Here is a 57,671-nt window from a genome sequence, read left to right on the forward strand (position 1 = left end):
AAGCATTAAAGGGAGTCAGCCTCGAGGTGAACGAAGGTGAAATTGTAACGCTTATCGGAGCAAACGGTGCAGGAAAAAGCACCCTTCTCAAAACATTGTCAGGACTGTTAAAACCGAAGAAAGGTACCATCCAGTATTTGGGTAAGCCTATTTCAGGAAAAGCAGCCCAAACAATTGTTAAAGCAGGCATTTCTCACGTACCAGAAGGACGCAGAGTTTTCGCCAACATGACCGTTGAAGAAAATCTCGAATTGGGCGCCTACTTACGCAATGATAAAAATGAGATAAAAAAAGACCTAGAAAAGGTATATGAGGTGTTTCCGAGATTACAGGAACGGAAAAAACAATTGTCAGGCACGCTTTCAGGCGGGGAGCAGCAGATGTTGGCGATGGGAAGAGCTATCATGGCAAGACCAAAGCTATTATTGCTTGATGAACCATCCATGGGCTTAGCGCCACTGTTTGTTAAGACAATATTTAAAGTTATCCAGGAAATAAATTCAACAGGAACAACCATTTTATTAGTAGAACAAAACGCCAATATGGCTCTGTCGATTGCAGACAGAGGCTATGTCATCGAAACAGGCAAGGTTGTGCTGTCAGGCACAGCTGCTGAGCTGCAGGAAAGTGACGACTTAAAGCAAGCCTATCTTGGCGGACATTGATGATTTTGGTAAGCTGCCTTTAGCGAGGCGGCTTTTTTTTATGGGGAAATTAAAAAAATGAAACTTTTCTACGCTCTTTTTTCACTAATAAGGGAAGGGGGAAGATGAAGATTGAAGGATAGAAATATAGTGCTTGTCAAAAAAGCGATAAAAGGAAACAGCAAGGCTCTGGAATTACTGCTCCAAAAACATTATGAGCAATTATACAGGACTGCCTATTTATATGTACAAAATAAAGAAGACAGCTTAGATATAGTCCAAGAGACGGCATATCAAGCGTTCAGATCAATTAAATCATTAAAGAAGCCAGAGTATTTCATGACATGGCTGACAAAAATAGTGATTCATTGTGCAATGAACCATTATAGACAAAGAAAAGATGTCATTCCACTAACAGATGAAATTCTTTCAAAACAAACATTACCAAGCACAGAACCGGCATACGAGCTAATGGATGCAATTAAGGAGCTTAAAGAAAGCTTTCGAACAACCCTCATCCTTTTTTATTACCATGACTATTCAATCAAAATGATTAGTGAAGTAATGGAGCTGCCGGAAGGAACGGTCAAGACAAATTTAAGCAGAGGAAAACAGGCGTTAAGAAAATGCTTAAAGGAGGAGATGATCCATGGATAAAGAGAAGTGGATAAAAGAAGTAGACTCCATCGAGGTGCCGAAGGAGGCAGTGTTTCAGGCAATTTCCCAAGGAATTAAACAAGCTGAAAAACCACGTAGGAAAAAACGGATGATTATCGGGGCTCTTACAGCAGCAGCTGCAACACTCATTATCGGTTCAGGCTTCGTTAGCCCTACAGTCAATCAAGTGTTAGCGAAAACGCCAATATTAGGAGAGTTGTATAAAAAGTTTGACGACAAGCTTGGCATGAAGCTGGCAGAAGAGGATATGGTTACTAACCTAAATGAGACTATTACTAAAAATGGGGTGACATTAAAGGTAACGAGTGCTTATTTTGACGGCTTTCAAGTGACAATCGTAGGAGAAGTCTACAAAAAAGGCAAATGGCCGGCAAATGAACCAGATGAAATAAGCTTTGATATGAACTTTGAGAATTACAAGGGGGATGCAGATCCATGGATTAATATGAAATCAGAAAGTTTCAATCAAATTAAGGATGGGTTTGAATTTCATTGGACAATGAATTATCCATACGAGGATATAAAGGAGAACATGGTGCTGCCGGTAACTATTCATTATATTAATGGGGTTAAAGGAGATTGGAAGTTTTCTGTACCTGTTGAACAAAGGGAATTTACAGAAATTGATTTTGCTCATATGGAGGCCTTCGAGTATGGGAGTTACATAGAAACAAAGAGAATACTAGAGGGACCAGAGACTCCGATATTAATTTACAGCATAGCAAATCCAGATGAAAATAATAAGGTATATTTGTCAAAAGCGGTTGATGATAAGGGGAATGAACTGTTTACTGGTATCAATTCATTTTTAGTTGATGATTCTTCTGAAGATGCAATAGAGACTTTTACCTCCCAATTAAATAATTTAGATAAAGAGGCGAATTCTATAACCTTCTATCCAGTGCTTGACAGATCAGAAGACACTTTATATCACGATATGAGTGAATCTGGATTTGTATTGGCAAGTAAAAGGACAGATTTAGCACTTCATGTAAATAGTGTTAAACAAGAAAAAGACAAGCTGATATTAGACTACAATATAACAGGAACTTTAGATAAAGCAAATAGATCAGATTTGATTAATAATTTAGGATATGAATTGACACTGGTTGATGAAAAATATGTGAAGGATATAAATGACCCTTTTCAGCCAGAGGGGCATTCCATTTCACGAAATAAACTTAAGGTTTTAGATAGAGAAAAGCTTCATTTTCAATCTGTATTTGATTTAAACGGGGAGGAAAAGATAGAAGATTTTAAACTGACAGAAACAGTCCTCAGTATTAATTTTTCTATGTATTTCGACTCAGTTAAGCTTGAGCCTTTTACTGTTGAATTGAGAAAATAACCTTAAAAAGATGCTGGGACATAACTATGTGAACCAGCGTAAAGACCGAACTACTTAATCAATTGTCGATTTAATAGTTCGGTTTTTGTTTTTAGTTTAAATACAAAAAATTAGAAATTTTAGTGGAATGGAGCGGAGGCCACTCGACTCCTGCGGGAATAGAGGAAAGGATGAGACCCCGCAGGCGAAGACGAGGAGGCTCATCTTCCTCCCCGCGGAAAGCGAGTGGGTGCAGCGCAAAGAAACGAACTAACTTTCACTCAAAATTTTATTTAGACACAATCTTCATTTTTCAGATTTATTGTAATTTTATTATTCGTGTTTAAAAGGTTATCTTTTGATTTGACCCAGCCTCTTTATTTGTAAGTCAAATCTCAGGTTAATTGAAGATTAAGTAAGAAAATTTACTCAGTAATAGTTTGATATATACCATAACGTACAATGTCCATGTATTATATACAGTAGATATCATGTATTCGTTTACATGAATAATTAATGGTTTCTTAGTTATCTAGACAGGTACATGCAAAAACAACTTCTAACAGGGGGTTAAATCATGAATTTACTTATAACAGGCGGTGCCGGGTTCATTGGCAGCAATTTTATTCGCCATATGCTTGATACATATTCTGATGTAAATATCGTTAATTTAGACTTGCTAACATATGCAGGCAATTATAATAGCTTAGCTGATTTTGAAAATAATCCTCACCATCAATTTGTCCACGGCAGCATTACAAATCGTGAGCTTATCACTCATTTGCTGGATGTCCATCATATAGAGGCAATTATTAACTTTGCAGCAGAGTCCCATGTAGACAGAAGCATTGTTGATCCAGGTGCCTTTGTGGAAACAAATGTGCAAGGAACATTGACTTTATTGGAGGCAGCAAAGGAGAAACAGGTCGGCAGGTTCATTCATATCTCTACAGATGAGGTTTATGGCAGCCTTGGCAAGGAGGGCTATTTCACAGAGCAAAGCTTAATTAAGCCGAATAGTCCGTATGCAGCGAGCAAGGCGGCAAGTGATATGCTTGTGCGTTCTTATTATAAGACATATGATTTGGATGTGAATATAACAAGATGCTCTAATAACTATGGGCCATACCAATTTCCAGAAAAACTTATTCCGTTACTCATTACAAATGGTGTTGATGGGGAAGTTCTTCCTGTTTATGGAGACGGAGAAAATATTCGTGATTGGATTCATGTTAAGGATCATTGTGCAGCTATTGACTGTGTACTGCGAAACGGAAAAAAGGGAGAAGTCTATAATATAGGCGGAAGAACAGAGAAAACCAATAATGAAATAGCCCATCTTATCATGGAAAGGCTGAACCTCCCAGAAGACAGGTTAAAGTATGTAGCAGACCGTCTTGGCCATGATCATCGTTATGCTATTGATCCTCTGAAGATAGAAAAAGAGCTTGGCTGGAAGCCTGTCTATATGTTTGCAGCTGGTATGAAGGAGACGATAGATTGGTACTTGAAAAATGAACGGTGGTGGCGGCCCTTAAAAGTACATTTGGGCAGAAAAAATGATTAAAATTATGCAACAATGGCTTAATGAGGTTAATAAAAGCACACTAAAAGAAACTACAGTGTGCTTCTTCCATATTTACCGCTGATAGATGGATAGATCGGGATGGCTGCCCTTTGTGATGACGTCACGAAGTATCTTTGCTAATGCCATGCTGTAGACAAGCCCGTTATCTCCATATGCCATCAAAAAATAACAGTTTGGAAATTCCTCGTATTCGCCAATTAACGGCAGTCCATCATGTGTTCCTCCATAAAAGGCGCCTAAATAGAATTCTGCGTGAATATCCAGGTCAGGGAAAAGCTTTTTACATTCTTTTATAAGCTTTTCTTTTCGACTGATGATTTTTGAATCTCGTTTGTCGGCATTCGCCGTATTTTCGTCAAATCCGCCAATGATAATCCGGTTGTCAAGCGTTGTTCTCATATAGATGTAAGGGCGGGCGGTTTCCCATATCAGTGTCCGCTTATGCCAGCTTGAGAAATCTTCAATAGGATTAGTAATAACAGCATAGGAGCTTGCCAAAACACTGTTTTTTTCATTTCTAATTTCGAGATTTTCATAGCCTGCAGCGAAAATCACCTGCTTTGCGGTAATAGAATGACCTTTGTCTGTATATAAGACTGCCTGATTATTTTCTAGCTTCTTCCCGTTAATCTTCGTGTTCTCATAAATAGCTACACCCTTTTTGGCAGCACCATCGATGAGAGCATGATTGAATTTAAATGGGTTAAGCTCACCATCATTATACGTATAAAGTGCTTTGTATTTTCCAAAGCCGTATTTCTCTTTTATTTCCTGTTCAGAAAGCAAATCTGCCTGAAAACCATGCTTTTGAAGATAAGCATACTCTTTTTCCAGTTTTTCTATATCCTCTGGATAGCTGGCATAATAAAGGCTGTCTCTTCGTTTAAAGTCAGAGGATATATCAAGTGCATTTGCAGCACCTTCTATGTCATTGATTGCTTCTTCACATAATTTCAAATGCCTGATAGCCATATCTTCACCAAAGCTGTTCACAAGTTCAAACAGCATCTTATCGCCAAGATACTGAATAAGTGCGGTGTTTGTTGCGGTGCTGCCTTCCCCTATTCTCCGTTTGTCGACTACTGCAACCTTTAATCCAGTATCCTTTAAGTAATGGGCACATTGGGCTCCAGAGCTGCCCGCACCTACAATAAGAACATCACAGCTTATATCCTCGTCAAGACTAGGGTACGCAGGGGCTTCAGGGAAGGTAGTTGGCCAATAGTAGTTTCCAGATTGCAATTTCATTGCATATTTCCCCTCTCATGTTTTAATCTGATACTATTAATATCAATCTAAATTAGCATGTCCTATAATTTTTATTTTTACTAATCAAAAAATAAGTGAAGAGGCAGAAGATATGACACCATTTACAAAAAAGGTAATGGAAATCATTCAATCGATTCCAACAGGAAAAGTAATGACATATGGCCAAATTGCAAGAATAGCTGGAAGTCCGAGAGGTGCGAGGCAAGTGGTCAGAATACTGCACAGCTCTAGCCAAAAATACCAGCTTCCTTGGCATCGAGTAGTTAATGCGAAAGGAGCCATAGTGATAAAAGCCGAGGAAGGAAACTCGCTTCAGAAGCAACTTCTTGAGGAAGAGGGCGTCGTTTTTTATAGAGAAGGTGTATTAGAGCTGACTATATATCAGCATTTCCCTCTTGAAGAATGGGAAAGAGACTATTTTGAGGAATAAAGAAGGCTAAAAAACTCCAAAACTTAGCTGTTTTGGAGTCTCAATGGTCCACTAATGTGACCTTGTTCATTTCTCGTAAGCCATTTTGTAACGCCTGGTTGAATTGCTCAGGTTTATCCATCATGGCATTATGTCCTGCGTTTGCGATGGAAATCATGTTTTTGTATGGCGCCTTAATAAGTGGGTAGTATTGTTCAAATAAATACTTAAAATGTAAGTCATATTGCCCGACAATATAAATGACCGGTACAGAATAGCTTGAAGATTGCTCTCTCATATCATGCTTTATAGCGTATTCGGATAAAGGTGCCTGAAGTTTTTCCTTCCTAAGGAAATAGCTTAAGTGTCTTAAAGAGAAATATGGGGACACTGCCCCGGCCTTTAAAAATGCAAAAGAATCAGACATATATGAAATATAATTTTGTGCTATTTTATACATTTTTACGACTGCTGCTTCTGTCGCCTTTAAGCTGTCATGGAGCCCTTTTTGCAGGCGTTCTAGTATTTCCGCATCCTTCTCTGCTCCTTGAACGAGAGCTTTTTTTCGGATTTCCGCAGCCATAAGAGCTGCCCCGTCATTTAAATGGACGATCTGAGAAATACCAACATATGCTTTAGTCAGCTCTGGATAGCGCTGTACAAATAGGCTTCCAATCGTCGTTCCCCATGAGTGACCCATAATGATGATTCTGTCCTGATTAAATTGCTTGGAGAGATACAGAACAATGTCATGAATATCCTCGACTAACTGGTCTGCAGAGAGGGAAGCACTTATTGTGTTTGCCTTTTTCTTGTTAAGGAAATAAGTTCGGCCAGTATTACGCTGATCCCAGTTAACAACTGTATAATCATGTTCCCAGCCATATTGGTATTTATGCAGCACTGGCGTCATGGGTGTGCCTGGACCGCCGTGAAGAAAAAGAATAATAGGGTTACTGGTATTTTGTCCTCTTATATACAGATATTGTTGGATACCGCCTATCTCCATTATCACCTCTTGATCAATCCCATGTTGTGAGTGAATTCTATGTTTTTGACGTATCGAATTTGCTAGAATCCACCTGAAAAGCAATAGGACAAAAAGAAGAAGGAGGAACATATCCAATATAGTTATGAAATTTATTTTCGGCAATTGGTCGTCCCTCCTTATTTAACGGTCATTAAAATCTATTCCTCCTAGACATTACCAGAATAAAATCAAACAGACAATAAGTTTTCCAACTTTTCACAAAGGTCTTAGTAGGATGGTTTCTAAATAGCATGGTCATTTTTCTAGGAAACTATAACAGATAAAAGACCTCCATTGCTAAGCGCAACGGAGATCAAATTCTTTTATATAACTGTAGACATTGTCTCTTTTAAGACTTTTACAGAATGGTCGAACTGCTTTTGTTCCTCTTGGTTTAATGGAATTTCAAGTACTTCTCTTATACCATCTACATTAATTACGGCTGGAACTCCGATATATACATCCTTATGTCCATACTGTCCATCCAGATGAACAGATACTGGTAAGATAGAATTTTCATTTCCTAATATAGCTTTTGTGATGCGGACAAGAGACATTCCAATTCCATAGTAGGTTGCTCCTTTTCGCTCAATAATATGGTATGCTGCGTCTCTTACATTAACGAAAATATCATCCAGATCCTTTTGGCTGTAATTGCTGTTTTTCGCAATTAATGTTTCAACTTCTTCTAAGCCAACTGTAGTGCGACTCCATACAGGTAATTCTGTATCACCATGTTCACCAATGATGGCAGCATGAACGTTTCGAGTATCTACATTGAAGTATTCACCAAGCATATAACGGAATCTAGCAGTATCGAGTGTAGTACCAGATCCGATAACCCTTTCTTTAGGCAATCCAGATTCTTTCCAAGTCACATATGTCAGAATGTCTACAGGATTTGTAGCAATAAGGAAGATGCCATTAAAACCGCTGTCCATTACATTTTTAACAATTGTTTTGAAAATAGCTGTGTTTTTTGCTACAAGATCAAGGCGAGTTTCACCTGGCTTTTGCGGCAATCCAGCAGTGATGACAACTAAATCTGCTTTTTGGCAATCTGCATATTGGCCGCTCCATACTTTCACAGGAGTTGGTGCAAAGGGAATACCATGGTTTAAATCCATTGCTTCACCCTCAGCCCTTAATTCATTCACATCAATCAGAACTAGTTCCTCTGCAACCCCTTGGTTAATAAATGAATAAGCATAGCTACATCCAACTGCTCCAGTTCCGATTAAGACAACACGATTGATATTTTGTTTTTTCATGATTATTTCTCTCCTCTTATTTTTATTTTAGAATAATATCCAACTAACTAGGCCGACTAATACTAATAAACTAACACTATATTTGATGGTAACCTTGAACAAGTCGCTATCCCTGCCCGCAAGTCCAACGGCGGCGGCTGCAACAGCAATGGACTGCGGTGATATCATTTTGGCCATAGTTCCGCCAATAACGTTAACTGCAACCATTGTTTCTGGTGCTATTCCAATTTGGGTAGCAGTGACAGCTTGCAGTGGTGCGAATAGGGAGCCGCTGTTGACAACAGATCCGGTTAGGAAAACTCCTAACCAACCTAACAAAGGTGCAAATAATGGGAATATATCACCAGTTGATGCGAATGCAAGACCTAATGTAGAGGACATGCCAGAATAAGTACAGATATAGGCAAATCCAAGAACACTGCAGATCGTTAGCACAGGTGTTAAAAGCTCTTTTGCTGTTTCCTTTGTTGTTTCCACAAGCAGTTTTTTGCGGCATTTAAACAATATGCTGGCAACAATGATTGTGATGACAATTGCTGTTGTTGTAGATGAAAATAAATCAAGTTTAAAAACGGCTGCATATGGTGCTGCTTCTGGAACGATAGGTGGAAGCTTAATAACATTATTATTTAAAAATGGAATTGGAAGAAGAAACACTAGTTTTTCCAATGGTCCACCTGTAATAAACAAGTTTTTGAATATAGATAAGTTGAATATTGTCACAATGATTGTTAAAAAGATAAACGGAAGCCAAGCATATGCAATCGCGGATAGAGAGTACTTCACCGTTTTATCTGTTTTTTCCTCTTTATTAACGCGATAAATCTCTTTAGGCTGCCATTTTTGTAAGAAAAGTGCTAAAGCCACGAGACTCACGATTGCGGCGAAAATATTAGCTAGTTCGGCACCAATGAAGTAAAGCACCAAAGCCTGTGTTATTGCAAAGGAGATACTGGCTACAAGCACTGCCGGATATGTTTGCTTGATTCCCTTCCAGCCGTCAATGATAAAAATAAGCAGAAATGCCACGATGATCGCAAGAATGGGAATGATGATGGCAGTATATCTGCCGACTGCTAGTCCATCAAGACCTGTTAGCAATGATGGAACTGTTACAGGAATTCCCATTGCACCGTATGCTCCACCAGCAATATTGGCAATTAAGCAAAGACTTGCTGCATATATTGGGCTAAAGCCTAATCCAACTAATATTGCTGCTGTTATTGCAACAGGAGCTCCAAAACCTGCGGCACCCTCTAAAAAGGCTCCGAATGAGAATGCGACAATTAAAACCTGTAAGCGCTGATCTGATGTGATAAAAGAAATACTATTTTCGATAATGGCAAACTTTCCTGTTTTCACAGTAATCTTATAAAGGAAGATTGCTGCAAATACAATGGAGGCGACTGGCCAAATGCCGGCAAGTGCTCCGTATAATGCTGACATAAGTGCAAAAACTAAAGGCATTTTATAGATCAAAACAGCAACAATGCCTGCGACGAGAATACTCATTGCTCCTGCTACATATCCTTTTAATTTAAATACGGTCAACATGAGGATGAAAAATAAAATTGGGATAGCTGCAATGATGGCTGAGATCCATAAATTATTCAATGGATCATAAACTTGGTTCCATGCTGTCACGCTTTCTCAGCTCCTCTGAAAATATTTTGTTTACAGTTTCATTATAGTGGATACTTTGTGAAAAACATCACATAATTATGTCCGTTTTGTGAATACAATATGTAAAACGCTTTCTTGGCGGAAAGTTGTTCACTAGTTTGTAACATTTCAGTTCCCTTCCTCGTTAAATTCAAACACATTAATCATATTTTTAGCCATTTCATGCTGAATATTCTTGTTTAGCATGAAATATAGCTATGTCTGATTTTTTAGAATACTTAGTTGACAGCAAGTAGCTATTTATGTAAAGTATAGGTAAATTAATAGGAAAATCCACTAGGGGAGCCAATTGAGGCTGAGACAAGAAGTTCTTGGACCCTTCGAACCTGATCTAGTTCGTACTAGCGTAGGAAAGTGGAGTCGGTATCTCTAACTAGTTTAAATGCTTTTATTTGACTATTTATAGGCCACTCCATTTTTGGAGTGGCCTTTTTGCGGTTTTGAAATGTAATTAGGTCACTTTATTTTCTTATTAATAAAAAAGGAGGAGATAAGTGATGAGTTTTTCTAAACAATTAAGGCAAGAGGCAGATCCAATCTTTGAGGCTATTTTCGCACACCCGTTTGTAAGAGGGATTGCAAGTGGAGACTTGCAGGCAGAACAGCTTATCCATTATGTGAAGCAGGATTTTGAGTATTTGAACTCCTTTATGCAAATATATGGAACAGCTATTTCTAAGTGTGATAACAGAACGGATATGCAAATGTTTAATGAGCAAATTTCTTTTGTTCTGCACAGTGAGATTCATCCACATAATAACTTCTGTGAAGTAGCTGGAGTTACATATGAGCAGCTGCAAGGATTCCCATTATCGCCAAGTGCACACCATTATATCCGCCATATGCTGACAGTGGCACAGTCAGGAGGGATACCTGATATTCTTGCCGTACTGCTTCCATGTCCATGGACATATGCGGAAATTGGCAAGAGGCTGCTTGAAGAGGTAAATCCAGACTCAAGTCATCCCTTCAATGAATGGATTCGTTTTTATGGTGGCGGATCGATGGGGATTACTGGCACATTCTGTGAACGTCTAGATGAATTGGCAGAGAGCTTAAGTGAGCAGCAGAAGCAAAAGCTGACAGAGTACTTTTTGATAAGCTGCCATTTGGAATACAAGTTTTGGGACATGGCATATACACTTGAGGACTGGCCTGTGAAGATAGAGGTTAAAGCCTAATGGAATGGAAGATAAAAGAAGTTGTGCTGATGGTTGTTTTGTCTGTTGCTTGCGGAGTTATCTATTTAGGCTGGTCTACCTTATATTTGCCTGTTTCTGCACTAGTCGGTCCTGTTGGCTCTAACTTTATGTTTGGCATTTGGGTGATAGCAAGCCCGATTGTTGCCTATATCATTCAGAAGCTTGGCGCTGCGTTCATTGCTGAGGTTGCTGCAGCAGCGGTAGAATTACTTGCCGGCAGTCACTTCGGATTGTCTGCGTTGCTGATTGGTGTCTTGCAGGGACTCGGGGCAGAATTAGCTTTTGCCGTCTTTCGCTATAAGCGCTATCATGTTTCTGTTTTAATGCTGTCAGGCGCAATGGCGGCAGTTGGAAGCATGCTGTATAGCCTTATTGCCAATGGCTTCGGATATTATCCAACTGGCACATTACTGCTGACATTCATTATTCAAATTATCAGCGGCATGCTGCTTGGCGGACTGCTCGGGAAGCTCATAGTGGATGCTTTATTAGCAACAGGTGCACTTGATCATTTTGCGATAAATAAACAGAATGTCCAAAAGGATGATAACGATGAGTTCATTGTTAGGATGTAAAAACCTTTCTGTCCAGTTTTATCGTCAAATGAAGCCTGTTCTGAATCATGTTTCATTAGATTTCCAGCCTGGAGAGAATGTGTTAATCCTTGGTCCGAGTGGCAGCGGCAAATCGACACTTTTGTCTGTCCTTGCTGGAATCATTCCAGACCATATCGAGGCAAAGGTTAAAGGGGAGGTAATCAGAACACAAAATATGGGTATCTTGTTTCAAGATCCTGATACACAATTTTGTATGGAGCATGTAGATGAGGAAATTGCCTTTAGCCTTGAGAACAGAAATGTTCCAGCAGAGGAGATGGTCTTAAAGATAAAATCCCTGCTGGAAGTTGTCGGACTTAAGGTAGAGCTTAATACGAGGATTGCTGCATTGTCAGGAGGGATGAAGCAGCGCCTTGCATTAGCTAGTGTGCTTGCATTAGAGCCTGACGTGCTGTTCTTAGATGAACCTACTGCACAGCTTGATCCTGTTAGCAGGAAGGAGTTCTTTAAGCTATTGAATCAGCTCGCAAGTCAAGGGCAAACAATGATCATTGTGGAGCATGTTCTTGATGGCTGCATTGAGTGGATGGATCGGGTCATCTTGTTAAATAAGCATGGCGAAGTGATTGGTGACGGTCATCCCCAATATATACTGGAGCAGTGTAAAGGCCAAATGGAGGAAGCAGGAATATGGCGACCGGAAATTTATCCATTTGAGTGGCATAAGGTTATTGGTGACAAGAATCATCCTTTAAGTAAACAACTTAACGAAAAGTATCTGCAAAGTAAAACGAAAAAAGATACATTCCAGCATAATACAGATTCACTTATGTCTGCAGAGGCTGTTTCTATTTCCTATGAAAGAATGCCTGTTCTCTGTGATGTAAACTTCCAGTTTGGAAAAGGAGAATGGATTTCGATTATAGGAAAGAACGGAAGCGGGAAAAGCAGCTTGTTAAAGGTACTGGCAAAGCTGAAAAAAGTCAGCAAGGGCAGTGTTGCTTTTAAGGATATCCATTTGAAAAGCTGGAAAGAGAGCCAGCTATACGAGAAAATCGGATTTGTTTTCCAAAATCCAGAATGGCAGTTCATCAATAAAACGGTCTATGAAGAGATACTTTATTCCGGTGAACAGCAAAATGTAAAAAAGGAGTCAGCTGAAGCAAAAGCAAAGGAGCTGCTGGAGGAATTTGGGCTCTTAAACTATTCAAACAGAAATCCTTTTAACTTAAGCTTCGGTCAAAAAAGAAGATTAAGTGTAGCGACAATGCTGCTGCTTAATCAGGAAGTGCTCCTGCTTGATGAACCAACCTTCGGACAGGATAAACACTCGGCAGAGAGCCTGCTAAGCTTATTGAAGAAGCGGCAAGAGCATGGGACAACAATCGTAATGGTCACACATGACATGAATATTGTTGACCAATATTCAAATAGGGTACTTTTAATTGATGAAAACAGTCTTTGTTTTGATGGCCACCCTTTTTCCTTATTTTCAGATGAGAAGCTGCTGGAGAAAACTAGAATCATTCCGCCATTACATTATGCTTATAAACGAGCAGTGAAGGAGGAATGTTTCCTTGGAAAGCAATCAATCGTGCTTGTCCCAAATTAATCCGAGTTATAAGCTGCTTGCTCACATTGTTGTTATGATAATGCTCATGTTTATAGGTAATCCAGTAAAAACATTTGTATTCTGGATTGTATTTCTGCTTTTAGGATTAGCTTTAGGTGGGTGGACAGTAAAGTATTTACTAAAAGTGATGATGCCCTACTGCTTGTTTTTCGTGCTTGTTTTCTGGATGCTTGCTGCGTTCGGGAAAGGAGATACCGAAATTTGGCAATGGGCATGGTTTCGGATAACAGAGGAAAGTATCAGTAATGGCTTGACCATTGCCTTAAGAATGCTTGCTTTCGTTACAATTGGTTTGCTCTTTACCTCAACTACTAATCTTCACTTATTTATGATGAGCTTGATCCATCAGCTAAAGGTATCCCCGAAATGGGCCTATGGATTTATGGCAGGTTTCCGCTGTATTCCGATGTTTCAGGCAGAGCTTGTGCAGCTGAAGGATGCGCACCGGATAAGAGGCTACAAGCAAAGCGGTAGCTGGCAGGCTTTCAAAAGGTATGCCATCCCACTTCTTACAAATGCTATTCGAAAGTCAGAACGAATGGCAATTGCTATGGAAGCACGAGGATTTACCGGGAGCAGGAATAGAACCTATTACAAAACAACAGCACTTACTTCAATAGACGTTCTTTATGTCGGCTTGCTTCTTCTGTTTGCTGTTGCGATGGTTTTTCTTTAAGTGCTCCAAAGTGAAAATCCAAGGACGAAAAGGGTATGTTACCTTAAAGTCCTTGGTTTTTTTTTGAAGTTAGTTTTCATAAAGAGGTTTATTCCAAGAAATATTAACATAGTTTATTAACGTGAAAATGGAAATAAAATCTAATGAAAAAAGAATTGACACAACATGTATATACAACATATAATTGAAAGCGTAAACAGTTTACTTGTATATACATGTTTATGTAATCGCAATCATATTAGAATAGATAGAACAGCTTTTGTTTACGCAAAAAAAAGGGAGGATGAACTATGAGCAAGTATACAGAACCGGCGAAACAGCTTCTTGAGCATGTTGGTGGAAGCGATAACATTTCTGTTGTTACTCATTGTGCAACAAGAATGAGATTCGTATTGAAAGAACCGGCAAAGGCAGATGTTAAAAAAGTAGAGGAAATCGGCCTTGTTAAAGGAACATTTACACAAGCTGGACAATTCCAGGTTATTATCGGAAATGAAGTATCATCCTTTTACAATGACTTTATTAGCATTGCAGGTGTAAACGATACGTCAAAGGATGATGCAAAGCAAGCAGCGAAGCAAAATATGAATTTCCTGCAAAGAATGATTGCTCACTTGGCTGACATCTTTACACCATTAATTCCAGCTATCGTTGTTGGTGGTTTGATTTTAGGATTCCGAAACATCATCGGTGAAATCAAAATGGTTGAAGACGGTACAAAAACACTGGTGGAAGTTTCACAATTTTGGGCAGGAACAAACGATTTTCTTTGGTTAATTGGTGAAGCGATATTTCACTTCCTCCCAGTTGGGATAACTTGGGCAGTTACTCGGAAAATGGGTGCAACGCAAATATTGGGGATTGTCCTAGGTATTACACTTGTTTCACCACAGCTGCTTAATGCTTACGCTGTGGCGAGCACACAAGAAATTCCATTTTGGGATTTTGGCTTTGCTCATGTTGACAAGATTGGTTATCAAGCACAAGTGCTTCCGGCAATATTTGCAGGCTTGCTGTTCTCCTTCTTAGAGCTGCGTTTGCGCAAAGTCATCCCTAATGCTATCAGCATGATTGTTGTGCCATTCCTAGCATTAGTACCGACAGTTCTTATCGCTCACACTGTGTTGGGTCCTATCGGCTGGCAAATCGGTTCATTCATCTCTGATGTTGTATATTCTGGATTGACTTCTTCATTAGGATGGCTGTTTGCAGCAGTGTTTGGCTTTGCTTATGCACCGCTTGTTATTACTGGCTTACATCATATGACAAATGCGATCGACTTACAGCTTATGAGCGAATTCAACGGCACAAACCTTTGGCCAATGATCGCGTTATCTAATATCGCACAAGGATCTGCAGTATTGGCAATGATCTACATTAATCGCAAGGACGAAAGAGAAAAGCAAGTTTCCATTCCAGCAACAATCTCCTGTTATCTAGGAGTTACAGAACCGGCAATGTTCGGTATTAACTTGAAATATGGCTATCCATTCTTGGCAGCCATGATTGGTTCCATGGTTGCAGGTGTGATTTCGGTTGGTTCACATGTTATGGCAAACTCAATTGGAGTCGGAGGACTTCCAGGAATTCTGTCTATCCAGCCACAGCATATGGTTACCTTTGCAATCGCAATGGTTGTCGCAATCGTTATTCCGTTTGTATTAACAATTATCTTTGCTAAAGCAAACATGGGCAAAATTTCTTTGAAAAAATCAAGAGCATAACAGGAAAAAGCAGCTGAGCATCAGCTGCTTTTTTTCCTGTTTTAATTTCTTAAACCTTCGAGTACAATTTGAGCTTGATACCCATCATAAAAATCTGGTAAATCTGCATCCTTGTTCTGGAGAGCCTTTGCCAATTCATCAATCAATGAAGAAACAGGTGTGTTTTCGTCTAGCTGTTCGAAGTCACTGCCAAGCTTTGCCCCATAAAGGTCAGACCAGTTATGCAGCGCAAGTGTCCCTTCTGTGCCATAAGCAGTGAATGTTACTTCTTCTTTTCCTGCTATCTGGCTGATTCCATCGATAAATAATGGTGTTCCATCCGCTAGCTCTAAAACTGCTAATATGCCATTTTCAGACAGACTAGCATCCTCAGGAAAGCTAATATTGCGATGGACTAATTGAACTGGACCAAATATCTTTTGAATTTGCTGAATCCAGTGCACACCCACCTCCAGCACGAATCCGCCTTGCTCTCTGCGTCCAACCCAATTGTTTTGCTGCCATGCCCGCGGCCATTGCGGAAAATGCATTTTCAGCTCCAGCCTGCGTAAGTTACCGATATAGCCATTTTTTATATACGAAGCAAAAGTAGCGTTGCCCGCACTGTAGTTAAGAGGGAAATTCATTGCATGGATGATGCCCTTTTCCTTCGCCTGCTTATAAAGGCTTTCCGCTTCCTCCAATGAATTTGCCAAAGGTTTTTCACATAAAACATGCTTTTGCTTTGCGATACAATCTGAAACAATCTGATAATGAAACTTTGGGGGAACTGCCACATACACAAAATCTACTTCTGCCTTTTCAAGCAGCTCTTTATAATCTGTAAAGCCGTGGATACCTTCAAGTGCTTGGACTGTATCGTTAAGTAGTTCCTCTAAAGGATCACAAACAGCTACAATCTCCATTTCTGGATGCTCCGTGAAGTTTTTAATAAGGCGCTGACCAATTGCTCCTAACCCGATAATTGCTACTTTTAACATAAACATCTCTCCTATATGTAAACTATCAATAGTTTACCAGTTTTTAGACTATTCTGTCTTGATTGTGAAAAATATTTCGCTAGAAAAAACGAGAGTGCTATAATTATGGGAAAAACAGGATGAAAAGGAGTAGTGGGGTGACACATCGTTATTTTTTATCACTGGCATTGCCGTTAATTTTTGCAACGATTACTGTCCCGCTGCTTGGCGCTGTTGATACAGCAGTTGTTGGTCAGCTGCCAGATCCAGCCTATATTGGCGGGGTTGCTGTTGGAACAGTTATTTTTAACAGTATTTACTGGCTGTTTGGTTTCTTGAGGGTTAGGCACATCAGGGTTTGCCTCCCAAGCATTAGGAGCAGACGATGAGATGCAAAGCTCGATGGCTTTTTTGCGTCCTGTCTTTATTGGTCTTATCATTGGACTTGTAATAGTCCTTTTTCAAGAAGTGATTTTTAATTTGTCCATTTCCTTTTTAGGTGTGCAGGGGAATGTGAAAGCAGTGAGCTCTGTATACTTTCATATTAGAATCTGGGCAGCGCCCTTTGCATTGATGAATTATGCTGTTTTAGGCTGGCTGTTAGGAATGGAACAAATCAAGGCCACGGTGCTGATTCAAGTACTGATGAATATCCTTAATATTTTGTTGGCAGTTGTGCTCGTCCTTGTGTTTCATTTAGGGGTAGCGGGTGTTGCGATTGCTGTGTTATGTGCAGAGGTTTTTGCCTTTGTGTTTGGAATTATCCTGCTAGTGCGAAGCGGTAAGCTGAAAGTAAGCGTGAGCATGAAGGAGCTGTTCAGAAATCTATATGATAAGCAACCTTTAAAAAGGATGATGATAGTGAACAGGGATTTGTTTATCCGCACCATTTGTCTGTTGACTGTATTTAATATCTTTACAGCAAAAGGAGCGGTATATGGGGAAGAGGTTTTAGCAGCAAATGCGATACTCATTCAAATCCATTACATCATGGCATATTTTTATGATGGGCTGGCGAATGCAGCAAGTATTTTGACAGGAAAAGCAGTTGGGCAAAGGAATGGTAAGCTTTATGAAGCAACTGTAAAAAAGTCATATTTTTGGTCTTTTACCTTTTCTGCAGCAATCAGTCTTTCGTTTTTCCTTTGTAAGGATGCTGCGATTCCATTGTTCACAGTCGTAGAGGAGGTAATTCTCATTACGAAGCAGTATGAGGGCTGGCTAATATTGTTTCCGCTTGCTTCAAGCATCGGGTTAGTATTTTACGGCATTTTTGCAGGTGCCTCGGAGGCAGGTCTGGTCAGGAACAGTATGCTAGTATCTGTTGCGGTTTTCTTAGCAATCCTTTTTCCAGCAACCCACTATTGGGGCAACCATGGATTATGGCTTTCCTTCATTGTTTTCAGCCTGTTTCGCTCCATCCTGCTAGTGCGTTATATGCCAGCATTGGAGAAAAGACTGTCATTCTTGAACAAACAAAAGGCTGCATAAAAAAACCACCGCATCTATCATGCGGTGGTCCTTTTTTTAAATATGGCTTTTCGCTGTATTTTTAACACGCACCCGCTCCCACGGCTTTGACAGCCAGCGTTTGCAGGCAAAAATACCTCTGAACCATTCATCAATACCTTGAGCCAGCCAAACACCAAGTAAGCCTAAACCGAATGTTATACCAAGCGTGTAGCTAAGCGTAACGGCAATGCCCCACATGGAGATGATTCCAATAATAACCGGGAAGCGTACATCTCCTGCAGATTTTAAAGAGCTCATCAACACAATATTCATTGCTCTTCCAGGCTCTGTAAATACAACTGCCCACAGAATTGGCACACCTACTGCAAGGATTTGGTAGTTATCTGTAAACAGCTCAAGTATTGGTGAGCCAATACTTGCCATCACGACAGCAGCTGTTAAAGATGCCACCATGGCAATTCTTAATGTCTTTATGCCGCGCTTAAGCGCACGGTCATATTGCTTTCCACCGATATATCTTGCAACAAGAAGCTGTGTTCCTTCTGCAATAGCAACAGTAAATAAATAACAAATCATCGAGATATTAGAAATATATACTCTGGCTGCTAAGGAAGCATCTCCTAATGATGCAACAATTGCAGTGATGATTAATTGTGAAAATTGGTAAGAAAGATTTTCTCCTGCAGATGGAATCCCAATATAAAGCATATCCCTAATATCCTGCTTGTTGATTTTAATGATGTCCTGTACTTTAAATGTCAGTGCAATTCTTTTGTAAACTAAGTAAAGCAAAACAAAAACGGCAAAAGCACGTGCAATAACAATTGTCCAAGAAACCCCAATTACTCCTGTAATCGGCAAACCGAATAAACCAAAAATGCTTAAAGCATAACCAATGACACTGATGATATTCATCATAATACTGACAATCATTGATTCTTTCGTAAAACCGTGGCTGCGTAAGATAGCACTAAGTGCAAGTGAAAGAGATTCTAAGAAGAGGGAAGCACCACATATGCGGATAAATATAAGCCCGTAATTTAAAACTTCTCCTTTTATATCAAATAATCGTAACAAAGGCTCACCGAAGACTAAAACGAGGATGGCAACAATCACGCCGAACCAAACATTAAGGCCGACTGCAGATCTTGCAAATTGTCTTGCCTGGCTAAGTTCATTAGCTCCAAGTCTTTGCCCGATTAAAATCATGGCTGCAATGGAAGTGACGTTGAAAACGAGAATAAATATCCCTAGCAGCTGGTTAGCTACTCCGACTCCTGATGCCGCATTATCTGAATAATGGCTAAGCATAAGTGTGGCAATAACACCCATACCCATATGCAATGCAAGTTCAATAAACAGAGGCCAAGAAATGTTAAAAAGAGTCTGTTCATGCATTTTTTTAGCTGTAACGTTCAAACTTTATATCCCCTTTACTTTTAAAGATTATTGGCAAATATAAGAACCATTTTATGCTTATTTGTAAGAAAGTAAAGAGGAAAACATCATTTTTTTTTGGAAAATTTTACACTGTTTTGCATAGAGTAATAGGTTTGTTCTTATTGAAGAAATAGAACGTTTTCATTGGCGCTTTTGGGAAATTTCATTAAATATTCTGATAAATATCAAAAGAAAATCACACACTTTAGAAAAATGTAATGATTACTGTCATGACACATGTTAATATAGTAGAGTGTTTTCATAAATTACTTTTAGACGGAGAAACTATAGAAAAGACTTAGGAGGCCAGTATGAAAAAAGAAGTATCAAATAAGAAGCTGCTTGGAATAGCGGGACTAGGCTGGCTGTTTGACGCAATGGACGTCGGCATGCTTTCCTTTATCATTGCTGCACTTCAGGCAGATTGGGGCTTATCAGTTAAAGAGATGGGCTGGATTGGCAGTATAAATTCAATTGGGATGGCAGTAGGTGCGTTCTTGTTTGGCATCATGGCAGACAGAGTAGGAAGAAAAAATGTTTTTATAATTACATTATTACTATTCTCTATCGGCAGTGGATTATCTGCATTTGCAACATCCCTTTGGGTATTCCTTGTCCTGCGCTTTTTAATTGGTATGGGGTTGGGAGGAGAGCTCCCAGTAGCATCAACACTTGTCTCTGAAAGTGTGCCTAACGAGAAGCGGGGTAGAGTAGTTGTTTTACTGGAAAGCTTCTGGGCATTTGGCTGGCTTCTTGCAGCAGTTATTTCCTATTTCATCATACCGAACTTTGATAATGGCTGGAGAATTGCTTTGTTGATCAGCGTGCTTCCAGCAATCTACGCCTTATATTTAAGATGGAATCTTCCTGACTCACCAAAGTACTTAGAGGTAGAGAAAAAGAAAAGACTGACAGCTTGGGAAAGCATTAAAACTGTCTGGTCAAAGGATAATGCGAAAAACACTGCGATGCTGTGGGTGCTGTGGTTTTGTGTGGTATTCTCCTATTATGGAATGTTCCTGTGGCTGCCAAGTGTGATGGTTTTGAAAGGCTTTAGTTTGATTAAGAGCTTCGAATACGTATTGATCATGACATTGGCACAGCTGCCTGGGTATGCACTAGCAGCTTACTTAATTGAAAAGGCTGGCCGGAAATTTGTACTTGTTGTGTTCTTGATTGGTACAGCAATAAGTGCCTATATGTTTGGCACAGCAGAAAGCACAGCGTTGCTTATGACGTCAGGCATTTTGTTATCCTTCTTTAATTTAGGTGCTTGGGGAGCGTTGTATGCATATACACCTGAGCAGTATAAAACAAATGTCCGCGGAACAGGAGCAGGCATGGCAGCATCCTTTGGCAGAATTGGGGGCGTGCTTGGTCCATTGCTTGTACCATATCTAGTGGCCCAAAATATAACAATTGCCGGCATATTCACTATTTTCTGTATAGCGGTTCTTATAGGAGCAGCAGCAGTTTTCTTTTTTGGAAGAGAAACAAAAAATACGGACATTGCATAATCAGAATAGGGTTTTTCCCTATTCTTTTTTTATTTCTGAAAAAACTGCAAATGTGAAAAAAATAATCACATATTCCTGCGTAAAGCTAGAAAAACATTAATGGAAATGAACAATATAGCAAAAAATGAGATGAAACTCTTCCGAATTGGTTAAAAATGAGAACGCTTTACTATATTCAGAAATAAAATAATTATTTACATTTTCAGAATATTGGTGATATTATAGCTTCACTAACTTGTTTTAGGAGGAGAATATCATGAAAGCAAAAGCAAATACAATTTTCACTTCATCACTCATTATTATTCTCATACTCAGCACGTAGGATTAAATGAACCCCCCATTACAATAATAGGGAATCGTTTAGTCCAGTTTTTGTTGTATCAAACAACGGCGCTAAACGTGATGTACGAATGGTGCCTATCCGATTAGCGGACAGGCTTTTTTATTGGAGATAAATAAGACAAGGGAGAAGAGAGAGATGAATAAAAAAACTTTTATGGATGGTTTATATAAAGCATCAGCAGGAATGTCGAACGCAGTATTGGTTACGTTAGGGCTTGGCTTGCTGCTAGAATCGATCGGAAAAGCGTTAGGCTGGGACACTCTTACGCACATTGGCTCTGTAGCAAAAGTCCTGTTGGCACCTGCTTTTGGTGCTGGGATTGCCTATCAGCTTGGCGGTAATACATTAGTAATTTTCAGTGCGATGGTTTGTAGTACGATTGGTGGAAATGCCATGCATTTAACAGAATCAGGCATGGTTCTTGTTACGGGTCAGCCGATAAGTGCTGTGCTAGCCGCAGTAATTGCAACAATCGTTGGGAAAAAAATCGTCGGTAAGACAATCCTGGATATGATTGCAATCCCAGCAGGGGCAATTCTAGTCGGCGGGTTTGCAGGTGTAGGCTTGGCATATGTTACAACACCATTATTAGAATGGATCAGTGCTGAAATTACTTCTTCTGTCCAAGGTTCACCGTTAGTAGCATCAATGGTAATTTCCTTAGTTTGGAGCATTTTGTTAATGACACCTGCTTCCTCTGCAGCACTAGCAATTGCTTTGCAAATGGATCCAGTGTCAAGTGCGGCAGCATTAATTGGTTGTACAGTGCAATTTGTTGGTTTTACAGCAATGTCACTTCGTCAAAACGATATGGGTGGCTTCTTGGCACAATCCGTCATCACGCCAAAGGTACAGTTCCCAAACCTGGTGAAGAATCCACTATTAATTATCCCGCCATTTGTTGCAGCAGTCATTTGTGCACCAATTGCAACATTAGGCTTTGGCTTCACAGCAACATATGAATTAGCTGGTCTTGGATTAAACTCCTTGATCGCTCCAATCAGTATTCTAGCAACACAAGGAGCTACTGGTTTCTTAACATACATGGCATTAGGTGTAGTCCTTCCAATTGCCATCACATTGCCTTTATACTATGTCATCTTAAGAGTAGGCTGGGCAAAAACAGGCGACCTGGCAATGAAAGTTCAATAATATATAGAAGAAAAGAGCCTTCGACTTAACGAAGGCTTTTTTTGATTGCAAAAAAACTCGAAATAAATAAAAACGGATGAAAGCATCTATTAAGGAAAAGATAAACCTGTAAAAAAATATTTGTGAAATAAATCACAAAAGGCTTGCATGCGAAAAAATAGTATGTATAATAAAGGTATGAACAAATTGTGAATGACATCACATAGTTTGTGATTTTTTTCACTTGATATGTGAACTGATTCACAAAAAATACAAAAATTCTTTTACAAAGGAGCTTCTAAACCATGAAAGTAATTGTAATTGGATGCACACACGCAGGAACAGCTGCTGTTAAAACGTTAGCAAATGTAAATAATAATATAGATATCACTGTATATGAAAAAAATAATAATGTATCCTTCTTATCTTGCGGAATCGCGTTATATGTAGGAGGAGTTGCGAAGGATGCTAGTCAATTGTTCTACTCTTCTCCAGAGGAGCTTAAATCATTAGGCGCAACAATGCATATGGAGCACGAAGTACTTGAAATTGATACAGAAAACAAAAAGGTGCTTGTGAAGGATTTGAACAGTGGGGAAACTCGTACTGATTTCTATGACAAGTTAGTAATGACAACTGGTTCTTGGCCAATCATTCCGCCGATTGACGGAATAAGACTTGGAAACATTCTTTTATCTAAGAACTATAATCAAGCGAATGATATTATTGCAAAAACAAAGGATGTTAACCAAGTTACTGTAATTGGAGCAGGTTATATCGGAGTAGAACTAGTAGAAGCATTTGAGCAAAACGGAAAAAAGGTAACGCTTATTGATAGTGAAGACCGCATTCTGAATAAGTATTTAGATAAAGAATTTACAGATATTATTGAAGAAGAGCTTAAAGGAAAAGATATTGAGCTGGCATTGCAGCAAACTGTAACTAAGTTCGAGGGAAATGTAGCAGGGAATGTTACAAAGGTTATTACAACTAAAGGTGAATATGAGACAGATCTAGTTATTCTTTGTGTAGGATTCAGACCAAATACTGGTTTGCTTAAAGACAAAGTGGACCTATTGCCAAATGGAGCAATAAAAATTAATGAATATATGCAAACTAGCGATCCGGATATATATGCAGCAGGAGACAGCTGTGCAGTCAACTATAATCCAACAGGGGATAAAGTCTATATTCCACTTGCAACGAATGCAGTGCGCATGGGTACATTGGTAGGATATAATATCGCTGGTCAAAACGTGAAATATATGGGCACACAAGGAACTTCTGGATTGCATCTATTTGGATTAAGTATGGCATCTACAGGCCTAACAGAACTGACTGCTAAAGCTAATAATATTGCTTATGAAGCAGTAACAATTATTGAAAACGACCGTCCAGAATTCATGCCGACATTTGAAGAGGTACGCTTAAAAGTGCTTTACCATCAGGAAACAAGAGAAATTTTAGGAGCACAGATTATTTCAAAAGCAGATATGACACAAATGATGAACACATTATCTGTCTGCATCCAAACAAAAATGACAATTGACGAGCTAGCATTTGTTGACTTCTTCTTCCAACCGCATTTCAATAAACCTTGGAACACATTGAACCAAGCTGGTTTAGCAGCAGTTGCGAAACAAGCTGAAAAAGTAACAGAGCCAACAGGTGTTTAATAATCGAATAGCTTAATGAGAAGGCCGCCATAAACTAGATTAGTTTGTTGGCGGTCTTTTTGTATTGTTAAAGCTTTGTCCGCTTTTAGTGGACTCTTAAGCACTACTGATAGTGATGTTTTACATAACGCTGTCCAAAATTTAATTTCTTCTTTTAAAAAGTATCAAATGCTAACAATAGTAGATATGCAGTTGATTTTATAAGATTTTTGACAATATGAGAAGCGGTCTTTTTGGACTAAAATGATTTATTTAGAGTGAAAGTCCTACTGATTTTGACAATATTCGTAACATACTGTGTGGAGTATTTATATTTTCGAGAGAAATTGATAAGGTGGTTTTGTTAGTGGAAACAGCAGTATTTAAGAATAATTATTCAAAGGGAGGAAAAGGTTGAAACCTATTATAGAAGAGGATTTTAAAAAGTTGGCATATTATCAGACGAAAGAGCAATTAAGAAAATCGGTGAGCAAATATAAAAAGATTATATTAATGAAATCGTTGCGGCCAGACTTGAGATATAACCTTCTGAGAGTATTAGATTATTTATTAGATCAATCCGTTTCTCCTATAGGTGTTTATGTAAAGGGAAGAAAACAGGTGGCTTCAGATTTAAAACTAAGCATCAGCACTGTTTATAATCATTTCAACCGGCTGTTAATGCTTGGCATGATTGAAGAATATAAACTTGAAGATGTTAATAGTACGAAGAGACCAACGTATATTTATGTTGTTATACCAAAGGATTTAAACACTGTTTTGAAGGGGAAAAGGAAAAAGCATTAAAAATGCTGTAAACTTTAGTGCTTCTCTGACTAATAGCGCTATATATTTAACCGCAAATCCATTTGTTTGCAGTATTTTAAAATAAAATGTTTGAAAATTTAGAAATTAATAAATGGAAAGCTGCTGCTATATTTGCCAGCTTTTTTTGATGTAAAGTATTATCCCACGTTTTCTTTTTCTTAATAGAAAAAATATAATAAAGAAACTAAAAAGGAAAAGCGTGGAGGTTACTATGATTGATTATGTTCATGATAAGACAGAGGATATTGCGAAGGGCCTTTTAGGAAAATTATTAATCCATGAAACGCCAGATGGAGTTTATTCCGGCTATATTGTTGAGACAGAGGCCTATATTGGCATTGAGGATATGGCTTGCCATACATATGAGGGAAAGCGAACGCCAAAGGTTGAGTCCATGTATCAGACGGGAGGTACTATTTATATTTATACGATGCATACGCATGCAATGCTTAATATTGTGACAAAGAAGCAAAATGATCCACAAGCAGTTCTTATTCGGGCAATTGAGCCTGTCTGTGGATTAGATAGAATGGTAAGAAACAGGAGCACCACCGGAGTTGCTGTTTGCAACGGACCTGGTAAATTAACGAAGGCAATGGCAATAACGAAGGAATTGAATGGGATGATGATAGATGACTCTACAGTTACAATTGATGATGCACTTGGAAAGGTACCAGCTAGCATTGTGACTTCTGCTAGAGTCGGCATCCCCAATAAGGGAGACTGGACGTTAAAACCGTTGCGATTCTATGTAGAAGGAAATCCCTATGTTTCTGGAATGAGAAAAAGAGATTATAAAGCACTAGCGGATTGTTGGTCTAAATGAAAGTACTGATTTTCTAAAAAAGAAAAAAAGAACCAGTTATTCAGATAGCGCTTTCACTAGTCTTCTTCTTCAGCTATGATGTTAATAGGAAAATACACTTATAGAAAAAGAAGCTGTAGTTGATGAAAGGGTGTAATCGGAATGCTTTCATTACGTCAACAAAAACTGTTGCATTTATTGATGCAGGAGGAAGTGGCACTGACAGGGGCGGAACTTGCGTCTGTTTTGCAGGTCACATCACGGACAATAAGAAGTGATGTAAAAATGCTCGCAGATAAACTTCAAGAAAATGGTGCTAACATTGTTTTAAAAAGAGGCAAAGGCTATGAGTTGATAATTAAAGATTATAAATATTTTCGGCCTTTTTTACAGGATGCAATCGTCAGAAACGAAGATTACACAGTTCCGGCAGATCCAGCGGAGAGAATGGAATATATGCTGAGGCGTTTGCTATTGTCAGATGAGTATATCAAGGTAGAGCAGTTAGTGAAGGAGCTGTATATAAGCGAAACGTCAGTTAAAAATGGATTGAGGGAAGTGAAAAAAGTCTTGAAGCGCTTCAGCTTGGATTTGGACAAGCGGCCAAATTATGGGCTGAAAATAATTGGTCCTGAAGCAAAAATGCGCATTTGTATGGCCGAGTTTGTTTTTCATTCTGAAAGCCAGTCTTATCAGGCACTACCTTCACAAGAGTTAGAAAAAATAGGGGATATTTTAACGGAAAGAACAAAAGAGGCAGCAATTTTGCTCTCCGATATAGGCAAATCTAATTTAATCACGCACATTGCCATAGCGTGTAAACGTATTTTTCATGATAATTATGTTTCGATGCCTAAAAAAGAGCTCGAAGCAATTATGGCAGAAAAGGAATATAAAGTTGCTAAGGCAATTGTGAGTGATTTGCAGAAATCATTAGGGACGGTATTTCCTGAGGAAGAGATTGCTTATATAGCGATTCATTTGCTTGGTTCGAAAATCATCTCCTATCAGCCGACTGCTGAGATTAATATCCTTGATATGATTGAAAGAGATATTCTTGAACTTTCCAAAAAGCTATTAAATGAGACAGAAAATATTATGCAGCTTGGCATATCGGATGATGAGGAACTCATTTATGGTTTGTGCCTGCATTTAAAGCCGGCCATTAATCGGTATAAATATGGCTTAAGTATTCGTAATCCACTGCTGAAGGAAATTATGAAAAATTATCCTGTAGCATTTGACGCGGCAATTTTAATGGGAAAAACGCTGAAGCTGGAAACAGGAATGGCTATAAATCAAGAGGAAATTGGCTATATGGCATTGCATGTTGGCGCGGCAATGGAACGGAAAAAGTCAAAGGGAAGGGCGAAGCGCTGTCTGATTGTCTGCGCTACAGGAGTTGCAAGCGCACAATTGCTGTACCATAGACTTCACGCCACATTTGGAAGCCGGCTGCAAATAGTAGGTACTGCTAATGTGTTTGATTTACATAAATATGATTTAGGGACACTCGATTTTATAATTACAACGATCCCGATAAAGCGAAAATTAACGGTACCAATCATCGATGTTAACACGATTTTAAGAGATGAAGATATTGAGAGACTTGAAAACCTGGTGATTGAGAATATTGGAAGTGTCATCAAGTATATTAGGCAAGATCTTACCTTTTTCCAACAGGATTTAAAGTCAAAGGAGGAGGTGCTTCACTTTCTTTGCAGTAATTTGGAAAGGCTGGAGGATATTCCTGCTGATTTCCAAGAGCTTGTGGAGGAAAGAGAGAGGATAGCGCCGACAAGCTATGGAACAATGGTAGCTATTCCACATCCAATAAGACCTGTGACGAAAAATACATTGTGGGCTGTTTGCACATTGAAAAAGCCAATTCAGTGGGGAGACAGTCGTGTCCAGTTTATTTGTCTGTTAAGTGTGCAAAAGGAATATAAAAAGGATTTGCAAAAGATGTACCAGCTTTTAGTAAAAATTTCTGGCAATGCGGCCCTTGTCGAAAGGCTCGTTAAAGTTAATTCTTATGAAGAATTTGTCAGCATTTTGCTTTCTTTAGAGGAGTAGAACGGACAGCGCCATGCTGTCTTTTTTTTATCTCGGGACACTTATTTCCACGTAAAGTTGGAAAAAGTGTGTATGTAAATGAAAGCGCTTTTTATATAGACTGATAACCAAGAGCAATCGTAATCATATTTTCAAGCTATAAGGATGTTACCAATAAATTTCTTCTTAAATGAAATGGAGGTTTTATGATGAGCTTTAAAGAAAATGCAGCAGATGTTTTAGGCAATGTCGCCTATAAGATTACCAATCAGAAATATATTATGGCAATCAAGAAAGCATTTGTTACCTTAATGCCTGTCATCATTACAGGAGCCTTTGCCGTACTTGTGGCAAATATGATTTTAGGTACAGAAAGTGGCTTAGCGCATTTTGAAATGTTTGCCTTCCTGGCTGAATACAAGCCAATTATGACAGCCATCCAATATGCTACATTGAATTTCCTGACAATCGGAGCTGTTTTTCTAATAGGAATCGAGCTTGGCCGCATAAATGGTCACAAATCGCTCTTTCCAGGGATACTCGCTATCATGTCGTATATCTCTGTTGTGCCGACAACGATAGAACTGCTTGTAAACGAACAAAATCAGCTTGTGACAGATGTTTTGGCAAGACAATTCTCTGATCCCAAAAGTTTATTTCTCGGGATGATCATTGCCATTGTTTCCGTGGAAATATACAGCAAGCTGGCGAATGTAGAGAAATTAAAGATTAAGATGCCAGACAGTGTTCCTTATAATGTAGCAACCTCTTTTTCAGCATTAATTCCATCAATATTGACAGTAACAATCGTCGCAACATTTGGCTTCATATTCTATAAAGTTACTGGCATATATCTTTATGAAGCAATCTATAATGTTGTGCAGAAGCCGCTTGAAAGTGTTATGCAAGGACTTCCGGGGATATTGATTCTTATGTTTGTCGCTCAATTCTTTTGGGTGATAGGAATACACGGAAACCAAATGATTAAACCAATTCGAGAACCGCTTTTGCTTGCTTCCATAACGGTCAATATGACAGCCTTCCAAGAAGGAAAAGAAATTCCGAACATTATTACAATGCCGTTTTGGGATGTATATATGAGCATTGGTGGATCTGGAGTGACGATTGGTTTGCTGATTGCGATCTTTATTGTTTCGAAACGAGAGGAAATGAGAAGTATTGCTAAGTTGTCTTTCGGTCCAGGAATTTTCAATATCAATGAACCTGTTATTTTTGGACTTCCAGTCATGCTTAATCCTATTATGGCAATACCGTTTGTCATCACACCGCTAGTAACTGGAACGATTGGATATATTGCCACCGCAACTGGCTTTGCTGGTAAGGCAGTCGTGATGGTTCCATGGACGACACCACCAATTATCAATGCTTGGCTGTCAACTGCTGGCAGCATGGGAGCAGTCGTTACACAGTTGATTTGTATTGCTGCATCTGTGTTCATCTATGTGCCGTTTGTTTTAATGGCTAATAAAGCGACACAGCAAACAGGAGAAGAAGGTGAAAATACAAGGAAGGTGATATAAGCATGAAGATGTCTTTTAGATGGTATGGAAAACAAGACAGCATCTCTCTTGAGTATATTCGGCAAATACCTAATATGAAAAACATTGTCAGTGCCGTTTATGATGTTCCACCAGGAGAGGCCTGGCCAGAGGAAAGTATTCAGGAGCTGTACAGAGATATAACAGCAGCAGGACTGGAGTTTAAGGTAGTGGAAAGCGTGCCTGTTCATGAAGATATTAAATTAGGTCTTCCAAATAGAGATACGTATATTGATAACTATATAGATACGATTGCAAGACTTTCAAAAATCGGCATTGAAGTTATTTGCTATAACTTCATGCCTGTATTCGACTGGACGAGAACACAGCTTGATAAGCAGCTGGAGGATGGTTCTACAGCATTAGTCTATTACAAGGAACAGCTAGAAAAGATGGATCCAGTCCACAGCGACTTGTCATTGCCAGGCTGGGATTCGTCCTACACAAGAGAAGAGCTCCAAGCATTAATCAGCAAATATACGGAGCTTGGAGAAATGGGTCTTTGGAATAACCTAGAATATTTTTTAAATAGAGTTATTCCAGCAGCAGAGGAGCATGGCATAAAGATGGCCATTCATCCAGATGATCCGCCATGGAGTATCTTTGGTCTCCCTCGCATTATTACAAATGAGGCAAATCTCGATCGGTTTTTAAGTCTATATGACAGTGAAGCAAATGGAATCACGTTATGCTCAGGATCCTTAGGCTGTACTAGTGATAACGACATGGTGAAGCTGGCAGCGAAATATACAAGCCTTCATCGGGTGCCCTTTGCTCATTTGCGCAACATAAAGATTCTCGAAAATGGCGATTTTGAAGAATCAGCACATTTTTCGAGCTATGGAAGTCTTGATATGGCTGCTATCTTACAAGCGCTTTATGAAAATGGCTTTACAGGTTATATAAGACCAGATCACGGCAGGATGATTTGGGGAGAAACTGGAAAACCAGGATATGGGCTTTATGACAGGGCTCTAGGAAGCACGTATCTTTCAGGCATCTGGGAAATGCTTGAAAAATCAGGAGGTAAATAATGTCTAACAAGTTAAAAGTGAACATACCAGATGATTTCATAATTGGTGCAGCTGCCTCTGCTTGGCAAACAGAGGGCTGGTCTGGCAAAAAGGAAGCACAGGATTCCTATTTGGATTTATGGTACAAAAATAATAAGAATGTCTGGCATAACGGGTATGGGCCAGGAGTAGCTACTAACTTTTATAATAGATATAAAGAAGATATCGGAATAATGGCGGAAATTGGCCTAACGCATTACCGGACATCGATTAATTGGTCCCGCTTTTTGAGTGATTATGAAGAGGCGGAAGTTGATGAAGAATATGCGGCGTATATTGATAAGGTGATTGATGAACTCTTGGAAAAAGGTGTAGAACCGATGATTTGCTTGGAGCATTATGAAGTGCCAGCATACTTGTTTGAGAAATATGGGGGCTGGAATTCTAAGCATGTGGTTGACCTTTTCGTAAAATACGCTGACAAAGTGCTTGAGCGCTATGGGCATAAGGTTAAGCATTGGTTTACCTTCAATGAGCCGATTGTTGTGCAAACAAGGGTGTACTTGGACGCTATTCGCTATCCCTTTGAACAAAACACACAGAAATGGATGCAGTGGAACTTTCATAAAGCATTAGCAACAGCTAAAGTAGTGGAGCTTTTTAAGCAGAAGGGTCTCAAAGAGAAAACTGGCGCAAAGATGGGTGTTATCTTAAATCCGGAAGTGACATATGCGCGCTCATCTGCTCCACATGATCAGCAGGCCGCCCAAATATATGATTTGTTTTTTAACCGAATATTCTTAGATCCGTCCATTAAAGGCGAATACCCACAGCAGCTTTTTGACTTGATGGTGAAGCATGATATTGCCTTTGATTATACACAAGAGGACTTAGCAGTAATCAAGGATAATACGGTTGATTATGTGGGGATTAACCTTTATTACCCGCATCGCGTGAAAGCACGGACGAACGCATGGAATGAAGGAACCCCGTTTCATCCTTCCTATTATTATGAAATGTTTGATATGCCTGGCAAGAAAATGAATCCTTTTCGCGGCTGGGAAATATATCCGCAAATCATGTACGATATGGCAATCCGGATGAAAGAGGAATATGGCAATATAGAATGGTTTATCGCAGAAAATGGCATGGGTGTCGAAAATGAGGCACGCTATAAGGATGAGACAGGCCGCATTCAGGATGATTACAGAATCGAATTTATAAGTGAGCACATGAAGTGGCTTTTGAAGGCAGTGGAGGAAGGTTCCAATTGCAAGGGCTATATGCTGTGGGCATTTACAGATAATGTTTCACCGATGAATGCATTCAAAAACCGTTACGGACTTGTTGAAATTAATCTAGAGGACAACAGAAACAGGAAGCAAAAAAAGTCGGCCTTATGGTATAAATCCATCATTGCTAATCGAGCATTAGAGGTTGAAGATGACGATATCGTTAAATAAAGAAGGGCAGGGATTAACATGAGAAAAATTATATTGGCATGTGCAGCGGGCATGTCCACCTCCATAGTCGTATCCAAAATGAAAGCAGCCATTAAAGCAAGAGGCGAAGAAATAGACGTTTATGCCATTCCAGAGGGTGCAATAGAGGATGAGCTTGCAACGTCAAGTAAAGGAATTATTGCCATTCTGCTTGGACCACAGGTTCGGTTCATGAAACAGGCGGCGGTAAATACGGCAAAGCCTTATGGTATTCCAGTTGATGTTATTGACGTGAGACTGTATGGAACAGCAGATGGAGAAAAAATTCTCGACCATGCATTGAAATTGGGTCAAAAATAAGCTGTCGGAGGGACAAAATGGAATTGTTAGAGGAAATGCAGGCGGCAGCTTTTCAAATCATAACATATTCAGGGGAAGCAAGAAGCAGCTATGTTGAGGCAATTCGTACAGCAAGGGCAGGGAATATAGAGGAAGCGAAGGAGCTTATTAAGACTGGTGAACGTTCCTATAATAAGATACATAAAGTTCACGCATCCTTCGTCCAAAGGGAGGCAAGTGGTGAAGCTCTGCCATTTTCCTTAATTCTTATGCATGCAGAAGACCAAATGCTGACAACAGAAACATTGAAAATTATGGCAAGTGAAATGGTGGAAATGTGTGCCGTCTTTTTAACAAATGAAAAAAAGGCCGAATAAGATCGACCTCAAACAATATGTCTTAGAACGCGAGATATTATTATCTCGTGTTTTTTTTAAGAGATCTTTTTGATTTCCATAAGTGCTGGCTTTTGGTAAATCAAGCGAATCGCTTGGCCATATAATGCTGCGAGAATTTGTTGGAAAAGCATGCCGATAACTACAGGAACTGCTACCTGGGGCGGGAAGAAGCTGACAGCCATAACCGCACCAGCACTAATGTTTCTCATACCGCCTGTAAAGATCATTGCAATCGTCTCATCCTTTTGCCGTTTTGTTAGAACACCGAGTAACCATGAAAAAAAGTATCCTGACAATGCTACAAAAAACATAGTCAAGCCAACATAGATGAATTTAATATCGATATGCCGCAAATAAGGAGCGACAACAGAGCTGTTGATTGCCACAACAGCTGCTAATCCCAGCTTGGAAAAAGGTGCGAGTATTTTGTTCCAGTGCAATGCCTTTTCCTTAGAATAAAATTGGTTGATCGCCATACCCGCAATGGAAGGAATAACAATCATGACAAGCAGTCCTCTCATCATCCCCCAAACATCCAACTGAACTGCTTCTCCAACAAAAATACTCATGCTTAATGGAACTAAAAAAGGAGAAAGGAGCGTGTCCGCCAGAATGATGGCTAAGGTAAGGGGGACATTTCCTTTATACATGGATACCCAAATAACGCTTGTGATTCCAGTTGGAATAACAGTTGCAAGGGTCAACCCAGTAATAGTAAACGGATCATTACTGAAGAATAAATGACCAATTGCAAACGCCCAAATTGGGGTAATAACATGAAGTACTGCCAGTGTCAGTAATAAAGATAATGGATGAAATATAGTATGCTTCATTGATTTAAAGTTTGAGTTAAGACTGCCTGTGAATGTCATGGCCGCAAAAACCCACGGGACCAGAAAGTAAAAGTTATTTAAAAAGGAGGATAGCAGCACACCCACTACTACACTCACTGGAGTAAGCAATGGCATCCATTTACCGAGAAAAGCATTCATACTTTGAAGCATGTAACAGGACTCCTATCAAAGTTATTTAGTGAATGAAGACGAGCTTTCTTTCGTGCGGGCATGTCTTTCGATTTCATCTGATTCAACTATATGTACGCCAATGTTGTTTATTTCGGCAATCTTGCTCATGGAAGCTGCGACAGCTTTAGCTGAAATGCCGCGATACTTCCGCAATGGACCGATAAGGAGAAAGCAAAGCGGTGGAAGAAGATAGGAGCTTAATTTTTCGCCAAATCTGAACTCCTGTCTTTTGCCCAGGAGCAGAGAAGGGCGAAATATTGCCAAGGATGGATAGCCGATTGTCTTGAGGCTTTCCTCAAGCCTTCCTTTAAGACTGCTGTAGAATATTTTTGAATCTCGGTTAGCTCCAATCGGACTGATGACAAGCATTTGTCTCGCGCCCATTTCAAATGCCAGACTGGCAATTTCTACAGGATAACGCAAATCAATCTTTTCCATTTCTGCTTGGCTTCCAGCTTTTTTTATGGTTGTTCCGATACAGCAAAAAACATCATCAGCTTCAAGGTGTTTTTTGTATGCTGTAAGATTGTTGAAGTCAGCAACAACTTCCTTAATGGCAGGATGCTCAAAGCTTTTCCTTCTTGTCAGGACTGTTATCTTCTTGTACTTGTTTTCTTGGACAAGCAATTGCACAAGCTCCCTGCCGACAAGACCTGTAGCCCCAATTATTAAAGCACTTTTTTCCATATAGATGTTCCTCTCTAATTAATTCTTACATATAGTATAGCAAATTATTACAAACAGCTTTTGTCCGTCTTGTGAATGTTAAGCAAATGCCTATTGATTTCTCGCACATAATGGTTATACCTAGAATAATTATACATTAAGGTATGGGAATGGATAAAAGGGTTTAAGGATTGGAGGGTTGGAAGTGCATAAATTAGAAATCAAAAACAGCAGCAAAATATTCAGGAAAGACAATAAGGATTTCTATGCATTAAAGGATACAAGTCTGCAAATTGAGGCAGGAAGCTTCGTCAGCATCATCGGTCCGAGTGGCTGTGGCAAATCAACATTGTTTAATATTATTGCTGGCTTAATCAAGCCTTCTACTGGGGAGGTTCTCCTTGATGGCAAGGATATTATCGGAAGAAATGGTTATGTAGGGTATATGCTGCAAAAAGATTTACTGCTTCCTTGGAGGACCATCATGCATAATGTTATTTTAGGTCTGGAAATAAAGGGGATTTCAAAAAAGGAAGCGATAAGTCAAGCAGCTCCTCTTTTGGAAAGGTACGGACTTGGCGGTTTTGAAAATCATTATCCTGATGAATTATCTGGCGGAATGAGGCAAAGAGCGGCATTACTCCGAACATTGCTGTATGACCAAGACATTATCCTGCTCGATGAACCATTTGGAGCACTTGACGCACAAACAAGATTATTGATGCAGGAATGGCTTCTGCAAATATGGGTGGATTTCAAGAAAACCATACTATTTATAACACATGACATAGATGAAGCGATTTTCCTATCTGATGATATCTATATTTTAACCCCGAGACCTGGAACTATTAAGGAGAAGGTTACTGTTCCTTTAGCAAGGCCAAGAAATGCGCAAACGCTATTGAGCCCTGAATTTATTGAATTGAAAGAGCATGTTTTAAAACAACTGAAAACAGAGGGATAAGGGAAAGGTGGAATCGACGTTGGCACAGCTCAATCAAAACCCCTTTCCGTATATTGAAGATGAGGAAGCAGCAGCAAAACGGAGATCGCGCATCACATTATACGGGCAGTGGGCACTTGGAATACTGTTAATCCTGCTGTGGGAACTATTCGCAAGATGGAAAATTATTGACTCCTATTATTGGAGCAGTCCTTCAACTATATGGAAAACTGCTTATACTGCATTCACGGAAGGAACTTTGCTGGAGGATCTTCTTTATACGAGCGGATCAACAGTACTTGGCTTTATACTTGGAACCTTTATTGGAGCATTGCTTGGTTTATCCTTTTGGTGGTCTTATTATTACTCAAGGATTTCTGAGCCTTATTTAATTGCTTTTAATGCCATTCCAAAGCTGGCACTGGCACCAGTGCTCGTTATCCTGTTTGGAATTGGCTTCAGTTCAAAAGTTGTGCTTGCCTTTATGATGACAGTCATTGTCACCGCATTGGCAGCGTACAGCGGCGTAAAGGCAGTTGATAAGGATTTAGAAAAGCTTATGTATTCACTTGGTGCAAAGCGCTGGCATGTGTTTACAAAGGTTGTTATTCCGACAAGCATGCCGTGGATTGTTAGTTCATTGAAAATAAATATCGCGCTTGCCCTTGCCGGCACAATTGTTGGCGAATTCATCAGCTCAAGGCAAGGGATAGGAAGAATGATTCTTTACGCCGGTCAAATCATGAACATAAATCTTGTCTGGGTAGGAGTTGTTGTCTTGTCCTTACTGTCGATTCTTATGTACTTTGCAACAGTTTGGGTCGAGAAGCTGCTGTTAAAGGGAAGAAGCGCTCCATAATGGTTAACACGGAACAAATTAGAATATAGACAATGTTATCTTCCATATATTTTAGCGATGACCATACGTTGATAGAATAATTATTTAGCTAACTTTTTTTGGATATGTATTTTTCTAGCGATATGGCTAATCGCAACTTAGAAAGTGAAAAGGGGGATTTAAGTGCGGAAAGGCAAACTATTGCTTATTGCGATGTTAGGCATAATGCTGCTGGCAGGCTGTGCTTCAAAGGGTTCAAATGGCGGAACAAAGGATGGTTTAAAGAAAATCGTCATTGCTGAGCCTGTCCATTTGATTGGGTATTTGCCGCTTTATTTAGCCATACAGGAGGGGTATTTCGAGGAAGAAGGACTTGAAGTGGAAGTCATCACAGCTACAGGTGGAGCTCATGTTACGTCTTTAGTAAGCGGTGATGCATGGGGGAATATTGCTGGACCGGATTCTAACCAGATGGCAAATCCGGGCAGCTCTGATCCGATCCAAGGGGTTGTGAATGTCGTTAACAGAGCAAATGTATATTTGATGGGCAGCTCTGATGAAAAGGTAGACAGCACAAATGAAGCAGAGCTGGCACAATATTTGGAGGGGAAAACAATTGCAGCAGGCCGTTATGGTGGAAGCCCAAATCTTTTGACAAGATGGCTGCTACTTGAGCTCGGCTTAGATCCGGATAAGGACGTTAAGCTGGAGGAGCCGGCTGACGCAAGCGCAGTTGTTTCACTTGTTGAATCAGGTCAGGCTGATATTGCAAATGGTGGCGAACCGCAAATAACAGAAGGGATTAATAAAGGAGTTTGGAACGAACCCTTCTATAGTTTCCCGAGTTTAGGAGACTATCCTTACTCTGTTATAAGTGTCAAAAAATCAACAATCGAAAATGAGCCAGAAGTGGTGGAAAGCTTTGTAAAGGCAATGCTTAAAGGACTAAAGGCGGTCGATGAAGACCCTGAGCTGGCAATGGAAGCATTGAAAAAAGAGTTTCCGACTACATCAGACGATAGCTTGAAGGCTTCTCTTGACCGTGCTTATGCAGATCAGCTATGGAGCAAGGATGGCTTCATCTCGGAGGAAGCATTGGCAAAGCCTATGGATGTTGTTGAGAAAACAGGTGTATATAAAGAAGGATATAAATACGAAGAGCTTATTGATATGCAATTTGTGGAGAAATTATCTGAGTAGCCATTTATACGACAAAGTTTTAAGCCAGATCTTTTCATAGATCAGGCTTTTTTGTTTGGGATTCTAAATTAAAAGCGCTTTCATTATTGCGGATTTTATGTAAAAATAGAAACCAGAAGTGTGCAAAATAAATTACCGGGCAAAGGAGAACTAGAATGATAAAATTACTTGTTAATGCGGATGATTTTGGCTTTTCCAGAGGAGTTAATTACGGGGTTCTCGATACCCACTTAAACGGTATTGTTAATTCTGCAACAATGATGATGAATGCAGAAGGAACAGAGCATGCTCTTGAAATCGCTAAGTCGACACCTACTTTAAGGGTAGGAGTTCATCTTGTTCTCACATTTGGAAAGCCGCTAACGAGTGCACCAAGTCTCATTGGTGAAGAAGGATACTTTAAAAAGCAAAAAGATGTATATGGACATCCTGAAGAAATTTCTCTTGAGGATTTAGAGCAGGAATGGACTGCTCAAATAGAAAGATTTTTGGCTTCAGGAATAAAACCGGCCCATTTGGACAGCCATCACCATGTTCATGGAATTAAAGAGTTCTATCCTGTCATCAAAAGACTGTCAGAAAAATATAATCTTCCAGTCCGTATTGGTGGACCACATTTTACCGACGTAAAAACAGTTACCGATATTTTAATGGTTGATTTTTTTGGTGAGGGAGTGACAGAAGACTATTTTGAAAAGCTGCAAGATAGAGTGGAGGATGGCAAAACGGTGGAGGTAATGACACATCCGGCCTATTTGGATGCAACTCTTAAGGATGGCACCTCTTATTATCAGGAGAGATTGGAAGAGGCAAGAATTTTGTCAGACATAACATTGCCGGAAAACGTTAAGTTACTTTGAGATGAAAGACAGAAATGGGCCTTGTCTTTAGCCCATTTTTTTTCATGGTTTTATTTTGGCGGACAACTTATTAGTTATGTTTTGAATATTTCTATAATTATAGTGTTGTTGTACAGAACCTAATCCATATAGAATAGTAGAAAAGCTACATAAAAAAACATTCCAACGGAAGAAGGGAGCAGGTCCATGCCTAATCAGCCATCGAATCCTTTCCGGCGGGAGATGTACGATTCTCTTGAAAGTTTTGTAGACCATGTTAGTGAATTGCTCGGATGTCCGATTACACTTGAGGATACACACCATCGTGTTCTTGTTTACAGCAGTCATGATGAGGAAACAGATCCTGTCAGAATTTCTACGATTATAAGCAGAAGAGTCCCGGAAAAGATAATAAACCGCTTGTGGAAGGATGGAGTTATCCCAAGTCTTCTTCAAAGTAAAAAGCCAATCAGAATTGAGGGAAAGCAAGAGATAGGTCTCGGAAGCAGGGTGGCAGTATCGATTTGGAGAGCAGATGAAGTAATTGGCTATATTTGGGCAATTGAACTGCATCAAGCACTGACAGCAAGCCAAATGGATATATTAGAGAATGCAGCCGCAGTTGGAAAGCATCTTTTATCCCGTTTTGCAAAGGCAAAACGACCATCAACAAATGTTGATCAAGAATTTTTTTGGAAGCTACTTACAGGTCATGTGAATAAGCAAGAGGCAGAAGAAAAGCTGATGGAAATAAATCAAACTGCCCTCAATGACTATACAATTATGGTTTTTAGCTTTAAGGAAATTATTACGAAGGAAATGGAAAAACAAATTATTTATTTGCTGAAAGTAATGGATAATGTCAAAATTTCACTTTATACGATGGATGACCATGAGTTAATTTTGCTGGCAAGTGCAATAAACAAACAAGACAGTCCTGCTGCTGTTTTTAAGCAATTCATTCGGAATTTTCCAAGCAGCTTAGCGGAAAAGTTTCAAATAACAGATGTTTATGGAGGCTATGGAAGCATCTATTTTGATTTGAGGGATGTCGCGAAGTGTCTAAAGGAAGCAAAGAAGGTAATAGAGGTTAAAGTGAAATTTCCAGGCGAGGCACAAGCCTTTTCTGCCTATCAAGATTTAGGAATCTATCAGTTCATGGATGTGTTATTAGAAAAGCGAATACAGGATGGCTTTGAAAATATCGCGATTCAGAAATTAAGGGACTATGATAACAGTCATAATACAGAGCTGCTATTAACATTGGAAGCCTTTTTGGATGAGAGTGAAAGCATGCAAAAAACAGCTTTAAAGCTTCATGTACACACGAATACACTAACATATCGACTAAAGCGAATAACAGAGATTATGGAGGTTGACCTTACTGTGCCTTCCCAGAAATTCATGCTTTATCTCGACTTAAAATTGCTCCGCTGGCATCAGTAATAAGCTGTTGCAAGTAAGTTTTGTGAATTTTCACAAAGGCGCTGATTTACTTTTATCTTTTTTACCAAAGAATAATTTTGCAATTCGTCCTATTATAATTATAAGATATCTAACAATTAAAGTAAGGAATTCTAACAAGGGGTGGATTGTATTGATTATTGGTATTCCGAAAGAGATAAAAAACAATGAAAACAGGGTTGCGATTACTCCTTCTGGCGTAGCTTACTTGCAAAATGGCGGGCATGAAGTTCTAGTTGAAACAAATGCTGGTTCAGGCAGTGGTTTTACAGATAGTGAATATGCTGCTTCTGGAGCGAAAATAATGGATACTGCAAGCATGGTGTGGAATGCTGCGGACATGATTATGAAGGTAAAGGAACCACTTCAATCAGAATACAGCTATTTCCGCAAAGGCTTAATCTTATTTACTTATCTTCACTTAGCAGCTGAAAAGGAATTGGCAGCAGCCTTAACAGAGAAGGGTGTTACTGGCATTGCTTATGAGACAATTGAAGTAAATGGAAAACTGCCGCTGTTAACTCCGATGAGTGAGGTTGCAGGCAGAATGGCAGTTCAGATTGGCGCACAATTTCTTGAACAGCCACATGGAGGAAAAGGGATTTTGCTGGCAGGAGTTCCAGGAGTTAAGCGTGGCAATGTGACAATAATTGGCGGTGGTATTGTTGGAGCAAACGCTGCGAAGCTCGCAGTTGGTCTTGGTGCAAATGTAACATTATTGGATTTAAATCCAGAAAGATTAAGAGAACTGGATAATCAATTCGGGTCAAGCCTAAATACAGTTATCTCAAACCCTGCCAATATTGAAGCGGCAGTTGCTGAGTCTGATTTAGTTATCGGTGCTGTCCTTATCCCTGGTGCTAAAGCGCCGAAGCTTGTAACAGAGGAAATGGTCAAAAAGATGGCTCCAGGCTCTGTGATTGTTGATGTGGCAATCGACCAAGGCGGTATCTTTGAGACAGTTGACCATATCACTACACATGATAATCCAACATATGTGAAGCATGGGGTTGTTCACTATGCTGTTGCAAACATGCCTGGAGCGGTGCCGAGGACATCTACGATTGCCCTGACAAATGTTACTGTGCCATATGCATTGCAGATAGCCAACAAAGGTGCAGTCGGGGCCATCCAAAACAACTACGCGATAAAGCAAGGTGTTAATACCTTTAATGGCCATATAACATACGCTCCTGTAGCGAAAGATCTAGGGCTTGTTTATGTCCCGGTTCAAGAAGTAATCAATTCAATCCCTACTACTGCAGTTTAACGATTTTAATAGCCGGATTTCCTATACTAGGAAGTCTGGTTTTTTGTGGATTCTGCTAACAAGATTATAAAATTTTTCCAGAAAAACGAAACTTCTCTTAGGCGAAACTCGTATAACAATATGGATGGATATGCTTTAAGGTATAAACATAAAGAGATAAGAAGAGCAAAGGTCTAAAAGATAAAAAAGAGAGGAGTATAACATGTCACAGTATGCATTAGAAGTGAAAAATTTCACAAAGAAAATTAAAAGCAAAACAATTGTGGACAAGGTAAGTTTTGCCGTGGAAAAAGGGGAGATTTTTGGACTGCTTGGCCCAAATGGTGCTGGGAAAACAACGATTATAAGAATGATCGTCAGCCTGATTAACAGAACAGAAGGAGAGGTTGTTATAAATGGGCATAACCTCGATACTTCTTTTGCTGATGCGATGAGCAGCCTCGGGGCTATCGTGGAAAACCCAGAATTCTATAAATACATGAGCGGCTATAAGAATTTGCGTCACTATGCGAGAATGGCCAAAAATGAGATTTCGGAGGAGAGAATTGCAGAAGTAGCTAAGCTTGTTAAGCTGGATAATGCAATTCATCAAAAGGTAAGGACCTATTCACTTGGAATGAGGCAGCGGCTTGGTGTTGCGCAAGCACTTTTACATAATCCTGCCATCTTAATCCTTGATGAGCCGACAAACGGGTTAGATCCACAAGGGATACGAGAATTCCGTGATTATCTCCACGAGCTGGCAGCGACCGGAATATCTGTGCTTGTATCATCTCATTTACTTTCCGAAATGCAGCTAATGTGCCATCGCTTTGCAATTATTGAAAAGGGCAAGCTTATCCACATCTCCTCCATGGATGAGACTGTTGCAGAGGGAGCTGATGAGCTAAGAGAAGTAACCTTTGAGATAGATAATGCTTCTAGTGCACTTGAAGTACTGAGAAGTGGTGCAGTGGCTTTTGAGGAGGTTTCGGTAAAAGAGAATATACTCACAGTAAAACTGTCGAAGTCTTCCATTCCAGCTGTGAACAAACTATTTGTGGAAAAAGGATTATCTGTGTACGGAATTAGTGCAGCGAAAGCAACATTAGAGGACAGATTCCTTGAACTCACGAATAAAAAAGGAGAGGAAGCAAAACGATGATCGGGTTAATTCAGAATGAACTGATAAAAATATTTGAAAAGAAGATGAGCTGGATTTTTGCCATTATTCTTATACTTTGCCTTATAGGAAGCGCTGTGCTTGAGATGAAAATCAGCGATCAGCAACAGGAAGATGATTGGAAGGTACAGGTTCAATCAGAAATTGACAAGCTGGAGAAGAAGAAGGAAAAAGCTCCAAGTTATAATGATTTTAAAGAGGATGAATATCCGTCAGAGGAGACACAGGAGGATATTCAATCTCGAATCGATGATTTTAATGGAAATTTAAAGGATAATGTTAATCCATATACGACAAGCTGGTCTTATTTAGGTGATTTTGGAATTGCGATGAAGTCCCTTATCACACTGTTTGTGGTAATTATTTGTGCAGGCAATATATCGTCTGAGTTTTCTGATGGGACAATTAAGCAGCTGTTAATTCGCCCGCATAGAAGATGGGCAATCCTGCTTTCGAAATACATTGCAATATGTATTTATGCAGCGTTCCTAATTGCTGTGCTGGCTATAGGCGGGTACTTAGTGAGTATTACCTTCTTTGGTACAGCAGGGTTTAATGATAATATTTATGCCTTTAATGCTGCTTATAATACAGAGGCTGTTAGCGGTGGCGTGTACTTTATACAGAATCTAGCTTACTATTTACCTGGTTTAATTCTTATCCTGACATTGGCGTTTATGTTGTCTACTCTATTTAAGAATCAAGCAATTGCTGTTGGAATTGGTATATTTGTACTGTTCTTTTCTTCAACTGTAGGTTCTATAATTATGGGTCTTTCGGAAAAATATGCGTGGACAAAGGCGCTGATTTTCCCGCACTTGGATCAGACTGTTTTTATAATGGATGATAAAATATTAACTAATATTACAATGCCGATATCATTAGGTATTCTTGGAGTCTATTATATTATCTTTATGTTCATCACATTTTTCTTTTTCCAAAAAAGGGATATCAGCATTTGATTTAATGGAAAACCGGAGAGGCTTGCTCTCCGGTTTTAGTTTGCAGTTAAACACTTATCACTAATAGCAAGGGGTATATGGATTTCCGCTGCAGGGGTTCGCTTTCCACGGGGCGAGCGGTGAGCCGCATCGGCGCTAAAGCGCCTGCTGGGTCTCACCTGTCTCGCTAATCCCGTAGGAGACTCACCCCTTCCGCTCCAATCCATATCTATTATTACTGTTGATAGAAGTAATAATATATTCTTGTTTTACAAGCTGAAATTGGAGAGGGTTGCTCTTCGGTTTTTTAGCTGTTGTTATTTAGATAATGGATGGCTTGTTTAATGCGGTTTAAGCCATCTGTGAGCTTTTGTTGTGGGCAGCCTAAATTCATTCTTAAATAACCTTTGCCGTCAACGCCATATGTTTCTCCTGACATGATGGCTACCTTGCCTTTGTGAATTAAAGCATCTTGAATTTGTTTTGGTGAATACGGCAGCTTTTTTGTATTTATCCATGCTAAGTAAGTAGCTTCTGGTATGTACAGAGTCATGCCTAATTTGTTCATTTCTAAGAATTCCTTTGTAAGAATCATATTTTCTTTAATATACTCATTCAATTCGTCTACCCAGCTGCCGCATGCTTGATAGGCCTCTATTGTTGCCGTCAAACCTAGTATGCTTGTAGAGGAAAGGCCATCTTTGTTTTTTAATGTTAGTAAAAATTTGTCCTTTATTGTTGCACCAGGAATAATGGCATAAGAGCCGATTAATCCAGGTATATTGAACGTTTTACTAGCAGAGGTACAAATACATACGTTTTCCAAGTCAATTGCTTTGCTGATAATAGGAATATGCTTGTTAGGTTGCATAACGATGTCCATATGAATTTCATCACTAATAATATAAACTTGATATTTTTTGCAAAGGCTAACTAGTTGTTCAAGCTCTGTTGCTGTCCAAACCCTGCCTGTCGGATTATGAGGACTGCATAGTAAAAGCACTTTAGCTTTTGGGTGGGCAAGCTTTTTCTCTAGGTCAGCAAAGTCAATCACATATTTGCCGTCTGCTTCAAGTAATGGATTGGTAGAAATTCGTCTGTTATTATCCGTAATCAGTTTAAAGAAGGCGTCATAAGCCGGAGTCTGTATTACAATATGATCTTCTTCATCCGTTAACATCTCGATTATCTTTGCAATTGTATATATGACACTTGGGCTATAAACAATCCATTCCTCATCTAGTTCTGTGGAAAAACGTTCTCTGTACCATTTTTGAACAGATGCTTTGAATTCCTTGTGATTCCATCTTGTATAACCGAAAATGCCGTGCTCCAAACGCTTAGTTAAAGCATTCATAACCTCTGGCGGTGTTTGGAAATCTGTATCTGAAATAGAAAACGGCAAGAGCTTTGCCTCTCCAAATCTGTCTTCAATATAGTCCCACTGTGTGCAGTATGTGCCAGTTCTATCTGTGATACGATCAAAAGAATATGTCATAAACGATCTCTACTCCATTTCTATTTCCAGCTGGTTCTTTAAAGAAGCTACTTGTGTACCAATAATGACCTGTACATTATGCTTATCCAGCTTCACTACCCCAAGAGCTCCGCAGTCCTTTAATTCCTGTTCATCAATTTTGCTCATATCTTGAACAACAAGGCGCAGTCTGGTGATACAATTATCCAACGTTTCGAGATTATCTTTGCCGCCTAAAGCAGTTAGGATTCTTTCTGCATCATATTTACCTTTTTTCTTATGAATTAATTCTTCCTTCGATGTTGCAGTTGTTTCATCTTCACGACCAGGTGTCTTCAGATTGAACTTGATAATGGCATAGCGGAAGATGAAATAGTAAGCGGCGAACCAAACAGCTCCAACGAGGAGAACGAGATACCATTTTGTGTATGTTCCCTGCAAAACACCGAAAATAATAAAGTCGAGAATGCCGCCATCTGTGTTTCCAATTACTACTCCAAGCAAATGCATCGTCATAAATCCTAAACCGGTTAGGATGACATGGATGCCGTATAGGGCAGGTGCCAGAAACAGAAATAAAAATTCAATTGGCTCTGTTATACCAGTTACAAATGTGGCGATAACGCCTGAGATTAATAACCCTTTAATCTTGCTTCGCCTTTCAGGAAGTGCTGTATGATAAATAGCCAGTGCCACGGCTGGCAAACCAAACATGAAAGTAGGCATTTTCCCTTGCGATAAAAAGGCGGTAGCAGAAGGACTAATTGGCGAGCCACTTTGCAGCTGAGCATAGAAAATATTCAAGGCTCCTGTAATAGTCTGCCCGTCAACAACCTGAACACCACCAGCTTCCGTAAACCGAATCATTGCTACGAGAATATGGTGCAGTCCAAATGGCAGCAATAAACGCTCGCCAGCTCCGAATATAAATGGTCCAAATGCACCGGATTTCTGAATAAGCTGTCCAATGCCAGTGATAGCAATGGCGAAAATCGGCCAAATGACTGGAATTAAAATGCCGACAACAGCTAATGAAAGAGAAGTGATAATCGGTACAAATCTTGCTCCGCCAAAAAAGGCGAATGCATCTGGAAGCTGAATATTATAAAATCGGCTGTGCAGCACATGGACGATCACGCCGACGATGATACCGCCGAGCACCCCCATTTCAATCGTTTGTATTCCCATTACCATGCCTTGACCAGCTTCGCGCAATGTGTCCGCTGCAGCGAGGCTTTTTGTTTCTGTTAAATAAAAGTTTATGGATAAATGCATAATGACATATCCTACAAACCCAGAAAAGGCCGCGACTCCTTTTTCATAACGTGCAAGTCCCAGTGGAATCGCAACTGCAAATAAAACAGGCAGATACGTAAAAGCAAAGCCTCCAATTGTAGACATGAACCGGAATATTGTTTGCAGGAAGCGATTATCTAGAAACGGCAGAGCCTCAATGGTAGAAGGACTCGTAAAGGAGCTGCCGATTCCTAACATAAGTCCCATAAATGCAAGCAGGGCTACTGGAAGCATAAATGTCTTTCCAAGCCCTTGGAAAAATTCCCAAAAGCGTGATTTAGCGTTTTTCATCATCAATTACTCCTTCCAAATACATATATTTGTGTTAAGAGTAACTGCCTAGGAAAAGAAGAACAATCAGTTTTGAATGGATTGTAAGGGTATACATTTTTTGTATAGCTATTTTTACAGTAATAAAGGCTTCTAGGGCTATACCCTTGAGGCCTGTTAACCATTTTTACCTGACTCTATGGCTGTTAGGATGATGAAATCTAACAAAATACTTAATGGAAATCTTGAGCTCATATCAAGATCACCGAGATAACAGTTTTGGATTTGAGCATGGAATGTTATATTAACTAAATCCTTTAGCCGGCTGCTTTTCCTGCCGATGATAGCAATTGTTTTTACGTTTCGTTCCTTTAATATTGCAGCGAACTCTAGTATATGAGCGGTTTCTCCACTATAGGAAACTAGTATTGCTAAGTCGTTGCTGGAAAGCCTCTTCGCAACACATCTTAGCTCGTCCCAATCTTCTCTGGCATTACAAATAGTTCCTGAAAACGTCAGCTTTCTAGCAGCGTCTATGCAAGTAGGCAGAGAAGCTCCTACGCCAAAAAATTCAATGAAGTTACTTTCATGTATAAAGGTAGCTGCCTTTTGTATTTGTGCTTCATTTATATGCTCAAGTGTCCATTCCATTTCCTGCTGAACCCGTTCCATATGGGAGGACAGGAAGCTTAATGAAGGCTTGTCGGCTTCATATAATTCCTGTTCGGAATCTCTATTTAAAGTATATTTCAAATCCTGAAAGCCGCTGAATCCAATGCGTTTGCATGTTCTGCTGATTGTCGCTGTTGAGATAAATAGATTTTTTGCCAGCGCATTTAAGCTGGAATTGGCAATTTGCTCTGGATTTTCAATGATGTAGTCTAATACTTGTTTTTCTAATTGGCTCAGCTCGCCTTTGTATTGGGCGAGACGTTTTAAGAGGATTTTCAAACTGTTCAGCTCCAGCACTTTATTAGGAGGATAAACCACCCTGAAGTATACGCTTTCCCTTTTTATTATAAGGCCAATTAGTGAAAAAAAGTACTTAAGCTTATGATAGGAAATAAGCCGGAACCTAGTAGGATTCCGGCTTGTAGATAATATTACCTCGATGCTGCTGGCTGCACATCATCTGGGATAGGACAGACATAACCACTGTCGCCAACAGCCTGCTTAAGCTCATCTGCTGCTTTAAGCAGAAGCTCTGGCTCCTCCAGTACTTTTACAGCAGTTAGGAACAGGATTTTTGCAACTTGTAAAGTTCCTTTATGCGCAATACTAGATTTTCCTTGTGCCACTAGCTGCCAAGTATGAAATGGCGTACCAAGAGCACATGTTGTGACATTACATTGTGCAGTTGGTGTTACCCAGCTGACATCTGCTACATCTGTTGAGCCTGACATGAGTGAGACTGTCTCATCATATGCAAGAACATCCTCAAACAAAGGGGTGCTGCGATCTGTTATGCCGATTAAAGAGTTATATGCTTCATTAAGCTCTTCCTTGCTAAAAGTTGTTTGAATATCCTCGGCAAATTGCTTTTCTTCTCCTGTGAACTTTGTTGGGCCTACCTCGAGCATAGCCTCTTGCATGGCTAAATTGAGCGTATTGCTCGGAATATAGTTCGAACATGCTTTATCTATAACGATCTCCAGCTCTGTCCCTGTCATTAATGCAGCACCTCTTGCTACATCCTTTACTCTTTCGAATAATTCAATAACAGTATCTGTTTGCGGAGCACGTATTAAGTAAAGCACTTCTGCAAAGCCTTGTACGACATTTGGAGAAAGCCCGCCTGAATTGGTGATGGCATAATGGATGCGCGCTTGATCAATAATATGCTCTCTTAAATAATTGGAGCCGATATTCATCAGTTCAACTGCGTCAAGGGCGCTTCTGCCTAAGTGAGGGGAACCTGCAGCATGTGAGCTTTTTCCTTTAAAACGGAAATACACTTGGATATTAGCAAGTGAGCTCGTGTTCATTACAGAGGTAATACCGCTTGGATGCCATGTTAATGCACAATCTACATCGTCAAACGCTCCTGCGCGGACCATAAATGTTTTTCCTGATCCGCCTTCTTCTCCTGGGCAACCATAGAATCGGATGGTGCAAGGGATATTATTTTCGACAATAAAATTTTTAAGTCCTACGGCAGCAGCGAGGGCTCCTGTGCCAAGGAGATTATGCCCGCATCCATGTCCGTTACCGTTTTGGACGAGAGGGTTTTGATTGGCTGTTCCTGCTTCCTGACTTAATCCAGATAAAGCATCAAATTCGCCGAGGAAAGCGATAATCGGTTTTCCAGAACCGTATTCTGCAATAAAGGCAGTCTCCATTCCGCCGATATTTTCGTTAATCGTAAAGTCTTCTTCTTGTATTGCTGTTCTTAAGTAAGCAGCAGATGCGTATTCCTCGAATCTTGTCTCTGGATGGTCCCAAATATAATCACTTATTGTGCTCCATTTTGATTTTGTTTCCTCTAAATAATCGGTAATCCAATACAAGTTACTCATTCAAACATCCTCCTTTTAATAAAAAATTTAAAAAATTTAGACATTTACTTGCAGTTATAGCTTTCATCCATTAAAATAACGTTAGATTTCCTAACATATGCAAGAGAGATTAATGGCGTGATTTCTATACATATTCATATATATGGATAAAATAAAAATCCATTACAAGCATAACCTGTATTTTCAAGCTGCCTGCAATGGATAAATCTATTTATGTGAAATTAGCTGTTTTGAATAATACGAAGAATATCATGGGCGTTGTCTCCTGCGACTGCTGCGAAGTTTTCCCATATCTCATCACGAAGAAGGTCGATCTCGACAATTTTTTTTGCTAATTCGATTGCTTCTTTGTTGATCATTGCATATAGCTCCTTTCAGTGTTAAATTATCCATTCTCCTCAGATTAAGCAAAAGAAAAAATATTTATCGACTATATATAAGTATTCTAAAAGATTTTTTCTAAAAAAACATCTATATTGTCAGGTATTCTTACCCATTTTTTGAATTTTACGTTAGATTATATGACAAGAATCAATTCTGTTTTGCGAAATCGTATTATAATTACGTTAATGATAGAAATCATTACTTCATGAGGTGAGATGATAATATGGATCATGAGCCATCCTACAAAAAAAGGAAAGTAATCACGATTGGTGTTGTTAGTGAATTGACTGGTTTGACAGAAAGGCAAATTCGTTATTATGAACAAAGAAAACTTATTTTTCCTGAAAGGCCTGAAAGAGGGAATCGTAAATATTCCTTTTCAGATGTGGAACGGTTAATTGAGATTGCCAACAAGCGAGAAGAAGGAGTAAGGACCCACGAAATTCGCCAGGAAATAATAAAGAAAACCCGTGAAGAGGAAGAGCGTAAAATAAAAAAACAAATGTTACGCGGTCAAATAAACGCCAGGTTTGGTATCCAAAAAGATTGAGCAAGCAAGCTTAGTAACTCCATATAATAAGCCTCGGGTAAGTGAAAGTCCTTTTTAATTAAAGGGCTTTTTTATATGGTTACATACAGGAAATCTTAAGCGATATCTAGATTCTTCTATTGATTATAGGTGTTCTTCTCATATAAACTGGTAGTTGGTAAAAGATAACTTCAAAGATTGTTCAATTAATGGAGAGTTGGCATGGACTATATATCCAAGGAAAAAACGTATGAAATTATAGAGGTTTGTTTGCTTGCTGGGCGAATAATGCTAAAAAACGGTGCGGAAACGTACAGAGTGGAAGACACGATGACGCGTATTGCAAAAGCATATGGAGTAGAGGATTCAGACAGCTTTGTTACACCTACTGGTATCATTTTTTCTTTAGAGGGCCAGGAACCGACAAAAACAAAGCTGATTAGGATTATTGAACGGACAACTAACCTGGAGAAAGTAATGAAGGTTAATGATGTTTCAAGAAAAATCAGTGTCGGAAATATCCCTTTACAAGAGGCGTATCATCTTTTAAAAGATATCGATAAGGAAAGCAAGACATATTCAGATTTGGCACAAGTTATTGCTGCTGCCATAGCAAGCGGCTGCTTTCTCATCATGTTTCAAGGAATATGGCAGGATTTTCTTGCGGCTGTTATTGCAGGTGGTGCAGGCTTTTTATGCTCTGTGTATTTTCACCGCGTTGTCCAAATTAAGTTTTTCGCGGAATTTTTAGCAGCTGTGCTCATTGGTCTTATTGCTTTTGGCTCCGTTCATATCGGCTTTGGCGCACAAACAGATAAGATTATTATTGGCTCGGTCATGCCGTTAGTGCCAGGGTTACTAATTACAAATGCTGTCAGGGACTTAATGGCAGGCCACTTAGTTTCTGGAATATCAAAAGGCGCAGAGGCGTTCTTAACAGCTTTTGCAATTGGGTCAGGAATTGCGGTTGTATTCGTAGTATTTTAAGGAGAATAGAATATGTGGGAATTAATAGAACAAGCAATTACAAGCTTCATTGCATCCTTTGCCTTCGCAATGATTTTCCACACACCGCCAAAACTGCTAGTGAAATGCGGATTTATCGGGATGCTCGGCTGGGTAGCCTATTGGGGCTCTGTCTCTTTGCACATTGATGAGGTGCCAGCAACAATCATTGGTGCTTTTTTAGTGGCCGTACTTAGTCAAGTGTTCGCACGGCGGTATAAAACACCTGTCATCATTTTTTCGGTCGCAGGAATTATTCCTCTTGTACCAGGAGGGATGGCGTATGATGCAATGAGAAAATTTGTGGAAAACGACTATTACTACGCTGTCAGCCTTGCTGCCAAAGCCTTTTTAATATCGGGATCTATTGCAATAGGATTAATGTTCTCTGAAGTAATCAATCAGTTAATGTATAAACGAAAAACTAGAAAAAGCAATGGAAGCATCTAAAAAGTGCTTCCATTGCTTTTTTTAGTTATGTAACAGGTTGTTCCTATAAAGTAACAAGTTCCATTCGATGTGACTAAGTACTAAATGCACAAGATGTATTTACTATGTATTGCAAGCGTTGTAACTTATAAATGTAAAGCAAAAGGGAACGGTGCTATTTCCCTTCATCCCTGTCAATTAAGGAGGATTGCATATAGTCAAAGGTTTCTTTTCCTAACCGTTCAATCAGAAACATGACTGGTATTTGAGTCGTTAAATTGACATTTCCTAAATATTCCGTCGTTATATAATAGGCAAGGTTATAATCAGACATTTTGGCCAGCGAGCTGTCAGAATGATTCGTCAAGCTTACGATGATGCTTCCGTCCTGCTTAAGGCGGTCAAGCTTTTCCATTGTTGACTTCGATTCGCCTGACACAGACAGCACGATCGTGACACTGTCGGTTATATAGTGGCTATAAATTGGGAAATATGGGTCTTTAATATGAAGAGAAAATTTCTTAAGCCCAGAGAAGAATCTTGCGCCATATTCTGCAATTACACCTGAAGTGCCTGCACCGATAAAAATGACGATTTTCGCTTTTGCGACTACTTCGGCAATTTCTCTAATTTTAGTTTCATAGTTTGCTGATAGTGTTCTTTCAACAAAGTCGGAGACCGTTGTATATGTATTGTTTAAACGGTAGGTTTCTTCTTCTGCAAGATAATTTTTCAGGTGCACCTTGAATTCGGTGAAGCCATCGAAGCCAAGTTTTTTGCAAAAACGCAGTATGGTTGTTGTGGAGACATGAGTTTCAGTTGCGAGTTCCCGTATTCTCATATAGGTTACTTCACGGGAATTTTTCATGATGTAATTGTAAAGCTCGTATTCAAGATCAGAAAAAGTTTGAATCTGCTCATTTGTAAACATATTAACACATCCATTAAAAAGATTTACTCCAACTTAGATAATCTTATTATAACAAATTTAGAATTTGAAAAGGGTTGCACACCCAAAAATAAGAAAAAGGGGCGTTCGTAGATGAGCAATGGAATTAAGATTGTAACGATTGGCGGAGGATCAAGCTACACACCAGAACTTGTGGAAGGGTTTATTAAAAGATATGACTCCCTGCCAATACGTGAGCTTTGGCTTGTAGATATTCCAGAAGGACAAGAGAAGCTGGAGATTGTCGGTAACTTGGCGAAGCGTATGGTTAAAAAAGCAGGCTTGCCAATTGAAGTTCATTTAACACTTGACCGTAGAGAGGCATTAAAAGATGCAGACTTCGTAACAACTCAATTCCGAGTTGGTTTATTGGCTGCAAGAGCAAAGGATGAAAGAATTCCTTTGAAATATAATGTAATCGGACAAGAGACAAATGGGCCTGGCGGTCTTTTCAAAGGCTTGCGCACAATCCCTGTTATTCTTGATATTGTTAAAGACATGGAAGAGCTATGTCCAAATGCTTGGCTCATCAACTTTACAAACCCTGCAGGAATGGTGACAGAAGCAGTGCTTCGCCACAGCAACTGGAGAAGAATTGTTGGTTTGTGCAATGTTCCGATTTCAATCCAAATGAGTGTAGCTAAGCTTTTGGAAGTTGAACCTGAGCGTGTACATGTTGATTTTGCAGGGCTTAACCACATGGTATATGGACTTCATGTATATCTTGACGGTAAAGATGTTACAAAAGAAGTGCTTGATGAAATGACATCCGGCAAGCATGCAAGTGCGACTATGCGTAATATTGCTGCAATTGACTGGGATCCAGACTTCATTAAGGCACTTGGGGCTATTCCATGCGGATACCACCGTTACTACTACAAGCAGGCACAAATGCTTGAGCATGAGCACGAGGAAGCAGCAGAACAAGGTACACGTGCAGAGGTTGTGCAAAAGCTGGAAAAAGAGCTGTTTGAACTTTACAAGGATGAAAACCTTGATATTAAACCGCCACAGCTTGAAAAGCGCGGAGGAGCCTACTACAGTGATGCAGCCTGCAGTCTAATTGACTCTATGTACAATGACAAGCGTGACATCCAGCCTGTTAATACAATCAATAATGGTGCAATTGCCAGCATTCCAGATGAATCAGCAGTTGAGATCAGCAGTGTCATCACAAAAGACGGTCCTAAACCGATCTCTATCGGCGACCTTCCTGTACCTGTCAGAGGCTTGGTACAACAAATCAAGTCCTTTGAGAGAGTAGCAGCAGAAGCAGCTGTGACAGGCGATTATGATAAAGCATTGCTTGCTTTGACAATCAACCCGCTGCTGCCGTCAGATAAAGTAGCAAAAGAAATCTTAAATGAAATGCTTGAAGCACATAAAGAGCATTTACCACAGTTCTTTAAAGAAAATAAAGTACTATCTTAATAAATTGATAGCCAAAAAAGAGGAGTGTCCTAGAAGACGCTCCTCTTTTTTTTAGAAAAAAACAAAAACGAACTATTTTACTATATGAGTATGTTGGGAAAAGAGAAGGTATGTCCTATTTACTATTTTACATATAGGAAAATAAATGCATTTATGGATGTTCGTTGCCTTTATCCTTTATTTGGATATTGAATTATGGTAATTATTATATAGATGTTTGTTTTTTATTAGCTACATAGTAATAAAGAATGATAGCTAAAATTATTTTTAAAGGAGAGAGGAAAAATGGCAGGAATCATTCGAGTAACTCCTGAAGAGCTTATTAGCATGTCAAATCGTTATGCAAGCGAGGGTAGTCAAGTTGGTGAACAAGTCACTCGTTTAGATCAAATGATCCAAGAATTAGAAAGCATGTGGGAAGGTCAATCAAGCCAAGCGTTCAGTGAGCAATATCAATCACTTCGCCCTTCATTCCTTAAAATGCAGCAATTGCTTGAGGATATTTCCTCACAATTGAATAGCACAGCAAAAGCACTAGAAGATGCTGATGCACAAATTGCTAATCAAATTCGCGGCTAAGTGACTGAACTTAATATCGTTAGAGCTTAGAGCTTCTTCATGAGGTATTCATGATGGGTAACGAAATAATGGCGGATGTAGCTTTGAAAAAAGCCGTGTGTATATTAATAAACAAACTAAACCCTTGGAGGAGCGCTTGTATTCAAAGCGCTCCTTTATATTTTGAGGTGGAAAAATATGTATATAGAAGTAACAGTCGATTTACATAAGTACGATAAAGAAACAATCGACTTGCGTCTATCAGACTTCTACACAATAAAAAAATTGATTGACTTATCATGGCAGGTTTCACATATAGACAGCATCCCGAGATCAGGATATTGGGTGCGCGTTAAAAATAAACAAAAGGTATTCCCGGGAAATAGACGGTTGGCAGATGTGGGAATAACGTCTGGAGATATTATTGAAATTTTATGAGGGTGGTATAGAAAATGCCGCAAAATGAACGTACATACTTAGAAAAAAAATTAGATGCGATGATAAAAAAGGATCAAAATCGCATATCATTCATCTTTCAAATCGAAAAGATAAAGATGGATGAGGCAGGGGAAGTTTTCATATTAAAGGATCTGGATAAACAGCTCCATAAGGAAATAGATGTTAAAGAGGATGCTCTTTCGATAAGTATAGATATTCCAAATACCTATCAATATGGCACATCTATTCAAAGGCTGCCGAAACGGGACAGGCTGAAAGTAATATATCAATTGATTCATAAAGTGAAAGATCACCGTGTTTCAAGGCTGCATCTTTTTATTAGCCCAGAGAACATTGTTGTGGACCAAGGGATGACCCCTTATTTCCTTCATTACGGAGTTAAAGAGAGCCTGCCTCCATATGAAAAAAAGGAGGAGCAGCTTTGGCATGAGCTTAAAGCACTTGCTGCTTCCTGGGTAGATATCTCCCACTCGTTTGAGGAATATCTCCAATATGAAAAAACACTGGAATTGAGTGAAGATAGCAAAAAGGTGTTGGATGCTCCGTCATTCGCCTCCCTGTTACAAATTATGGATGAGTTTATTAGGAAGGATAAGGAATCTTCCTCTCACTATGTAGAAGTGACAAAAAAGAAATGGAAATGGTTCCGAAACAGCCTAATTGCTGTGAGTATTCTGCTTGTGCCAGCCATTATTTATTCCTTTTATTCTATCTTTTTTCTGCAGCCAAAGCAGTCCAGAATCATCACGGCACAAGAACAATACCTTTCTAGTTCCTACAGTGATGTGATTAGTACGCTCCAGCCTTATGAAATTGACCAATTGCCAAAGGTTGCAAAGTTTGAACTGGCTCTGTCTTATATCTCCAATGAAAACCTGACAGATGAACAAAAGCAATTTGTCCGCAATACAGTTACACTGCAATCTGATTCTAAGTACCTGGATTATTGGATTCAAATTGGAAGAGGACAAGGAGAGGAGGCGCTTAAGACTGCTAGATTCCTCGAGGAGACAGATTTGATTGTCTTTGCTCTTATTAATTATCGGGAAAGTATATCTGCTGATGAATCAATGGACAGTGAAGAACGCCAGCAAAAAATGGATGAAATCGACCGGGAGATTAAAGAATATCAGCAAGAGGAAGATAGCGAATCATAATCGTTTATTTACTGGCAGCGAATAAAAAGGGGATTACAAGATGTACACATTATTTGTATTTCACGACGATACATACGAAAAAGCCTATTTATATAAAAATGGCTCAATAACAATCGGCACAGCAGTAGAAGATGGGATCACTATACCTATAGCAGGTTGGGAAGGCCAATTGACAGTAGCAGTTGATAAGAATGGAGTTGTCGCCTATCAACATGATAAAGAATCGGGCATGCTTCAAGAAAGGAAAAAGCACATTGTCAAGATAGGGTCTGCCATTATCGAGCTGGTTTTGATAAGAGAAATTCCTAACACAACGTTTTATATAGGGAAAAGGAAAGAAATTTACTTTGCAGCACAACAAGAAGAGCGAAAGAATAACTCGGATTTTTGGTTGCTAGAGGAGCAAGATGAGTTGGCAGCTGGCTTTTTAATAGATGTACATGAAGGATGCTCTGTAAAGAAAGGAGAGTCCCGATTATTTCTTAATGGCCATTTGCTTAATGCAGATAGTAGACTGACGCTTGGAGATATACTCTTTTGGAATGGGATGGAAATCACGCTTTTAGAGGAAGATCTTCTAGCCATTGCAACTGTTAAAGAGTATGGTACACAGCTGGAGGAAATGAAGCCACATCAATCAGAAATGCAAAAACGCTATCCTCTGTATAGAAGGACACCGCGGATGGTTTATGAACTACCAAAAGAAAAGGTTCAACTAACCTTTCCAGGACAGGAGGCGCAGCACACGAAAAGGCCTTTATGGATAATAATCCTTCCGCCCTTAATGATGCTTATTGTTATGGGAATTGTTGCGATATTTATTCCAAGAGGAATATTTATTGTCGTTTCGCTTGTTATGTTTGCGACAACCTTATTCACATCCATCTTTCAGTATTTCAAAGATAAAGCAAACCGCAAAGAGTGGGAGCTCAGAAGGCGCCGCATTTATACAAACTATTTAAATGAGAAACGAGAAGAGCTTCACTTGCTCGCAGAAAAGCAACGTGAAGTACTTGATTATCATTTTCCAGAGTTTGAGCGGATGAAATATATGGTTGCCGAAGTTTCAGACAGAATTTGGGAACGGACATTAACGAGCCAGGATTTTTTACAGTTCCGTATCGGTACAGGAAAGGTGCCGGCAAGCTACAAAATCGACGTGAGCTCACAAGATATGTCTAACAGGGAAATGGATGAATTAATGGAAGCGTCAAAGCAACTTGAGAAGACCTATCAGGAGCTTGAGCCTTTGCCTGTCACTGTTGATCTTTCAAAAGGTGCGATTGGGTTAATAGGAAAAGAAGCCGTCTTAAAAAGAGAGCTTCACCAGCTGGTTGGTCAACTTGCGTTCTTCCACAGCTATCATGATGTCCGCTTTATCTTTATTTTCGATGAGAAGGAATACAGCACATGGGAGTGGATGAAACGCCTGCCCCATTTTCAGCTTCCAAATTCACATGCAAAGGGCATGATTTATAACGAAAGCACGAGGGATCAGCTTCTTAGCTCCATTTACGAAATGATTCGGGAGAGAGAGTTGGAGGAGGATAAGGAAAAGCTTCTGTTCTCACCGCACTATATTTTCATTATTGCCAACCAGCAGCTCATTTCTGAGCATGTCATCCTAGAATACTTGGAGGGTGAGCACAGGCATCTTGGTATATCTGTCATTTTTGCATCAGAAGCGAAGGAAAGCTTTTCCGATAATATTCATACACTTGTCCGATACATTAACCCTTCTCAAGGAGATATTTTAATGCAGGACAAAAAGGCTGCTGAAATTCCTTTCACGCTTGATGTTCATAAGTATGAGAACAATGAATGTTTCGCTAGAATGCTAAGGACACTAAATCATCAGGTTGGTGTTACCAATTCGATTCCCGAGAGCGTCTCTTTTATGGAAATGCTTCAACAAAAGGATGTTAAGGATATACCTATCCAAGCAAACTGGGAGAACAATCAGTCAGCTAAATCCCTTGCTGTTCCAATTGGCCTGAAAGGAAAAACAGATGTAGTTCGGTTAAATCTACATGAAAAAGCCCACGGGCCTCACGGGTTATTAGCAGGGACAACAGGGTCAGGGAAAAGTGAATTTTTGCAGACATATATTCTATCCCTTGCAGTCCACTTCCATCCGCATGAGGTTGCCTTCCTGCTCATTGACTATAAAGGCGGAGGAATGGCCCAGCCGTTCAAAAATATGCCCCATCTGCTA

General features: G+C 39.5%; 53 protein-coding genes and 1 riboswitch (2 of these 54 cut by a window edge). Of the genes, 39 read left to right on the top strand and 14 right to left on the bottom strand.

Annotated features, from left to right (window positions below):
• From CEQ21_RS13685 to rfbB, 4 genes are all read left to right on the top strand, one after another.
• On the top strand, positions 1 to 665 hold the 3' portion of the coding sequence (locus CEQ21_RS13685; RefSeq protein ID WP_185764991.1) for an ABC transporter ATP-binding protein. The gene continues 43 nt to the left of window position 1, outside the view; only the last 665 of its 708 coding nucleotides appear in the window; the start codon falls outside the window, past its left edge; the stop codon is at positions 663 to 665.
• Between the two features lie 111 nt (positions 666 to 776).
• Positions 777 to 1,301 (top strand): sigma-70 family RNA polymerase sigma factor, encoded by a 525-nt coding sequence (locus CEQ21_RS13690; protein WP_185764992.1) that lies wholly within the window; start codon positions 777 to 779, stop codon positions 1,299 to 1,301.
• Positions 1,294 to 2,670, top strand: a complete 1,377-nt coding sequence (locus tag CEQ21_RS13695) for a DUF4179 domain-containing protein (protein WP_185764993.1) — start codon at positions 1,294 to 1,296, stop codon at positions 2,668 to 2,670. Before CEQ21_RS13690 ends, CEQ21_RS13695 begins: the two co-directional genes overlap by 8 nt.
• A 556-nt stretch (positions 2,671 to 3,226) precedes the next feature.
• Positions 3,227 to 4,216 (top strand): dTDP-glucose 4,6-dehydratase, encoded by a 990-nt coding sequence (rfbB, locus tag CEQ21_RS13700; protein WP_185764994.1) that lies wholly within the window; start codon positions 3,227 to 3,229, stop codon positions 4,214 to 4,216.
• A 72-nt stretch (positions 4,217 to 4,288) separates the two neighbouring features.
• Here rfbB and CEQ21_RS13705 read toward each other — a convergent pair whose 3' ends face one another.
• A complete protein-coding gene (locus tag CEQ21_RS13705; protein ID WP_185764995.1) occupies positions 4,289 to 5,485 on the bottom strand; it encodes an NAD(P)/FAD-dependent oxidoreductase in 1,197 nt (398 codons plus the stop codon).
• A 112-nt stretch (positions 5,486 to 5,597) separates the two neighbouring features.
• Here CEQ21_RS13705 and CEQ21_RS13710 point away from each other — a divergent pair, with 112 nt between their 5' ends.
• A complete protein-coding gene (locus CEQ21_RS13710; protein WP_185764996.1) occupies positions 5,598 to 5,936 on the top strand; it encodes an MGMT family protein in 339 nt (112 codons plus the stop codon).
• Positions 5,937 to 5,976: 40 nt separating this feature from the next.
• Here CEQ21_RS13710 and CEQ21_RS13715 read toward each other — a convergent pair whose 3' ends face one another.
• The 3 genes from CEQ21_RS13715 to CEQ21_RS13725 form a co-directional block, all read right to left on the bottom strand.
• Positions 5,977 to 6,924 carry an alpha/beta fold hydrolase gene (locus CEQ21_RS13715; RefSeq protein WP_185764997.1) on the bottom strand — a complete coding sequence of 316 codons (948 nt, stop codon included), beginning with the start codon at positions 6,922 to 6,924 and terminating at the stop codon, positions 5,977 to 5,979.
• Positions 6,925 to 7,268: 344 nt separating this feature from the next.
• Positions 7,269 to 8,216 (bottom strand): L-lactate dehydrogenase, encoded by a 948-nt coding sequence (locus CEQ21_RS13720; RefSeq protein ID WP_185764998.1) that lies wholly within the window; start codon positions 8,214 to 8,216, stop codon positions 7,269 to 7,271.
• 27 nt (positions 8,217 to 8,243) lie between these two features.
• Entirely contained in the window at positions 8,244 to 9,860 is a 1,617-nt protein-coding gene (locus CEQ21_RS13725; RefSeq protein WP_185764999.1) for a lactate permease LctP family transporter, read from the bottom strand.
• A 307-nt stretch (positions 9,861 to 10,167) separates the two neighbouring features.
• Positions 10,168 to 10,269, top strand: a riboswitch (TPP riboswitch).
• A gap of 127 nt (positions 10,270 to 10,396) precedes the next feature.
• On the opposite strand from CEQ21_RS13725, the gene tenA reads away from it, so the two are divergent.
• From tenA to treP, 5 genes are all read left to right on the top strand, one after another.
• Positions 10,397 to 11,080 (top strand): thiaminase II, encoded by a 684-nt coding sequence (gene tenA / locus CEQ21_RS13730; protein ID WP_185765000.1) that lies wholly within the window; start codon positions 10,397 to 10,399, stop codon positions 11,078 to 11,080.
• Entirely contained in the window at positions 11,080 to 11,676 is a 597-nt protein-coding gene (locus CEQ21_RS13735) for an ECF transporter S component (RefSeq protein WP_185765001.1), read from the top strand. The genes tenA and CEQ21_RS13735 overlap by 1 nt, the downstream gene beginning before the upstream one ends.
• Positions 11,654 to 13,270: an ABC transporter ATP-binding protein gene (locus CEQ21_RS13740; protein ID WP_185765002.1), complete on the top strand. Its 1,617-nt coding sequence runs from the start codon at positions 11,654 to 11,656 to the stop codon at positions 13,268 to 13,270. The genes CEQ21_RS13735 and CEQ21_RS13740 overlap by 23 nt, the downstream gene beginning before the upstream one ends.
• Positions 13,236 to 13,967, top strand: a complete 732-nt coding sequence (locus CEQ21_RS13745; protein WP_185765003.1) for an energy-coupling factor transporter transmembrane component T family protein — start codon at positions 13,236 to 13,238, stop codon at positions 13,965 to 13,967. Before CEQ21_RS13740 ends, CEQ21_RS13745 begins: the two co-directional genes overlap by 35 nt.
• A 290-nt stretch (positions 13,968 to 14,257) precedes the next feature.
• A complete protein-coding gene (gene treP / locus CEQ21_RS13750; protein WP_185765004.1) occupies positions 14,258 to 15,691 on the top strand; it encodes a PTS system trehalose-specific EIIBC component in 1,434 nt (477 codons plus the stop codon).
• 41 nt (positions 15,692 to 15,732) lie between these two features.
• Here the strand turns inward: treP and CEQ21_RS13755 are convergent, their stop codons facing one another.
• Positions 15,733 to 16,671, bottom strand: a complete 939-nt coding sequence (locus CEQ21_RS13755; protein WP_185765005.1) for a Gfo/Idh/MocA family protein — start codon at positions 16,669 to 16,671, stop codon at positions 15,733 to 15,735.
• Between the two features lie 137 nt (positions 16,672 to 16,808).
• Between CEQ21_RS13755 and CEQ21_RS27165 the strand changes: the two genes are divergently transcribed.
• Positions 16,809 to 17,039, top strand: coding sequence for a hypothetical protein (locus tag CEQ21_RS27165; RefSeq protein ID WP_235907252.1), 231 nt, complete (start codon positions 16,809 to 16,811; stop codon positions 17,037 to 17,039).
• Position 17,040: 1 nt separating this feature from the next.
• Complete coding sequence (locus CEQ21_RS13760) at positions 17,041 to 18,141, top strand: MATE family efflux transporter (RefSeq protein WP_235907253.1); 1,101 nt, start codon at positions 17,041 to 17,043, stop codon at positions 18,139 to 18,141.
• Between the two features lie 36 nt (positions 18,142 to 18,177).
• Here CEQ21_RS13760 and CEQ21_RS13765 read toward each other — a convergent pair whose 3' ends face one another.
• Entirely contained in the window at positions 18,178 to 19,521 is a 1,344-nt protein-coding gene (locus tag CEQ21_RS13765; RefSeq protein ID WP_185767275.1) for an MATE family efflux transporter, read from the bottom strand.
• A gap of 353 nt (positions 19,522 to 19,874) precedes the next feature.
• Here CEQ21_RS13765 and CEQ21_RS13770 point away from each other — a divergent pair, with 353 nt between their 5' ends.
• From CEQ21_RS13770 to CEQ21_RS13820, 11 genes are all read left to right on the top strand, one after another.
• Positions 19,875 to 21,080 (top strand): MFS transporter, encoded by a 1,206-nt coding sequence (locus CEQ21_RS13770; RefSeq protein ID WP_185765006.1) that lies wholly within the window; start codon positions 19,875 to 19,877, stop codon positions 21,078 to 21,080.
• A gap of 478 nt (positions 21,081 to 21,558) precedes the next feature.
• Positions 21,559 to 22,575 carry a PTS sugar transporter subunit IIC gene (locus CEQ21_RS13775; protein WP_185765007.1) on the top strand — a complete coding sequence of 339 codons (1,017 nt, stop codon included), beginning with the start codon at positions 21,559 to 21,561 and terminating at the stop codon, positions 22,573 to 22,575.
• A gap of 284 nt (positions 22,576 to 22,859) precedes the next feature.
• Positions 22,860 to 24,230 carry an FAD-dependent oxidoreductase gene (locus tag CEQ21_RS13780; RefSeq protein WP_185765008.1) on the top strand — a complete coding sequence of 457 codons (1,371 nt, stop codon included), beginning with the start codon at positions 22,860 to 22,862 and terminating at the stop codon, positions 24,228 to 24,230.
• A gap of 393 nt (positions 24,231 to 24,623) precedes the next feature.
• A complete protein-coding gene (locus CEQ21_RS13785; RefSeq protein WP_185765009.1) occupies positions 24,624 to 25,016 on the top strand; it encodes a hypothetical protein in 393 nt (130 codons plus the stop codon).
• Positions 25,017 to 25,251: 235 nt separating this feature from the next.
• The gene (locus CEQ21_RS13790; protein ID WP_235907374.1) at positions 25,252 to 25,863 is read left to right on the top strand and encodes a DNA-3-methyladenine glycosylase; all 612 of its coding nucleotides are present in this window, start codon (positions 25,252 to 25,254) and stop codon (positions 25,861 to 25,863) included.
• A gap of 141 nt (positions 25,864 to 26,004) precedes the next feature.
• On the top strand, positions 26,005 to 27,918 hold the full coding sequence (locus tag CEQ21_RS13795) for a BglG family transcription antiterminator (RefSeq protein WP_185765011.1): 1,914 nt from the start codon (positions 26,005 to 26,007) through the stop codon (positions 27,916 to 27,918).
• A 188-nt stretch (positions 27,919 to 28,106) separates the two neighbouring features.
• Complete coding sequence (locus CEQ21_RS13800; protein ID WP_185767276.1) at positions 28,107 to 29,438, top strand: PTS sugar transporter subunit IIC; 1,332 nt, start codon at positions 28,107 to 28,109, stop codon at positions 29,436 to 29,438.
• Positions 29,439 to 29,440: 2 nt separating this feature from the next.
• On the top strand, positions 29,441 to 30,490 hold the full coding sequence (uxuA, locus tag CEQ21_RS13805) for a mannonate dehydratase (protein WP_185765012.1): 1,050 nt from the start codon (positions 29,441 to 29,443) through the stop codon (positions 30,488 to 30,490).
• Positions 30,490 to 31,932: a glycoside hydrolase family 1 protein gene (locus CEQ21_RS13810; RefSeq protein WP_185765013.1), complete on the top strand. Its 1,443-nt coding sequence runs from the start codon at positions 30,490 to 30,492 to the stop codon at positions 31,930 to 31,932. Before uxuA ends, CEQ21_RS13810 begins: the two co-directional genes overlap by 1 nt.
• A gap of 18 nt (positions 31,933 to 31,950) precedes the next feature.
• The gene (locus CEQ21_RS13815) at positions 31,951 to 32,271 is read left to right on the top strand and encodes a PTS sugar transporter subunit IIB (protein WP_185765014.1); all 321 of its coding nucleotides are present in this window, start codon (positions 31,951 to 31,953) and stop codon (positions 32,269 to 32,271) included.
• Between the two features lie 17 nt (positions 32,272 to 32,288).
• The gene (locus CEQ21_RS13820) at positions 32,289 to 32,627 is read left to right on the top strand and encodes a PTS sugar transporter subunit IIA (protein ID WP_185765015.1); all 339 of its coding nucleotides are present in this window, start codon (positions 32,289 to 32,291) and stop codon (positions 32,625 to 32,627) included.
• Between the two features lie 56 nt (positions 32,628 to 32,683).
• On the opposite strand, the gene CEQ21_RS13825 is transcribed toward CEQ21_RS13820, so the two are convergent.
• A complete protein-coding gene (locus CEQ21_RS13825; RefSeq protein WP_185765016.1) occupies positions 32,684 to 33,652 on the bottom strand; it encodes a bile acid:sodium symporter family protein in 969 nt (322 codons plus the stop codon).
• 21 nt (positions 33,653 to 33,673) lie between these two features.
• Positions 33,674 to 34,360: an NAD-dependent epimerase/dehydratase family protein gene (locus CEQ21_RS13830; RefSeq protein WP_185765017.1), complete on the bottom strand. Its 687-nt coding sequence runs from the start codon at positions 34,358 to 34,360 to the stop codon at positions 33,674 to 33,676.
• 184 nt (positions 34,361 to 34,544) lie between these two features.
• Between CEQ21_RS13830 and CEQ21_RS13835 the strand changes: the two genes are divergently transcribed.
• The 8 genes from CEQ21_RS13835 (at position 34,545) to CEQ21_RS13870 (ending at position 43,017) form a co-directional block, all read left to right on the top strand.
• Positions 34,545 to 35,303, top strand: a complete 759-nt coding sequence (locus CEQ21_RS13835) for an ABC transporter ATP-binding protein (protein WP_185765018.1) — start codon at positions 34,545 to 34,547, stop codon at positions 35,301 to 35,303.
• 19 nt (positions 35,304 to 35,322) lie between these two features.
• The gene (locus tag CEQ21_RS13840; protein WP_185765019.1) at positions 35,323 to 36,141 is read left to right on the top strand and encodes an ABC transporter permease; all 819 of its coding nucleotides are present in this window, start codon (positions 35,323 to 35,325) and stop codon (positions 36,139 to 36,141) included.
• A gap of 192 nt (positions 36,142 to 36,333) precedes the next feature.
• Positions 36,334 to 37,320: an ABC transporter substrate-binding protein gene (locus CEQ21_RS13845; protein WP_185767277.1), complete on the top strand. Its 987-nt coding sequence runs from the start codon at positions 36,334 to 36,336 to the stop codon at positions 37,318 to 37,320.
• A gap of 155 nt (positions 37,321 to 37,475) precedes the next feature.
• The gene (chbG, locus tag CEQ21_RS13850) at positions 37,476 to 38,180 is read left to right on the top strand and encodes a chitin disaccharide deacetylase (protein ID WP_185765020.1); all 705 of its coding nucleotides are present in this window, start codon (positions 37,476 to 37,478) and stop codon (positions 38,178 to 38,180) included.
• Positions 38,181 to 38,366: 186 nt separating this feature from the next.
• Positions 38,367 to 39,605 carry a PucR family transcriptional regulator gene (locus tag CEQ21_RS13855; RefSeq protein ID WP_185765021.1) on the top strand — a complete coding sequence of 413 codons (1,239 nt, stop codon included), beginning with the start codon at positions 38,367 to 38,369 and terminating at the stop codon, positions 39,603 to 39,605.
• A 151-nt stretch (positions 39,606 to 39,756) separates the two neighbouring features.
• Positions 39,757 to 40,893 (top strand): alanine dehydrogenase, encoded by a 1,137-nt coding sequence (ald, locus tag CEQ21_RS13860; protein ID WP_185765022.1) that lies wholly within the window; start codon positions 39,757 to 39,759, stop codon positions 40,891 to 40,893.
• Positions 40,894 to 41,095: 202 nt separating this feature from the next.
• Entirely contained in the window at positions 41,096 to 42,037 is a 942-nt protein-coding gene (locus tag CEQ21_RS13865) for an ABC transporter ATP-binding protein (protein ID WP_185765023.1), read from the top strand.
• Positions 42,034 to 43,017 (top strand): ABC transporter permease, encoded by a 984-nt coding sequence (locus tag CEQ21_RS13870; protein WP_185765024.1) that lies wholly within the window; start codon positions 42,034 to 42,036, stop codon positions 43,015 to 43,017. Before CEQ21_RS13865 ends, CEQ21_RS13870 begins: the two co-directional genes overlap by 4 nt.
• A 286-nt stretch (positions 43,018 to 43,303) precedes the next feature.
• On the opposite strand, the gene CEQ21_RS13875 is transcribed toward CEQ21_RS13870, so the two are convergent.
• The 5 genes from CEQ21_RS13875 to CEQ21_RS13895 form a co-directional block, all read right to left on the bottom strand.
• Positions 43,304 to 44,494 (bottom strand): MalY/PatB family protein, encoded by a 1,191-nt coding sequence (locus CEQ21_RS13875; RefSeq protein ID WP_185765025.1) that lies wholly within the window; start codon positions 44,492 to 44,494, stop codon positions 43,304 to 43,306.
• A 9-nt stretch (positions 44,495 to 44,503) separates the two neighbouring features.
• Positions 44,504 to 46,063, bottom strand: a complete 1,560-nt coding sequence (gene malX / locus CEQ21_RS13880) for a maltose/glucose-specific PTS transporter subunit IIBC (protein ID WP_185765026.1) — start codon at positions 46,061 to 46,063, stop codon at positions 44,504 to 44,506.
• Positions 46,064 to 46,216: 153 nt separating this feature from the next.
• Positions 46,217 to 46,990, bottom strand: coding sequence for a MurR/RpiR family transcriptional regulator (locus tag CEQ21_RS13885; protein WP_185765027.1), 774 nt, complete (start codon positions 46,988 to 46,990; stop codon positions 46,217 to 46,219).
• Between the two features lie 152 nt (positions 46,991 to 47,142).
• The gene (locus CEQ21_RS13890; protein WP_185765028.1) at positions 47,143 to 48,555 is read right to left on the bottom strand and encodes a M20 family metallopeptidase; all 1,413 of its coding nucleotides are present in this window, start codon (positions 48,553 to 48,555) and stop codon (positions 47,143 to 47,145) included.
• Positions 48,556 to 48,776: 221 nt separating this feature from the next.
• A complete protein-coding gene (locus CEQ21_RS13895) occupies positions 48,777 to 48,914 on the bottom strand; it encodes a hypothetical protein (RefSeq protein ID WP_164849666.1) in 138 nt (45 codons plus the stop codon).
• A 248-nt stretch (positions 48,915 to 49,162) separates the two neighbouring features.
• Here CEQ21_RS13895 and CEQ21_RS13900 point away from each other — a divergent pair, with 248 nt between their 5' ends.
• The 3 genes from CEQ21_RS13900 (at position 49,163) to CEQ21_RS13910 (ending at position 50,923) form a co-directional block, all read left to right on the top strand.
• Positions 49,163 to 49,489 carry a MerR family transcriptional regulator gene (locus CEQ21_RS13900; protein WP_144455070.1) on the top strand — a complete coding sequence of 109 codons (327 nt, stop codon included), beginning with the start codon at positions 49,163 to 49,165 and terminating at the stop codon, positions 49,487 to 49,489.
• A gap of 201 nt (positions 49,490 to 49,690) precedes the next feature.
• Entirely contained in the window at positions 49,691 to 50,455 is a 765-nt protein-coding gene (locus CEQ21_RS13905; RefSeq protein WP_185765029.1) for a threonine/serine exporter family protein, read from the top strand.
• A 12-nt stretch (positions 50,456 to 50,467) separates the two neighbouring features.
• The gene (locus CEQ21_RS13910; RefSeq protein ID WP_144455071.1) at positions 50,468 to 50,923 is read left to right on the top strand and encodes a threonine/serine exporter family protein; all 456 of its coding nucleotides are present in this window, start codon (positions 50,468 to 50,470) and stop codon (positions 50,921 to 50,923) included.
• Positions 50,924 to 51,077: 154 nt separating this feature from the next.
• Here the strand turns inward: CEQ21_RS13910 and CEQ21_RS13915 are convergent, their stop codons facing one another.
• Positions 51,078 to 51,833 carry a MurR/RpiR family transcriptional regulator gene (locus tag CEQ21_RS13915; RefSeq protein ID WP_185765030.1) on the bottom strand — a complete coding sequence of 252 codons (756 nt, stop codon included), beginning with the start codon at positions 51,831 to 51,833 and terminating at the stop codon, positions 51,078 to 51,080.
• A 111-nt stretch (positions 51,834 to 51,944) separates the two neighbouring features.
• On the opposite strand from CEQ21_RS13915, the gene CEQ21_RS13920 reads away from it, so the two are divergent.
• The 5 genes from CEQ21_RS13920 to essC all read left to right on the top strand — a co-directional run.
• Positions 51,945 to 53,282 carry a 6-phospho-beta-glucosidase gene (locus CEQ21_RS13920; protein ID WP_185765031.1) on the top strand — a complete coding sequence of 446 codons (1,338 nt, stop codon included), beginning with the start codon at positions 51,945 to 51,947 and terminating at the stop codon, positions 53,280 to 53,282.
• Positions 53,283 to 53,567: 285 nt separating this feature from the next.
• A complete protein-coding gene (locus CEQ21_RS13925; RefSeq protein ID WP_127738928.1) occupies positions 53,568 to 53,861 on the top strand; it encodes a WXG100 family type VII secretion target in 294 nt (97 codons plus the stop codon).
• 177 nt (positions 53,862 to 54,038) lie between these two features.
• Positions 54,039 to 54,278 (top strand): ESX secretion system protein YukD, encoded by a 240-nt coding sequence (locus CEQ21_RS13930; protein WP_185765032.1) that lies wholly within the window; start codon positions 54,039 to 54,041, stop codon positions 54,276 to 54,278.
• 14 nt (positions 54,279 to 54,292) lie between these two features.
• Positions 54,293 to 55,456, top strand: coding sequence for a type VII secretion protein EssB (gene essB, locus CEQ21_RS13935; RefSeq protein ID WP_185765033.1), 1,164 nt, complete (start codon positions 54,293 to 54,295; stop codon positions 55,454 to 55,456).
• A 40-nt stretch (positions 55,457 to 55,496) separates the two neighbouring features.
• A protein-coding gene (gene essC / locus CEQ21_RS13940) for a type VII secretion protein EssC (protein WP_185765034.1) crosses the window boundary here: on the top strand, positions 55,497 to 57,671 show its beginning. Its footprint extends 2,292 nt past the window's final position; 2,175 of the gene's 4,467 nt are visible here — the first part of the coding sequence; the start codon lies at positions 55,497 to 55,499; the stop codon falls past the right edge of the window.

The sequence above is a fragment of the Niallia circulans genome (genome assembly GCF_007273535.1).
GTDB lineage: Bacteria > Bacillota > Bacilli > Bacillales > Cytobacillaceae > Niallia > Niallia circulans_B.

What these genes read in the sequence shown, in the direction of transcription:
- CEQ21_RS13695 (WP_185764993.1), top strand. Translation starts at nt 1,294, where the DNA reads ATGGATAAAGAGAAGTGGATAAAAGAAGTAGACTCCATCGAGGTGCCG.
- rfbB (WP_185764994.1), top strand. Translation starts at nt 3,227, where the DNA reads ATGAATTTACTTATAACAGGCGGTGCCGGGTTCATTGGCAGCAATTTT.
- CEQ21_RS13705 (WP_185764995.1), bottom strand. Translation starts at nt 5,485, where the DNA reads ATGAAATTGCAATCTGGAAACTACTATTGGCCAACTACCTTCCCTGAA.
- CEQ21_RS13710 (WP_185764996.1), top strand. Translation starts at nt 5,598, where the DNA reads ATGACACCATTTACAAAAAAGGTAATGGAAATCATTCAATCGATTCCA.
- CEQ21_RS13715 (WP_185764997.1), bottom strand. Translation starts at nt 6,924, where the DNA reads ATGGAGATAGGCGGTATCCAACAATATCTGTATATAAGAGGACAAAAT.
- CEQ21_RS13720 (WP_185764998.1), bottom strand. Translation starts at nt 8,216, where the DNA reads ATGAAAAAACAAAATATCAATCGTGTTGTCTTAATCGGAACTGGAGCA.
- tenA (WP_185765000.1), top strand. Translation starts at nt 10,397, where the DNA reads ATGAGTTTTTCTAAACAATTAAGGCAAGAGGCAGATCCAATCTTTGAG.
- CEQ21_RS13735 (WP_185765001.1), top strand. Translation starts at nt 11,080, where the DNA reads ATGGAATGGAAGATAAAAGAAGTTGTGCTGATGGTTGTTTTGTCTGTT.
- CEQ21_RS13740 (WP_185765002.1), top strand. Translation starts at nt 11,654, where the DNA reads ATGAGTTCATTGTTAGGATGTAAAAACCTTTCTGTCCAGTTTTATCGT.
- treP (WP_185765004.1), top strand. Translation starts at nt 14,258, where the DNA reads ATGAGCAAGTATACAGAACCGGCGAAACAGCTTCTTGAGCATGTTGGT.
- CEQ21_RS13755 (WP_185765005.1), bottom strand. Translation starts at nt 16,671, where the DNA reads ATGTTAAAAGTAGCAATTATCGGGTTAGGAGCAATTGGTCAGCGCCTT.
- CEQ21_RS13760 (WP_235907253.1), top strand. Translation starts at nt 17,041, where the DNA reads ATGCAAAGCTCGATGGCTTTTTTGCGTCCTGTCTTTATTGGTCTTATC.
- CEQ21_RS13765 (WP_185767275.1), bottom strand. Translation starts at nt 19,521, where the DNA reads ATGCATGAACAGACTCTTTTTAACATTTCTTGGCCTCTGTTTATTGAA.
- CEQ21_RS13770 (WP_185765006.1), top strand. Translation starts at nt 19,875, where the DNA reads ATGAAAAAAGAAGTATCAAATAAGAAGCTGCTTGGAATAGCGGGACTA.
- CEQ21_RS13775 (WP_185765007.1), top strand. Translation starts at nt 21,559, where the DNA reads ATGAATAAAAAAACTTTTATGGATGGTTTATATAAAGCATCAGCAGGA.
- CEQ21_RS13780 (WP_185765008.1), top strand. Translation starts at nt 22,860, where the DNA reads ATGAAAGTAATTGTAATTGGATGCACACACGCAGGAACAGCTGCTGTT.
- CEQ21_RS13795 (WP_185765011.1), top strand. Translation starts at nt 26,005, where the DNA reads ATGCTTTCATTACGTCAACAAAAACTGTTGCATTTATTGATGCAGGAG.
- CEQ21_RS13800 (WP_185767276.1), top strand. Translation starts at nt 28,107, where the DNA reads ATGAGCTTTAAAGAAAATGCAGCAGATGTTTTAGGCAATGTCGCCTAT.
- uxuA (WP_185765012.1), top strand. Translation starts at nt 29,441, where the DNA reads ATGAAGATGTCTTTTAGATGGTATGGAAAACAAGACAGCATCTCTCTT.
- CEQ21_RS13810 (WP_185765013.1), top strand. Translation starts at nt 30,490, where the DNA reads ATGTCTAACAAGTTAAAAGTGAACATACCAGATGATTTCATAATTGGT.
- CEQ21_RS13815 (WP_185765014.1), top strand. Translation starts at nt 31,951, where the DNA reads ATGAGAAAAATTATATTGGCATGTGCAGCGGGCATGTCCACCTCCATA.
- CEQ21_RS13820 (WP_185765015.1), top strand. Translation starts at nt 32,289, where the DNA reads ATGGAATTGTTAGAGGAAATGCAGGCGGCAGCTTTTCAAATCATAACA.
- CEQ21_RS13825 (WP_185765016.1), bottom strand. Translation starts at nt 33,652, where the DNA reads ATGCTTCAAAGTATGAATGCTTTTCTCGGTAAATGGATGCCATTGCTT.
- CEQ21_RS13830 (WP_185765017.1), bottom strand. Translation starts at nt 34,360, where the DNA reads ATGGAAAAAAGTGCTTTAATAATTGGGGCTACAGGTCTTGTCGGCAGG.
- CEQ21_RS13845 (WP_185767277.1), top strand. Translation starts at nt 36,334, where the DNA reads ATGTTAGGCATAATGCTGCTGGCAGGCTGTGCTTCAAAGGGTTCAAAT.
- chbG (WP_185765020.1), top strand. Translation starts at nt 37,476, where the DNA reads ATGATAAAATTACTTGTTAATGCGGATGATTTTGGCTTTTCCAGAGGA.
- CEQ21_RS13855 (WP_185765021.1), top strand. Translation starts at nt 38,367, where the DNA reads ATGCCTAATCAGCCATCGAATCCTTTCCGGCGGGAGATGTACGATTCT.
- CEQ21_RS13865 (WP_185765023.1), top strand. Translation starts at nt 41,096, where the DNA reads ATGTCACAGTATGCATTAGAAGTGAAAAATTTCACAAAGAAAATTAAA.
- CEQ21_RS13870 (WP_185765024.1), top strand. Translation starts at nt 42,034, where the DNA reads ATGATCGGGTTAATTCAGAATGAACTGATAAAAATATTTGAAAAGAAG.
- CEQ21_RS13875 (WP_185765025.1), bottom strand. Translation starts at nt 44,494, where the DNA reads ATGACATATTCTTTTGATCGTATCACAGATAGAACTGGCACATACTGC.
- malX (WP_185765026.1), bottom strand. Translation starts at nt 46,063, where the DNA reads ATGATGAAAAACGCTAAATCACGCTTTTGGGAATTTTTCCAAGGGCTT.
- CEQ21_RS13890 (WP_185765028.1), bottom strand. Translation starts at nt 48,555, where the DNA reads ATGAGTAACTTGTATTGGATTACCGATTATTTAGAGGAAACAAAATCA.
- CEQ21_RS13895 (WP_164849666.1), bottom strand. Translation starts at nt 48,914, where the DNA reads ATGATCAACAAAGAAGCAATCGAATTAGCAAAAAAAATTGTCGAGATC.
- CEQ21_RS13900 (WP_144455070.1), top strand. Translation starts at nt 49,163, where the DNA reads ATGGATCATGAGCCATCCTACAAAAAAAGGAAAGTAATCACGATTGGT.
- CEQ21_RS13905 (WP_185765029.1), top strand. Translation starts at nt 49,691, where the DNA reads ATGGACTATATATCCAAGGAAAAAACGTATGAAATTATAGAGGTTTGT.
- CEQ21_RS13910 (WP_144455071.1), top strand. Translation starts at nt 50,468, where the DNA reads ATGTGGGAATTAATAGAACAAGCAATTACAAGCTTCATTGCATCCTTT.
- CEQ21_RS13915 (WP_185765030.1), bottom strand. Translation starts at nt 51,833, where the DNA reads ATGTTTACAAATGAGCAGATTCAAACTTTTTCTGATCTTGAATACGAG.
- CEQ21_RS13920 (WP_185765031.1), top strand. Translation starts at nt 51,945, where the DNA reads ATGAGCAATGGAATTAAGATTGTAACGATTGGCGGAGGATCAAGCTAC.
- CEQ21_RS13925 (WP_127738928.1), top strand. Translation starts at nt 53,568, where the DNA reads ATGGCAGGAATCATTCGAGTAACTCCTGAAGAGCTTATTAGCATGTCA.
- CEQ21_RS13930 (WP_185765032.1), top strand. Translation starts at nt 54,039, where the DNA reads ATGTATATAGAAGTAACAGTCGATTTACATAAGTACGATAAAGAAACA.
- essB (WP_185765033.1), top strand. Translation starts at nt 54,293, where the DNA reads ATGCCGCAAAATGAACGTACATACTTAGAAAAAAAATTAGATGCGATG.